The organism is Gemella morbillorum (genome assembly GCF_900476045.1).
GTDB classification, from domain to species: Bacteria; Bacillota; Bacilli; order Staphylococcales; family Gemellaceae; genus Gemella; species Gemella morbillorum.
This window is the reverse complement of the sequence record NZ_LS483440.1, coordinates 288,357-346,027: the sequence shown is the minus strand read 5'-3', so window position 1 is coordinate 346,027 and position 57,671 is coordinate 288,357. Positions and strand designations below refer to the sequence as shown.

General features: G+C 31.6%; 48 protein-coding genes (2 of these 48 cut by a window edge). 9 read left to right on the top strand and 39 right to left on the bottom strand.

Annotation, left to right across the window (positions count from 1 at the left end):
- From DQN46_RS01630 to gap, 3 genes are all read right to left on the bottom strand, one after another.
- Positions 1 to 2,638, bottom strand: the 5' portion of a protein-coding gene (locus DQN46_RS01630; protein WP_111742769.1) for a MucBP domain-containing protein. 326 nt of this gene lie to the left of the window's left edge; 2,638 of the gene's 2,964 nt are visible here — the first part of the coding sequence; the start codon lies at positions 2,636 to 2,638; the stop codon falls past the left edge of the window.
- Positions 2,639 to 2,737: 99 nt separating this feature from the next.
- Positions 2,738 to 5,206, bottom strand: a complete 2,469-nt coding sequence (locus tag DQN46_RS01625; protein WP_170120623.1) for a YSIRK-type signal peptide-containing protein — start codon at positions 5,204 to 5,206, stop codon at positions 2,738 to 2,740.
- A 357-nt stretch (positions 5,207 to 5,563) separates the two neighbouring features.
- A complete protein-coding gene (gene gap, locus DQN46_RS01620; RefSeq protein WP_111742767.1) occupies positions 5,564 to 6,583 on the bottom strand; it encodes a type I glyceraldehyde-3-phosphate dehydrogenase in 1,020 nt (339 codons plus the stop codon).
- A gap of 458 nt (positions 6,584 to 7,041) precedes the next feature.
- Between gap and DQN46_RS01615 the strand changes: the two genes are divergently transcribed.
- Positions 7,042 to 9,441 carry an amidase family protein gene (locus DQN46_RS01615; protein WP_111742766.1) on the top strand — a complete coding sequence of 800 codons (2,400 nt, stop codon included), beginning with the start codon at positions 7,042 to 7,044 and terminating at the stop codon, positions 9,439 to 9,441.
- A 67-nt stretch (positions 9,442 to 9,508) separates the two neighbouring features.
- On the opposite strand, the gene DQN46_RS01610 is transcribed toward DQN46_RS01615, so the two are convergent.
- The 9 genes from DQN46_RS01610 to upp all read right to left on the bottom strand — a co-directional run bounded on the left by DQN46_RS01610 (position 9,509) and on the right by upp (position 16,753).
- Entirely contained in the window at positions 9,509 to 9,913 is a 405-nt protein-coding gene (locus DQN46_RS01610; protein WP_004633123.1) for a F0F1 ATP synthase subunit epsilon, read from the bottom strand.
- 19 nt (positions 9,914 to 9,932) lie between these two features.
- The gene (gene atpD / locus DQN46_RS01605) at positions 9,933 to 11,348 is read right to left on the bottom strand and encodes a F0F1 ATP synthase subunit beta (protein WP_004633124.1); all 1,416 of its coding nucleotides are present in this window, start codon (positions 11,346 to 11,348) and stop codon (positions 9,933 to 9,935) included.
- 40 nt (positions 11,349 to 11,388) lie between these two features.
- The gene (gene atpG, locus DQN46_RS01600) at positions 11,389 to 12,258 is read right to left on the bottom strand and encodes an ATP synthase F1 subunit gamma (protein WP_004633125.1); all 870 of its coding nucleotides are present in this window, start codon (positions 12,256 to 12,258) and stop codon (positions 11,389 to 11,391) included.
- A 31-nt stretch (positions 12,259 to 12,289) separates the two neighbouring features.
- Positions 12,290 to 13,792: a F0F1 ATP synthase subunit alpha gene (gene atpA / locus DQN46_RS01595; protein WP_111742765.1), complete on the bottom strand. Its 1,503-nt coding sequence runs from the start codon at positions 13,790 to 13,792 to the stop codon at positions 12,290 to 12,292.
- A 27-nt stretch (positions 13,793 to 13,819) separates the two neighbouring features.
- Positions 13,820 to 14,359, bottom strand: a complete 540-nt coding sequence (atpH, locus tag DQN46_RS01590; RefSeq protein ID WP_111742764.1) for an ATP synthase F1 subunit delta — start codon at positions 14,357 to 14,359, stop codon at positions 13,820 to 13,822.
- Positions 14,359 to 14,883 (bottom strand): F0F1 ATP synthase subunit B, encoded by a 525-nt coding sequence (gene atpF, locus DQN46_RS01585; RefSeq protein ID WP_004633129.1) that lies wholly within the window; start codon positions 14,881 to 14,883, stop codon positions 14,359 to 14,361. The genes atpH and atpF overlap by 1 nt, the downstream gene beginning before the upstream one ends.
- A 52-nt stretch (positions 14,884 to 14,935) precedes the next feature.
- Positions 14,936 to 15,151, bottom strand: a complete 216-nt coding sequence (gene atpE, locus DQN46_RS01580; protein ID WP_004633130.1) for a F0F1 ATP synthase subunit C — start codon at positions 15,149 to 15,151, stop codon at positions 14,936 to 14,938.
- An 82-nt stretch (positions 15,152 to 15,233) separates the two neighbouring features.
- Entirely contained in the window at positions 15,234 to 15,962 is a 729-nt protein-coding gene (atpB, locus tag DQN46_RS01575) for a F0F1 ATP synthase subunit A (RefSeq protein ID WP_004633131.1), read from the bottom strand.
- Positions 15,963 to 16,123: 161 nt separating this feature from the next.
- Positions 16,124 to 16,753, bottom strand: a complete 630-nt coding sequence (gene upp / locus DQN46_RS01570; RefSeq protein ID WP_004633132.1) for a uracil phosphoribosyltransferase — start codon at positions 16,751 to 16,753, stop codon at positions 16,124 to 16,126.
- A 522-nt stretch (positions 16,754 to 17,275) separates the two neighbouring features.
- Here upp and DQN46_RS01560 point away from each other — a divergent pair.
- The gene (locus DQN46_RS01560; RefSeq protein ID WP_111742763.1) at positions 17,276 to 17,803 is read left to right on the top strand and encodes a hypothetical protein; all 528 of its coding nucleotides are present in this window, start codon (positions 17,276 to 17,278) and stop codon (positions 17,801 to 17,803) included.
- A gap of 49 nt (positions 17,804 to 17,852) precedes the next feature.
- Here DQN46_RS01560 and DQN46_RS01555 read toward each other — a convergent pair whose 3' ends face one another.
- From DQN46_RS01555 to trpX, 6 genes are all read right to left on the bottom strand, one after another.
- Positions 17,853 to 18,410, bottom strand: a complete 558-nt coding sequence (locus DQN46_RS01555) for a PepSY domain-containing protein (protein ID WP_111742762.1) — start codon at positions 18,408 to 18,410, stop codon at positions 17,853 to 17,855.
- 181 nt (positions 18,411 to 18,591) lie between these two features.
- Positions 18,592 to 19,935, bottom strand: coding sequence for a sensor histidine kinase (locus DQN46_RS01550; RefSeq protein ID WP_170120622.1), 1,344 nt, complete (start codon positions 19,933 to 19,935; stop codon positions 18,592 to 18,594).
- Positions 19,919 to 20,590, bottom strand: a complete 672-nt coding sequence (locus DQN46_RS01545) for a response regulator transcription factor (RefSeq protein WP_111742761.1) — start codon at positions 20,588 to 20,590, stop codon at positions 19,919 to 19,921. The genes DQN46_RS01550 and DQN46_RS01545 overlap by 17 nt, the downstream gene beginning before the upstream one ends.
- 172 nt (positions 20,591 to 20,762) lie before the next feature.
- Positions 20,763 to 21,536, bottom strand: a complete 774-nt coding sequence (locus tag DQN46_RS01540) for an ABC transporter ATP-binding protein (protein WP_111742760.1) — start codon at positions 21,534 to 21,536, stop codon at positions 20,763 to 20,765.
- 3 nt (positions 21,537 to 21,539) lie between these two features.
- Positions 21,540 to 22,415 (bottom strand): ABC transporter permease, encoded by an 876-nt coding sequence (locus tag DQN46_RS01535; RefSeq protein ID WP_111742759.1) that lies wholly within the window; start codon positions 22,413 to 22,415, stop codon positions 21,540 to 21,542.
- A gap of 78 nt (positions 22,416 to 22,493) precedes the next feature.
- A complete protein-coding gene (gene trpX / locus DQN46_RS01530; RefSeq protein ID WP_111742758.1) occupies positions 22,494 to 23,495 on the bottom strand; it encodes a tryptophan ABC transporter substrate-binding protein in 1,002 nt (333 codons plus the stop codon).
- Between the two features lie 780 nt (positions 23,496 to 24,275).
- Between trpX and DQN46_RS01525 the strand changes: the two genes are divergently transcribed.
- Entirely contained in the window at positions 24,276 to 25,493 is a 1,218-nt protein-coding gene (locus DQN46_RS01525) for an MFS transporter (protein WP_111742757.1), read from the top strand.
- A gap of 42 nt (positions 25,494 to 25,535) precedes the next feature.
- On the opposite strand, the gene DQN46_RS01520 is transcribed toward DQN46_RS01525, so the two are convergent.
- The 5 genes from DQN46_RS01520 to mutM all read right to left on the bottom strand — a co-directional run bounded on the left by DQN46_RS01520 (position 25,536) and on the right by mutM (position 29,243).
- Positions 25,536 to 25,820: a nucleotide pyrophosphohydrolase gene (locus DQN46_RS01520; RefSeq protein WP_111742756.1), complete on the bottom strand. Its 285-nt coding sequence runs from the start codon at positions 25,818 to 25,820 to the stop codon at positions 25,536 to 25,538.
- 15 nt (positions 25,821 to 25,835) lie between these two features.
- Positions 25,836 to 26,696: a 16S rRNA (adenine(1518)-N(6)/adenine(1519)-N(6))-dimethyltransferase RsmA gene (gene rsmA, locus DQN46_RS01515; protein ID WP_111742755.1), complete on the bottom strand. Its 861-nt coding sequence runs from the start codon at positions 26,694 to 26,696 to the stop codon at positions 25,836 to 25,838.
- A complete protein-coding gene (rnmV, locus tag DQN46_RS01510; protein WP_004633162.1) occupies positions 26,693 to 27,247 on the bottom strand; it encodes a ribonuclease M5 in 555 nt (184 codons plus the stop codon). Before rnmV ends, rsmA begins: the two co-directional genes overlap by 4 nt.
- Positions 27,248 to 27,515: 268 nt before the next feature.
- Positions 27,516 to 28,364, bottom strand: coding sequence for a YitT family protein (locus DQN46_RS01505; protein ID WP_111742754.1), 849 nt, complete (start codon positions 28,362 to 28,364; stop codon positions 27,516 to 27,518).
- A gap of 18 nt (positions 28,365 to 28,382) precedes the next feature.
- Positions 28,383 to 29,243: a bifunctional DNA-formamidopyrimidine glycosylase/DNA-(apurinic or apyrimidinic site) lyase gene (gene mutM / locus DQN46_RS01500; protein ID WP_111742753.1), complete on the bottom strand. Its 861-nt coding sequence runs from the start codon at positions 29,241 to 29,243 to the stop codon at positions 28,383 to 28,385.
- A 192-nt stretch (positions 29,244 to 29,435) separates the two neighbouring features.
- Here mutM and DQN46_RS01495 point away from each other — a divergent pair, with 192 nt between their 5' ends.
- Together DQN46_RS01495 and DQN46_RS01490 are read left to right on the top strand one after the other, a co-directional pair.
- Positions 29,436 to 30,725: an LCP family protein gene (locus tag DQN46_RS01495; RefSeq protein WP_111742752.1), complete on the top strand. Its 1,290-nt coding sequence runs from the start codon at positions 29,436 to 29,438 to the stop codon at positions 30,723 to 30,725.
- Positions 30,726 to 30,837: 112 nt separating this feature from the next.
- Positions 30,838 to 31,473, top strand: coding sequence for a YigZ family protein (locus tag DQN46_RS01490; RefSeq protein WP_224207430.1), 636 nt, complete (start codon positions 30,838 to 30,840; stop codon positions 31,471 to 31,473).
- A 74-nt stretch (positions 31,474 to 31,547) separates the two neighbouring features.
- Here DQN46_RS01490 and DQN46_RS01485 read toward each other — a convergent pair whose 3' ends face one another.
- The 5 genes from DQN46_RS01485 to DQN46_RS01465 all read right to left on the bottom strand — a co-directional run bounded on the left by DQN46_RS01485 (position 31,548) and on the right by DQN46_RS01465 (position 36,286).
- Positions 31,548 to 32,171: a hypothetical protein gene (locus DQN46_RS01485; protein WP_111742751.1), complete on the bottom strand. Its 624-nt coding sequence runs from the start codon at positions 32,169 to 32,171 to the stop codon at positions 31,548 to 31,550.
- 60 nt (positions 32,172 to 32,231) lie between these two features.
- On the bottom strand, positions 32,232 to 32,993 hold the full coding sequence (locus DQN46_RS01480; protein ID WP_111742750.1) for a hypothetical protein: 762 nt from the start codon (positions 32,991 to 32,993) through the stop codon (positions 32,232 to 32,234).
- A gap of 25 nt (positions 32,994 to 33,018) precedes the next feature.
- Positions 33,019 to 33,654, bottom strand: coding sequence for an NAD(P)H-dependent oxidoreductase (locus DQN46_RS01475; RefSeq protein WP_111742749.1), 636 nt, complete (start codon positions 33,652 to 33,654; stop codon positions 33,019 to 33,021).
- A gap of 108 nt (positions 33,655 to 33,762) precedes the next feature.
- The gene (locus DQN46_RS01470) at positions 33,763 to 35,070 is read right to left on the bottom strand and encodes an aspartate kinase (protein ID WP_111742748.1); all 1,308 of its coding nucleotides are present in this window, start codon (positions 35,068 to 35,070) and stop codon (positions 33,763 to 33,765) included.
- Positions 35,071 to 35,134: 64 nt separating this feature from the next.
- Entirely contained in the window at positions 35,135 to 36,286 is a 1,152-nt protein-coding gene (locus DQN46_RS01465) for a homoserine dehydrogenase (RefSeq protein WP_111742747.1), read from the bottom strand.
- A gap of 276 nt (positions 36,287 to 36,562) precedes the next feature.
- Here DQN46_RS01465 and thrC point away from each other — a divergent pair, with 276 nt between their 5' ends.
- The 3 genes from thrC to asd are packed head-to-tail and all read left to right on the top strand — an operon-like array spanning position 36,563 to position 40,047.
- Entirely contained in the window at positions 36,563 to 38,035 is a 1,473-nt protein-coding gene (thrC, locus tag DQN46_RS01460) for a threonine synthase (protein WP_111742746.1), read from the top strand.
- A complete protein-coding gene (thrB, locus tag DQN46_RS01455) occupies positions 38,035 to 38,916 on the top strand; it encodes a homoserine kinase (RefSeq protein ID WP_111742745.1) in 882 nt (293 codons plus the stop codon). Before thrC ends, thrB begins: the two co-directional genes overlap by 1 nt.
- Before the next feature lie 54 nt (positions 38,917 to 38,970).
- Positions 38,971 to 40,047: an aspartate-semialdehyde dehydrogenase gene (asd, locus tag DQN46_RS01450; protein WP_004633174.1), complete on the top strand. Its 1,077-nt coding sequence runs from the start codon at positions 38,971 to 38,973 to the stop codon at positions 40,045 to 40,047.
- Positions 40,048 to 40,271: 224 nt separating this feature from the next.
- Here asd and DQN46_RS01445 read toward each other — a convergent pair whose 3' ends face one another.
- The 4 genes from DQN46_RS01445 to DQN46_RS01430 all read right to left on the bottom strand — a co-directional run bounded on the left by DQN46_RS01445 (position 40,272) and on the right by DQN46_RS01430 (position 49,078).
- The gene (locus tag DQN46_RS01445; RefSeq protein WP_111742744.1) at positions 40,272 to 46,703 is read right to left on the bottom strand and encodes a GEVED domain-containing protein; all 6,432 of its coding nucleotides are present in this window, start codon (positions 46,701 to 46,703) and stop codon (positions 40,272 to 40,274) included.
- Between the two features lie 663 nt (positions 46,704 to 47,366).
- Complete coding sequence (gene rpmF, locus DQN46_RS01440) at positions 47,367 to 47,543, bottom strand: 50S ribosomal protein L32 (protein WP_004633176.1); 177 nt, start codon at positions 47,541 to 47,543, stop codon at positions 47,367 to 47,369.
- A 35-nt stretch (positions 47,544 to 47,578) separates the two neighbouring features.
- Positions 47,579 to 48,088: a YceD family protein gene (locus tag DQN46_RS01435; protein WP_111742743.1), complete on the bottom strand. Its 510-nt coding sequence runs from the start codon at positions 48,086 to 48,088 to the stop codon at positions 47,579 to 47,581.
- A gap of 87 nt (positions 48,089 to 48,175) precedes the next feature.
- Entirely contained in the window at positions 48,176 to 49,078 is a 903-nt protein-coding gene (locus DQN46_RS01430; RefSeq protein ID WP_004633178.1) for a 1,4-dihydroxy-2-naphthoate polyprenyltransferase, read from the bottom strand.
- A 175-nt stretch (positions 49,079 to 49,253) separates the two neighbouring features.
- On the opposite strand from DQN46_RS01430, the gene DQN46_RS01425 reads away from it, so the two are divergent.
- On the top strand, positions 49,254 to 50,117 hold the full coding sequence (locus tag DQN46_RS01425; protein ID WP_004633179.1) for an NAD(P)-dependent oxidoreductase: 864 nt from the start codon (positions 49,254 to 49,256) through the stop codon (positions 50,115 to 50,117).
- Positions 50,118 to 50,205: 88 nt separating this feature from the next.
- Here the strand turns inward: DQN46_RS01425 and DQN46_RS01420 are convergent, their stop codons facing one another.
- The 7 genes from DQN46_RS01420 to hrcA form a co-directional block, all read right to left on the bottom strand.
- Positions 50,206 to 51,105 (bottom strand): S66 family peptidase, encoded by a 900-nt coding sequence (locus DQN46_RS01420; protein ID WP_224207428.1) that lies wholly within the window; start codon positions 51,103 to 51,105, stop codon positions 50,206 to 50,208.
- A complete protein-coding gene (locus tag DQN46_RS01415; protein ID WP_224207427.1) occupies positions 51,086 to 52,141 on the bottom strand; it encodes a hypothetical protein in 1,056 nt (351 codons plus the stop codon). Before DQN46_RS01415 ends, DQN46_RS01420 begins: the two co-directional genes overlap by 20 nt.
- A gap of 18 nt (positions 52,142 to 52,159) precedes the next feature.
- On the bottom strand, positions 52,160 to 53,107 hold the full coding sequence (locus DQN46_RS01410; RefSeq protein WP_111742742.1) for an HD domain-containing protein: 948 nt from the start codon (positions 53,105 to 53,107) through the stop codon (positions 52,160 to 52,162).
- A 184-nt stretch (positions 53,108 to 53,291) separates the two neighbouring features.
- Entirely contained in the window at positions 53,292 to 54,449 is a 1,158-nt protein-coding gene (gene dnaJ / locus DQN46_RS01405; protein ID WP_111742741.1) for a molecular chaperone DnaJ, read from the bottom strand.
- 72 nt (positions 54,450 to 54,521) lie between these two features.
- Entirely contained in the window at positions 54,522 to 56,345 is a 1,824-nt protein-coding gene (dnaK, locus tag DQN46_RS01400; protein ID WP_111742740.1) for a molecular chaperone DnaK, read from the bottom strand.
- A 112-nt stretch (positions 56,346 to 56,457) separates the two neighbouring features.
- Entirely contained in the window at positions 56,458 to 57,021 is a 564-nt protein-coding gene (gene grpE / locus DQN46_RS01395) for a nucleotide exchange factor GrpE (RefSeq protein ID WP_111742739.1), read from the bottom strand.
- 14 nt (positions 57,022 to 57,035) lie between these two features.
- Positions 57,036 to 57,671, bottom strand: the 3' portion of a protein-coding gene (hrcA, locus tag DQN46_RS01390) for a heat-inducible transcriptional repressor HrcA (RefSeq protein ID WP_224207426.1). It continues 378 nt past the right edge of the window; the window shows 636 of its 1,014 coding nt (coding positions 379-1,014); its start codon lies beyond the right edge, outside the window — the gene reads right to left on this strand; its stop codon occupies positions 57,036 to 57,038.

The following is a 57,671-nucleotide window of genomic DNA, read 5'->3' as shown; positions in this document are numbered from 1 at the left end:
GTGTTGTATTTGGTTTCTCAGGTTTATCATTTGCAAGTTTATTTTCTTCTTTCAAAGTTTCTAATGCTCTAGTAAGTTTCCCAACTTGTTCTTCTAGAACTTCTGCAGTAGCCTCGCCTTGTAATAATGCTTGCGCTTTTGCTCGAGCTGTTTTCCATCCTTTTTCTTTAAGGCTATCTTTTAATTTATAGTTATCTTCTTTTGTTGGATCTTGTTCTACCAACTTTTGTAGTTCTGTTTTCAACTCGTCTACACTTTTTGTTGGTTTTGTTGTATTTCCTGCGTTACCTTCTTCTTTAGGCTTTTCTTCACTTGGTTTCGAAGCTTCTGTAGAATTTTCTATCGCAGCAATTGCTTTTTCAAGAGCTACAATTTGATTATCTACCTCTTCTTTATTATTACTTTCCGCTAGTACACGATTCGCTAATGCTCTTGCTCTTCTCCAGTTTGTTTGTAGTTCTGAACTAGCTTTTTTATAACTATCTTCTAGTTTTAAATCTCTATCTGCTAATTCTTTTAACTTAGCTTTTGAAGTTGCCAAAGTATCTTCTTGTGGAACAGGTTTTTCAGTTTCTGAAGGTTGAGGCACTTCTTTGTTTGTATAAACAAGAACTATTTCTTGATCCTTAGTTCCAAATTTCCCTGATAATGCCTTATTGTCTTTAACAATGACATTTTTGTAACCATCTATTGCATCTTTTTCTACACTATAGTTAAACCATGAATAACCCGTCAATACTTTATCATCTTTTAATGTTTTACCATTTTCATCTTGATATTTCACAGTAATAGTTCGTTTAACTGCTGGTCTTACGTTAGTAGTTTTTTCTACCACCGCTGTTACTTTATGAGCTTCATCGAAGTTTACACCATCTGGAGCAAATACATATGTAAAGGTCATATCTGTATCCAAATTGTTAGGTAAAACTATCTCGGCTTCTTGATAAGTACCATTTCCAGAAATACCATTTCCTAATTTTCCGATAACCATCATTGGATAATCAGATGCTTCTATATTGCTTCCTGTAGTATGAATTGGCCATTCAATGCCATTTTGGTCAATAATTTTAACTCTTGTAACATTTGCTTTTAAATTAGTTCCATATAAATGAGCCACTGTTTTTTTACTAACATTTCCTTTGTCAGTTGTTGTAGTTGTTAAATCAGTGCTATGATGTGCTTGATAAGAGCTTATTGTCACAAAACTCAATACTGAATCTTGTTTAGTTTTTCCTGCTGGTAAAACTGTTATTACACGACCATTTTCTCCACGCTCTTCTATGTAAGTTACTTTAGACTTCATACCTAATGCGTCGGTAAATACTAAATTAAATGATTTTGCTGTTGAAGTTGTATTAGCTGGTAGTTTAATAGTTGCTACTACATCATCGCCTACTTTTTTGTATGTAATTGAATTTGATAATTCTTCCTCTTTTGCTGCTGTAAAAGGATTTAAAACTTTAATCTTAACATTGTCAGCAGTCAAGTTTTCCCCTTTTATAGTAACATTAACTTCTCCTCCGGCTGATTCTACCACTTTGTCGTCAAAACTATAACTATTAATTACTGGCTTTGCTGATGGTAGTGGCTTATTTCCATTTTCATCATTTCCTGGTTTTTCTGGAGTTGTTCCTGGTGTTCCTCCAGGTGTCCCCTCTGGTTTACCTGGTTTTTCCTCTGGTTTATTAGGTCCTTCAGGAGTTGCTTCATCTTCTGGTTTAACTAATTTTTTTAATTCTAAAACTGCTTCTAAAGTTTTTGCTTTTCTTAACTTAGGAATCAAGTCTAATCTGTTTTCTGCTCTTATAAGTTTTTCAACTTTTACTTTTTCACTTCCTAAAACAGCCTCATATATTTTTTCTTCCAAGTTTTTAATAGCTGCTTCTAATTCTTCTTTTGTTGCTGATTCATTTTTCAACACTCTTTCAGCTTCTGTTTTTGCACTTATCCATGCATTATTAGCAATTTGATTTCCTTGATTAGCTATATATCCAGCTTCTGTTCTTAGTTCTCTTTTAGTTAATTCTTCTAACTTAGTACGTAATGCTTGATTTGATGGCCCTTCTGGTTTTGTATCAGGCTTACCTGGTTTTGAGGAATCTCCCGGTTTTGTGTCAGGTTTTCCTGGTTTCACTTCAGGCTTATTCGGAACCATTGTTCCTTCTTCAACATCATATGAAACTACAACTTTTAGATTACTTTTATCTATGCTAAATTCCTGTTCTACACTTTTTCTCACTACTGCTGTATTTGGTAGTGTTTTTATTTTCTTGGCTAAGGCTTCTTTTACTTTATCTAATTGTGCTTTTGTTAGCTCTTTTGTTATGCTTTTACCTGCTTTTAATTTATATATATGATATGTTGTTACTTTTTGCCCATCTAATGTAATTTTTATATCAACATTGCTTATATCTTTTGTTGCTGTTATTTCTAATAACGCCCCACCTTCATGTTCTACCACCTTTACTTGTACATCTTGAGTTGCTTCTACTTCTATTTTATCTTTTGCTTGTACTTCCATTTTTCCTAATGGCTGCACTCCACCTAGCATACTAGCTCCTATCATTACCGAAGCTACTCCTACACTTATTTTTCTTATTGAAAATAATTCTTGTTTCCTAAATAAGTCTTTTATCATGCTTTAAAATCTCCTATAAATTCTATATATTTTTTAAATATTTATATAAAGTAATCCTTTTTACAAAATTATTAATCTTATAATCACAGTTACAATCTTCTATCCTTTTGATATAAGGTCAAGTTGAACGACAGGTTCCTCTGTACCTACTTTAAACGCTACAGTTTCTCCGTCCATATCTCTAATTTCTACATCTTGTTCATAAACATAATTAGCATTGTTTTTTACTCTTATGGTATAAACATCACCTATATTAACCTCAACACCTGCTAATAAGCCATTTGAACTTCTTTTAGTAATAATGTCGCTAGGATTTTTTTTATTTACAAACTCAAAATCTATCTCATCTAATGCAGGAAGACCATTTTTAGAAACTATCATTTGAGAAATAATTCCCTTTTTCACCTTTTCTTTCCCTTGATTATTAGAATCTGATTTTTTCTTTTGTACAGATATTGTTTCTATAACTTCATTAGTTTTTGCATCATGTAAAACAGTAAATCCATCTAAATCTTTAGCTTTAACTACTCTTTCACTAAAAGTATAGCCATTATTATCTTTTAGCGTAAGTTTATACTCTTCATTTAAATACAGTTCTTCTCCACCTAACATAGCTAGCTCTGTTGTTTTTTCTACTACTTCATTCGGATGTTTCACATTAGTAAATTGGAAAGTTAATTGATCGAGCACTGGACCATTCTCCCCTGACACAATCACAGGTTCTACCGTTACTTTTGTACGATTTTCCAGTTGATTTTTGATTTTCTCCAATGCTTTTGTTAAATCATTTAAATATCCTCCTACATATATAGGTAATGTTTCAGGTTTTGCTAACTCTTCTTTCGCAGAATTTACTATATCTCGAAGTTCTTTTATCTCTCTTGTTTTCAGCACTTCTTCTGCTTCTTTTATTTTTTCTTGCAATTCAGTTTTCAGATAATTCACATCTATTTTCTTAACAACGAATACTGGGATATTTTCTCCATTATAATTAAACGTTTTATAATCTCCACTAGTATAATTTACTTTACCATCTTCTGCCACAAATAATGATACTGCATCAGGTTTGAATTGCCAGTTAAACTGATCATTTTTTGATATATTAACTATATAATCAACCCCATTTACCTTACTTTCTAAGTCAAGTGTAACTATTCCATTTTCATCTGAACGAGAATTTTTTAATGTAGTTATTTTTGTTTTTATTCCGCTTGCTGAAAGTTCTACACCTTTTACTGGGTTTCCTTGCTCATCTACTACTTTAAAACGAGCTTTAGTCATTTTCACTTCATTATCATTAACTTTTTCTTCTTTAAACTCGATTATTCCTGTAGTTGTCTGAGTTACTGCTTTATTATCAATTGTTTTAATTTTTCCGTCTTTATCAGTTGTGAATACAACATTGTCTCTTAAGAATGGTATGTTTTTCTTTTGAATTCTTAAGTCGTATTTTGTATTTGGTTTTAAGCTTTTCGCATCAAGTGTTAGTTCCCCTGAAGCGTTTGTTTTAGCTTCTTTTACTATATTTGGAATATTACTATCGAATTCAAATAATCTAAATGGAACATCTCCAAAAGGTTTATCATCTTTTGTTATTACTTTAGCTACAAGTTTATCTAATGTGATTTCTCCTGGATTTTCAGAACCTGATGTTTTTCCTTTTACCAATAGTGTTTCAATAGTTTCGTTAGTATTGGCATCGTGTAATACTACGAAGTCACCTTGTTTCTTAGCTTTTACTAATCTTTCGCTAAAAGTATAACCTGCAGCATTATCTTTAAGTGTAAGCTTGTATTCTTCATCTAAATACAATTCTTCTCCGCCTAACATCGCTAGGTTTGTTGTTTGTTCTACTACTTCTTCCGGATGTTTTACATTCGTAAATTGGAAAGTTAAATTCGCTAATACTGGCTCTGTCCCTTTAGTCACAAATACTGGTTCTACTGTAGCTTTTGTTCTTTTTACTTCTGGTTTAGCCCCTGGATTTGATGGTTCTTCAGGTTTTGTATCTGGATTTGATGGCCCTTCTGGTTTAACATCTGGTTGCCCTGGTTTCGATGGTTCTTCTGGCTTAACCTCTGGTTTATTAGGAGCTACTGTTCCTTCTTCTACATCATATGAAACTACAACTTTTAGATTACTTTTATCTATGCTAAATTCCTGTTCTAAACTTTTTCTCACTACCGCTGTATTTGGTAGTGTTTTTATTTTTTTAGCTAGATTTTCTTTTACTTTATCTAGTTGTGCTTTTGTTAGTTCTTTTGTTATGCTTTCTCCTGCTTTTAATTTGTCTACATGATATGTTGTTGCTTTTTGTCCACCTAATGTAATTTTTATATCAACATTACTTATATCTTTTGTAGCAATTATTTCTATTAACGCTCCACCTTCATGTTCTACTACTTTTATTCCTACATCTCGAGTTGCTTCTACTTCTATTTTGTCTTTTGCTTGTACTTCCGTTTTTACTAATGGCTGTGCTCCACTCAACATACTAGCTCCTATTATTACTGAAGCTACTCCTATGCTTATTTTTCTTATTGAAAATAATTCTTTTTGTTTTAACATATTTCTCTTCTTCTCCATTTATATTTTATAAAAATATTTTTATTAATACCTATGCCTTAGAAATAATTCTTTCACCCTTTGTCAGGCCTGTATCTCATAGTTATCCCCCTTAAAATTGTTATAATACATATCTATAATACTATAAAAATATATTGTTTACAATAAGCTGTATAAAGCTTTACTTCTGATTGGTATAAATAATTTTTCTATTAAATTTTTTATTAAACTGATATACTTGATATCTATTCCAAATATAATTTTATTATCCATATATTTCAAAAAATAATAATTTTTTGAGATAAAAATAAATCTGACGCCTATTTCTAAAATAAACGTCAGATTCTTATATTTATAATTCTATTTAACTAGTTTTACAAAGTATTTTAGTGTTTTGATTAATTGAGCTGTATACGACATTTCATTATCATACCATGCCACAACTTTTACCATTTGTTTTTCGCCTTTTCCTATGACCTTAGTTTGTGTAGCATCAAACAATGATCCATAGTTCATTCCTATAATATCAGATGATACTATTGGATCTTCTGTATAACCATATGAGTCATTAGCGGCTTTTTTCATTACGGCATTGATTTCTTCTACTGTTGTAGTTTTTTCAATATTTGCGAATAATTCTGTTAGTGATCCTGTTGGTACTGGTACCCTTTGTGCTGCTCCATCTAATTTTCCATTCAATTCCGGTATAACAAGTCCAATAGCTTTAGCTGCCCCTGTGGTATTTGGAACAATATTTTCTGCCGCTGCTCTTCCTCGTCTAAAATCACCTTTTTTATGAGAACCATCTAATGTATGTTGGTCTGCTGTATAACCATGAATTGTAGTCATAAGCCCTTGTGTTATTCCAAAATTATCATGAAGAACTTTAGCCATAGGTGCCAAACAGTTTGTTGTACAAGATGCTCCAGAAATAACAGTCTCCTCTCCTGTTAATATCTCGTGATTTACATTATAAACTATTGTTTTTACATCTGTTCCACCTGGTGCAGATAACAACACTTTTTTCGCCCCAGCTCTTATATGAGCTTCAGCTTTTTCTTTGCTGTTAAATCTACCACTACATTCTAATACAATGTCAACACCTAATTCTTTCCACGGTAATTTTTCTGGTTCTGGTTCCCCAAATACCTTTATTTCTTTACCATTAACGATAAACGCTCCTTCTCCTTCTTCTACTGTTCCAGGAAAAGGTCCTTGCGTAGTATCATATTTTAACAGATATACTATTTGATCAATAGGTCGCATTCTTGATCTATTAACAGCAACAACCTCAATATCATCTACATGCTGAGCTTGAATTTGTCTTAAGACCAATCTCCCAATACGTCCAAAACCATTAATAGCAACTTTTATTGTCATGTGTTTTTCCCCCTGATAATTATTTTACTTCTACAAGACAACATATAAAATTATCTCAAAATAAAATTTATGACAAATATAACTTTTTAATTTTTAATTTTATATTTAATTTTAATAATCTACAAGCAGCCTTGTAGTAAGCGTTTTAAACACCTACTTTGAGTATATCACAATTATGTAAAACTAACAATTTTTTATTTAAGTTCCTAAAAAATAGATGAAAATAAAATTTTATTTATTTTATTTTATTTTTTGATTTATGTTAATATAACAAATATTTAACTTTATCTTATTATTACGTCTACTCAATTTTTTTACTATATTATTCTTTAAAAAATTTAAAATAATTTTTTATATTTTTCTATAAGTTTTATAACTTTAAAATAACGAACTAACGATGTATAATTATTATCAGTAATTATTTTATAAACAATACTGTTACACTTAAAGGAGTCAACATGAAAAAAACTAATTTAAAATATGTCCTTATCCCTGCATTTGCAGCGACTGCATTTTTACCTATTTTAGATAATTCTAATTCTGCAAAAGCAAACGAAGAAATTGCAGCTGAACCAACTTCTCAAAATGCAAATACCACAAAAATAGATAATCCTTCTTCGATTAATAATAAAGAGGTACCTAACAAATTACCATTATCTTTAGTTGAATACAAGCAAAAAAGTGCTTTAGAATTAGCAAAACTTATCCGTGAGAAAAAAGTAACTAGCACAGAATTAGTTGATTTAGCTTATAAAGTTATAGAAGAGGAAAATAAAAAATTAAATGCTGTTTTAACTACAGAAAACGGAAAAATCCCACAGGCCATAGTTGATGAAGCCTATAAAGAAGCTAAAGAAATTGATAATAGAATTACTGCTGGTAATGCATCTTCTAATCCTATTAATTGGGATGAACAACCTTTTTTAGGTGTTCCTACATTAATTAAAGGATTAGATCAAATAAAAAATGGTGATGCTTCTAATGGAGTTTATTTTAATAAAAATAAAGTTTCTAAAAGTGATTTAATGGTCGCAAAAGAATTTAAAAAACTAGGGTTTGTTATTCTTGGGCAAACAAACTACCCTGAACTTGGTACTAGAAATATTACCGACTCAAAACTATTTGGTCCTGCTGGAAATCCTTGGGATTCTACTCGTAACGCAGGTGGTTCGTCAGGAGGATCTGCTAGTGCTGTTTCTAGTGGTATGGTCGCTATTGCTAGTGGGAGTGATGCTGGTGGTTCTATCCGTATTCCAGCTTCTTGGACAGGTTTAATAGGCTTAAAACCTACAGGCCATGTTGTAAAATTTCCATTGGTAAAAGATATTAATGACGCAAAAGTTTATTTTGATAAAACAAAAATCAATAAACCAAAAACACTTATTGATGTTCCTAAAAATCTAAAAACTCTAAAAATTGCATACTCATTGAAAACTCCACTTAAAGATGTGGAATTGAGTGAAGATGGTAAAAAAGCTGTTTTAAAAGCAGTTGCTTTTCTAAGAGAACAAGGCTTTACTGTTGAAGAAGTTAATGAATTTCCTATAGATGGTTATGAAGGAATTCGTACTTACACAGTAGGTGCTATAGGCGGTGCTTATGCTCAAGCTGCCAAATTAGCAGACGAAAATACTAAATACAATCTAGATCCTGCTACTTACGCATTAGGAACTTCTGTAACTAAAGGGCCAAACGCCAACACAGATATTTCGGATGTAAAACCTGCGTCTGTCTATAAAAAACAAATGGATGAATTTTATAAAAAATATGATTTATTCTTAATGTCGACTAATGCCGTTACCGCTCCTTCAAATGATAAGAAAGTCGACCCTTATGTTGATCCAGAAATAGAGAAGAAACTTTATAATATTAACGACATTAAAGATCCTAAAGAAAGATTTAATCTTCTTGTTAAACAGTGGGAGCCTATGATGAAGAGAACTCCATATACATGGCTATTTAACTTAACTGGAAATCCAGCAATCACTCTTCCTGTTTATAAAAGTGAAAATAATTTACCTTTAGGAGTAATGTTTGCTGCTCAAGATAACTCTGAAAAAATTCTTTTGGAGATGGGGAAACTTTTCCAAGACAATAACCAATTCGTAATGCATGAAAATATAAAAAATTCTGCATCAACTATTAATGGAAATAAAATTGCAGAAAATACCTATGGTACTAAGTTTGAATACAATGTACCTAGCGAAGCACCTAGTGTACCAACCCTACCTGAATTAGAACTAAATGATTCTAGGAATACTGTTACTATTAAATTAACTAATGGCACAAGTGTCGAACTTGATAATAAACTAGCAAACGGTTTGAATTTTGAAGCACAAGATATTACTAACAATCTTAATTTAGACGAGATAATAAATAAAATTTTAGAGGATAAAAACGGCCGTATTAAAAATAAAGGTGAAATTTCTACTATTCGTGTATTAGATTTGAACTTAACTAAACATAATAAAGAATTTATTTCAGATACTCAGCGTATCGTCCATATAAAACTTCTTGAAAATGAAAAGAATAAAGATATTTTAGTCTATCACATAAGAGATGATAATTCTCTAGAGTTAATCAAATCAACTGTTTCTAATGGGATTTTATCATATACTGTTAACCATTTCAGTAAGTTCGTCATCATTGGCAAAACAAAAATATCTCACCAAATAGATTCAACTAGCACTGATAATGGTAAAAAATTCTCACTATTAGACAATAAAGGTGCTAAAAGTAATTCAAAAAATAATATTTTACCTAAAACTGGTATAACACCTAGTAGCAATGTTTCATTAGGTCTAATTCTTATTTTAATAATTTCTGCTCTTTTAAGATTTAAAAAAGCATTAAAATAACACTTTTAAAAGTAAAAGCTATGTAGTGCTGAAGCAACTCTTCAACTCTACATAGCTTTTTTTATTTTTATTTCTCTGCAACTTTCAAGCGAGCCATCGCTCTTGCTAAAGCTAGTTGGGCACGACGAACATCAAGAGAATCTTCTTTTTTCTGAAGACGTTCTTCTGCACGCTGTTTTGCTCTTTTAGCACGCTCTACATCTATATCTTTATCTAGCTCAGCAGTTTGAACTATTACAGTAATTTTATCTTTATGCGTTTCTACGAAACCTTTACTTATAGCTAGACTTTCCTCTCGACCATCTGGAAAAACTACCTTCAATGGACCTATTTTCAATGATGCAACCATAGGTACGTGATTTGCCATTATCCCTAGTTGACCACCTGTAGTATCCAGAACTACCATAGAAGCATTTTCAGCGCTATAAGCTTCTCCATTAGGAGTAACAATACTTACATCTAAAGTATTCATCTATTTACCTCCTATTGTATTATACTTCTACTCCCAGTTTACGAGCTTTTTCTAATACATCTTCAATTCCACCTACAAGACGGAAGCAATCTTCTGGAATGTGGTCATATTTACCATCTAAAATTCCTTTAAATGCCTCTACTGATTCTGATACTGGAACGTAAGAACCAGGTTGTCCTGTAAATTGCTCTGCAACGTGGAAGTTTTGTGATAAGAAGAATTGAACACGACGTGCTCTATCAACTGTTTTCTTATCTTCATCACTAAGCTCATCCATACCTAGGATAGCAATGATATCTTGTAACTCACGATATTTTTGAAGAGTTCTTTGAATTGTTGTCGCAACTTTGTAATGCTCTTCTCCTACGATCTCAGGAGCTAATGCTCTTGAAGTAGAAGCTAGTGGGTCAACGGCTGGATAAATACCCATCTCTGTTAACGCACGTTCAAGGTTTGTTGTTGCATCTAAGTGAGCGAACGTCGTAGCTGGCGCCGGGTCAGTATAGTCATCGGCTGGTACGTAAATCGCTTGGATAGATGTAACAGATCCTTTTTTAGTTGATGTAATACGTTCTTGAAGACGTCCCATTTCTGTTGCAAGAGTTGGTTGATATCCAACGGCTGAAGGCATACGCCCTAATAATGCAGATACCTCAGACCCTGCTTGTGTGAAACGGAAGATATTATCGATAAATAATAGTACGTCTTGTCCTTCTTCATCACGGAAGTACTCTGCCATTGTTAATCCTGTTAAGGCAACACGCATACGTGCACCTGGTGGCTCATTCATTTGACCAAATACCATGGCAGTTTTATTAATAACTCCAGAGTCTTTCATTTCATAGTACAAGTCGTTACCCTCACGAGTACGTTCACCTACCCCAGTAAATACTGAAAGTCCTCCGTGTTGTTGTGCTACGTTGTTAATAAGTTCTTGGATAAGAACTGTTTTCCCAACTCCAGCACCACCGAATAGTCCAATCTTACCACCTTTAATATATGGTGCAAGAAGGTCGATAACTTTAATACCTGTTTCTAATACCTCAACATGTGTTGATAATTCTTCGAAAGTTGGAGCTTCTTTATGAATAGATTCTTTTTGAACTTCTGCTCCAGCTTCTTCTCCGTGGTCAACTGCTTCACCTAATACGTTGAACACACGTCCTAATGTATAGTTACCTACTGGCACTGTAATTGGCGCTCCAGTATCAACTACTTCTGCCCCTCTGTTTAATCCATCAGTAGATGACATCGCAATAGTTCTTACGACATTATCCCCGATTTCAAGAGAAACTTCAAGAACTAATTTTTCTTTTTTTCCATCGCCTTTTTCTATATAAACTTCTAAAGCGTTTAGTAGATTAGGCATATGCCCTGATTCGAATTTAACGTCTACTACAGGTCCCATAACTTGGAGAATATAACCTTTATTCATATGTTGTTTGCTAACTTAATAGCTTCTCCTTTCTTATTTACTATTTTGTAGCTGCCGCTCCACTTACAATCTCAGTGATTTCTTGTGTAATTGCAGCTTGTCTTGCACGATTGTATTTAATCGTAAGTGTATCAATAATATTTCCTGCGTTATCAGTCGAATTTTTCATCGCTGTTTTTCTTGCAGAATGCTCACTAGCTTTACTATCCAATATACTTCCATAAATCATACTTTCTGCATATTGAGGTAGCAAGACATCTAGTACAGCTGCCTCACCAGGTTCAAACTCATAAGCACCAAGCACTTTTGTTTCTGAATTTGTAAATTCTTCTGTGTTCTCAACTGGAAGCACTTGGCTTTCCGTTACAACTTGTTGAATCATACTAACAAAGTGATTGTAGTGGATATAAATTTTATCGTATTCTTTATCTATATAATATCCCACTATCTTGTTAGTTATTTCTTTAACCTGCGTGAAACTTGGCTCATCTGGTATATCTCTATAACTATCAATTACGTTATAGCCATTTTTTCTAAAGAACTCTGCACCGTAATTACCAATAGCAACTATACCATAATCGCTATCTTTGTGACGAGTACTAACAGTGTTAACAAAATTTCTAATAATATTAGAATTAAAACCTCCACATAAACCACTATCACTAGTAATTACTACATAAAGAGTTTTCTTAGCTTCTCTTTTTTCTAACATAGGATGTTTTATATTAGCATTCCCACCAAAAATAGTTCCCATAACCTCTTGCATTTTTCGCATATAAGGACTAAATTTTTGGGTATTAGTCTGTGCTTTTAAAAGTTTTGATGTTGATACCATCTCCATCGCTTTAGTTATATGACTAGTTTTTTTCGTAGAATTGATTTTATTTTTAATATCTCTAAGTGACGCCAATTAGTTCACCACCTTTACTCTACTTATCATACTAGGCAAAAGTTTTTTTGAATGCAGCTATTACTCCATCCATAACTTCTGTCGCTGGTAAGTCTTTTGTTTCAATTATATGCTTAACTGCTTCTGTTTCATGTGCATCTAAATATGCGTATAATTCTTGTTCAAATCTATGAATATCTTTTACTTCAACGTCATCTAAGAATCCATGAGTTAAAGCATAAAGAATCATTACTTGTTTTTCTACTGGAATTGGTTTATGTAAGTCTTGTTTTAGAACTTCAACTGTACGTTTACCACGTTCTAATTTTTCACGTGTTGCTGGATCTAAGTCTGATCCGAATTGCGCAAAGCTTTCTAACTCACGGTAAGATGCCAAGTCAAGACGAAGTGTCCCTGAAACTTTTTTCATAGCTTTAATTTGTGCAGATCCTCCTACCCTAGATACTGATAACCCGGCATTAATCGCTGGTCTAATACCTGAGAAGAATAAATCTGATTGTAAGAAGATTTGTCCATCTGTAATTGAAATTACGTTTGTTGGAATATACGCTGAAATATCTCCGGCTTGTGTTTCTACGAAAGGTAGTGCCGTAATACTTCCTCCTCCAAAATCTTCATTAACACGAGCTGCACGTTCTAATAAACGACTGTGTAGATAGAATACATCCCCTGGATATGCTTCACGACCCGGTGGACGTTTTAGTAATAATGACAATTCACGATAAGCTGCTGCTTGTTTTGATAAGTCATCATAAACGATTACTACATCTTTGCCATTAAACATGAATTCCTCTGCCATAGCAACCCCTGCATAAGGTGCAATATATAAAAGTGGAGCTGGTTGAGACGCTGATGCAGTAACTACGATTGTATAATCTAATGCACCATGTTCTTTTAATGTTTCTACAACACTACGTACTGTAGATTCTTTTTGTCCTATTGCCACATAAATACAAATTACATTTTGTCCTTTTTGTGCTAAAATCGAGTCAATAGCAACAGCTGTTTTACCAGTTTGTCTATCTCCGATAATAAGCTCACGTTGACCACGCCCAATCGGTACTAAAGCATCAATTGCTTTAATCCCTGTTTGGAATGGAACAGATACTGATTTACGTCCCATAACCCCAACTGCAGGAGATTCGATTGGACGACGTTTTGTAGTATTAATTGGTCCGCGACCATCTACAGGTTGTCCTAATGGATCAACTACACGTCCAATTAATTCTTCTCCAACAGGAACGTCCATAACGCGTCCTGTACGGCGCACTTCGTCGCCCTCTTTAATATCAGTAGTTGGACCTAAAATTACGATACCAACATTAGTGTCTTCAAGGTTTTGAGCAAGTCCCATAACCCCTGTTTTAGTGAACTCAACTAACTCACCACTCATTATTTCATTAAGACCGTATACACGAGCAATACCGTCCCCTACTTCTATAACTGTACCGACATCTGTTGACTTAACTTCAAACTGATAATTTTCTATTTGTGATTTTAGTAATGAACTAATTTCTTCAGCTTTAATAGCCATTTATGTCCCTCCTTGTTTCAACTTCTTCTAGATTGTAGAAATTTTTGCCTTTATAGCACTTAATTTTGCCTTGATGCTTGCATCAACTACCTTATTATTATAAGTTAGTTTGAAGCCACCAAGAAGACTTTCATCTACAAAGTTATTAAGTTCTACCTTTTCTAGTTGTAACTCATTCTTAAGTTTTTCTTTTAGATTTTCTAACTGTAATTCAGTTAATGGCGAAGCTGATTCAACTTTTACAACAACGCTATTTGAATATCTATTAAATAATTCAGTAAATTGCTCTAAAACAAAATTTATTAATGAGATTTGCAGATTACCTGCTAAAATCTTTACTACATTAACAACGTATTTATTAACACCTGAAAATGAAGCATCAATCAAGTTAATTTTTTTAATTTTTTCTATATTAGGGTTGTTCATCAATGTAACAAAATCAGAGTTTTCATTAATTACTTTTGCAACTTCATTCAACTCGTAAGAAACTTGTTCCAAAGAATTATTTTCTTTTGCAACTTCAAATAATGAATATCCAATTTTATTAGCTAATACTGATTTACTCATTATTTCACCCCTACCTCTTCGATAACTTTATCCACATATTCACTATGTGCTGAGCCATCTAATTCTTTTTCTAAAATTTTCGAAGCTACAAGCACTGATAATTCAGCAATTTGTTTGTTGATTTCTTCAAGTGCTTTTTTCTTCTCATCCTCAATATCTCTTTGAGCATTTACTTTTAATTGTTCTGCTTGTTTGCGAGCTTCATCAAGAATAGCTTGTTTTTCAATTTTCGATTGTTCACGAGCATCTTCCATCATAACTTTAATTTCTTTTTGAGCATTTTTTAATTTTTCTTGATTTTCTTCAAGTAAAACTAATGCTTCTTTTTGATTTTTAGCAGCATCATCAAGTTGTCCTTCGACTAACCTTTGACGCTCATCTAACATATCAATAAGTTTATCCCAAGCAAATTTTTTCAGTAATACTAATAAGATTATTACAGCTATTAAGTTAATAGCCATATTTCCTAGATTAAAACCTTGATGAGAAGCGTGTTCAGTAGCTAAAAATACTAAATTTTCCATTTACTAACTGCTCCTATTCTTCTTAGTTATTTTATTACAGTATTAAACTAAATTATTTTGCTAAAATAATGAATGCTATAACTATCGCTAAGATAGGCACCGCTTCAACAAGCGCGAACATTACGAATGCATTAGATTTTAGTTTAGGTTCAACTTCTGGTTGGCGAGATACACCTTCCATAAATTTACCGAATAAATATCCGTTACCGATACCAGCTCCAATCGCTGCTAATCCTGCTGCTAATCCTGCTCCAATTAATTCTACCATAATTATATTTTCCTCCTTAGGTAATAAATGAATTTTATTAATTTTTTAATTTACACTTAATAAAGTGTGTTGTTTGTATAAATTAATGTTCATCATTAATTTTATGTGATAAATAAATAAATGATAATATTGTAAAGATGTACGCTTGGATAAACCCTATAAATAATGAGAATCCTTTCCATACTACTAAACCTGTAATACCTGTAATAGCACCAAAGACACCTGCTGTAGCTAGTGTTGCTAAAAGTGCTAACAGTACTTCACCTGCATAAATATTACCGAATAAACGCATTGATAGTGTCAACAGGTTTGTAAACTCTTCAATAATTTTAAACGGTGCAATACCTATACCCGAAGAAGTATAAGTTCCTACATAATGCTTAGGCCCTTTATACTTAAGCCCAGCATAGTGAGTAAATACAATAACTAAAACTGCTAGCGTGAAAGTAAACGTTGGATCTGCCGTTATAGAGTTTACATAAACCACTCCATCATAACTTACTTCTATAAGTACGCCTATAGTATTTGCAATAGCTATAAACGATATAAGTGTTAAAGCAGTAGCCCATAATCCTTTCCCGTATTTTTTCCAGTCAACATTACCTTTTATAATATTGTCACTAACAAAAAACGCGAGCAATTCTGCCATATTTTGTCGTTTACTATCTGGTCTTAGTTTTATTCTACTAGTAATAAACATAACAAAAATAAAGGTTAAAACAACCGTTATTAGTGTTGTTATTGCACTAGGAATATTTACTGTTATATCATATCCAAATAGTTTGGAAATCAGATATGTATGATTTTCCATGTGAGTTTCTCACCTCTTCTCATAAGATAGTGTTTATAAATACTTCAAAAATCTGTATTAGTGCAAAATTAAGAAATATCTATTTAACATTATATTACTTTTTTTAGTGATTTTCTAGTTATTTCTAAGATTTTCTACAAATTTATGAAAGTGCTTTTATATTATTTAGTTCCGAAGATTCGATCTCCCGCATCCCCTAATCCTGGCACTATATAACCATGATCATTAAGTCTTTCATCTAAGCCTGCAATATAAATATCCACATCTGGGTGAGCTGTGTGTAATGCTTCTACCCCTTCTGGAGCTGCTATTAAACACATAAATTTAATTTCTGTTACTCCTCGTTGTTTTAATGAATCTATCGCAGCGATTGCCGATCCTCCTGTTGCTAACATTGGATCCACAACAATAAATAATCTTTCTTCTGGATTGCTAGGTATCTTCACGAAATACTCATGTGGTTGAAGAGTTTCAGGATCACGATATAATCCTACATGTCCAACTCTTGCTGATGGTATTAAATTCATTAATCCATCTACCATTCCTAGTCCAGCTCTTAAAATAGGAACAAACACAACTTTTTTCCCAGCAAGACGTTTACAAGTAGTTGTTTGAATTGGTGTTTCTACTTGAATATCTTCTAATGGTAAGTCTCTTGTGATTTCATAAGCCATAAGAGATCCTACTTCATTAGTTAGCTGTCTAAAGTCTTTTGAACCTGTATTTTTATCTCTTATAAAAGATAATTTATGTTGAATCAATGGATGATCAAATACATGAACTTTTGACATAATTTTACAGTCTCCTTCTTTATTTTGTTATATTTATTTTACTCTAATTATTTCATTTTAACAAGCGTTATCTAAAAATATTTTTAGGATTTAAAAAATATTTTTAGATATTTTTTTCTATATCACTAGACTTACTAATGAGAAAATATTACAATAGATAGCATACTATATTTACGGAGTTATTATTATGAATAAAAAAAGTCTACTTGCTACATTTATTTTAACAAGTATTTTGTACTATATTATCCCTTTAATCTTTCTGAAATTTTATTCAGGAAGCTCTGATAAAGCAGGATTTATTTTAATATTATTTTATATTTGTTCTGCTTTTTCAATTACTATGTTAATATCCTATTTTATAGAAAGAAAAGTATATATTCCTTTATTTAGTATTATTTTATCAATACCACTTATTTATGTTTTTAATTCAAGTGCTTTTGTTATAATAATTCTAATCGCCATTTTTTCTTTCTTATCTTATGGCTTATCAGCTATACTAAAATAAAATTTAAGGAGAAATATATGTCTATATTAAAAAGAAATTTTTTAATTGCTAGCGTTATCTATGTACTATTTTATCTAGGTCCTATTTTAGTAAACCCACTTGCTATGTTAAACTTGGCAGAAGCGACTACTATTGGACTTCTAGTCTTTGGTGGTTTCTATCTTAGTTATATCTTTTTATATACAAATAAAATTAAGCTTAGTGAACAAACAAAAAATACTATTATAACTCTTATCGTTATGCTCGTTGCTTTATTTATTTATTATAATCCAATAACATTTCCATCTTCATTAAATGTTGTTATTAATAAATATTTAGCTATTGTTCTTTTAATTGGAATTTTAATAGGATTAATGCTTATTGCAAAAAATATGAAAAATTCTATTATATTTATTATCCTATTTGCTCCATCAATTATTCAAGGAATATTAATGCGTATCTCTTATAAAGCTATGCTTTTTTATCTAGCTAACCCTAACGTTACACTTTATATTATCCTTGGAGGATTTGCTGTATATTATATTTATAACCAAAAAAATAAATAAAAAAAAGATCTATTGAATTTTTCTTCAATAGACCTTTTTTATTAAAATATTAACTATCAATTTTCACTTTCAAAACTTTCCCTGTTACAGCATCTATTTCGATATCATATTCTAACCCATTTGCACGAACTTCTATATCATAAATAAGTAATGGTGCTCCATTATTTTGATATGCATAGTCGTCTTCATATTCCGTACGAATTTTTTTGAAATAAATATCTCCTTCTGGTGTCGAAATAGCTTGCGCCACAATTCTTTGAACCTCTTCTTGCGACTTTATGTTTGAAGTAGAATTTTGTTGAGTAGATTCATTATTTTGGGGATTCGTACTTTGATTACTTTGACTTTGATTATCTACATTTATTTTTATTTTAGAATATGCTTCTTGAACCTTCGCTCTTTTCCCCTGCTCATATTTATTATACGCATATGAACCCGCACCACCAGTCACAGCAACAGCTAACACTCCTATAATAAGTGGTTTTAGAAAATTTTTCTTTGGTTTATTCGGTTGAGAATAATTTTCTTCTTGATGCTCTGTCTCAGTAGTTTGCGTGTAAACTCCTTCTAGTGTTTCAATCTCGTTATTATCAATATTTTTTGTCATTATAATTACCTCTCTTACTTTATATTTTCATTATACTTAAGTTTAATGAATATTAGATGAAAATTTTTATCTCTCCATCTGTTCTTTGTACTTTTATTATATCTATGTTTTATGAATGTTAAATGAAGATTAAAAAAATTGAAGATAAATTTTATAAAAAATGTTACCTTCAATTTTTTCTTTATAAGTTAATTACAAACTTTGCGCCTTGCGGTTTATTATCTAAGGCTACTATTTTCCCACCATGTAATTCGACTATTTTTTTAGAAATAGGTAACCCTAATCCTGAAGAATTATCTTCTGATATACTTCTTGATTTGTCCACTTTGTAGAATCTATCCCAAATATATTCTTTTTCTTTATCATCTATTCCTTTGCCATCATCTTTAATCTCAATAATTATACTCTTTCTTTTCACTACTGAAATCCACGTCTTAGACGTAGCATGTTTTAAAGCATTGGATATTAAATTATCAATTAAACGCATTAACAGCACACGGTTCCCAAATACTGTTATATTCTCCTCTATATTGGATATTAATTGAATATTTTTACTCACAAATAATTTTTTATAGTCTTCTAATGTTTTTTCTAAACAACTAGATAAATTAAAAGTTTCTTTAGGAATTTCTAATCTATTATCTAATCTTGCCATTTCTAAAATTTGATTTATCATAGTTGTCATTCTCTTACTTTGGCGCTTAATTACCGCAAATGATTCCTTTGCCTCACCAACTGTATCTATGTATTTCGTACCATATTCACTCTCAGCAACAATAACCGATATTGGTGTTCGCAATTCATGGGATACATCCGAACTAAACTGTCGTTCTCTCATAGAGGCGCGCTCTAACGATTCTAACATTTCATTGAAAACTAGAGCTAGTTTATGAACTTCATCTTTTCCATCTTCTATCGTTATTCTTTTACTTAAATCTGCACTATTACTTATTGTTTCTGCCGTTTCTATCATTTCGCGTACAGGTTTTAAAGAACTTCTAATTATCAAATAACCCCCATACGTTATGATTAAAATAATTATTGGACTTCCTGCAATTATAGCAAAAGGAAGATACCAACTTGTTTGACCGCTTGATATTTGAACAATACCACGAACATACTTACCATTGGCAAATTTTTCCGAATTCGTTTCTATATCGTAATACATATATTTATTATTGTTAGAATCTGTATAATATGTAACAACACCCAAACTAAAATCTCGAACATCAAAATTTTTCGGTATACTACCCGCAATTAAATTTCCATCTTTATCGTATAATGACAAAGTTACACCATCTTCAAATGCTGTAAAATTTTCTTTCCCATTAGAAATCTCCGTAACTTCTTCTATTAACTTCTTTTTACCTGAGCTTTCTACAACACTATCACTAACAAAAAATGTCCCTAAAATAATAGAGGTTAATAATATTACTATGAAAATTGTATACCATAGAGTAATTTTAAACGTTAAAGTAATTCTCCTAAACGGCTTAAATATAATTTCTTTAATCTTCTTTAACAAAATAACCTAACCCTCTCTTCGTGTGAATAATCGGTTTTTTCGAACCTACATCTAATTTTTTTCTAATATTTTTTACAATAACATCGATTATATTAGACACCCCTTCGTAATCATAGTCCCACACATGATTTAAAATTTGTTCCCGACTAATAATCCCCGTCTTATTTTTAAATAAATATTCCAATACTTCGTATTCTTTTCCTGTTAAAACTATACTTTCACCAGATCGCGTTACCTGCTTTTTAGAAATATCTAAAACAACATCATCTACTTGAATAATATTTGTTGCAAACCCATAATTTCTACGCATAAGTACTCTTATACGTGCTAAAAGTTCATCAAATTCAAATGGTTTTACAATATAATCATCAGCACCACTATCTAGACCTAAAATTTTATCATCTAAACTATCTTTGGCTGTGAGCATTATTACGGGTGTTGTATTCTTTTTATTTCGCAATTGTTTTATAAATTGATAACCATCTACTTTTGGCATCATAATATCAGTTATAATCAGATCATATTCCCCGTATAAAACATAATCTAGTGCTTGCTCCCCGTCAAAACAACTATCAACGCTATAATTATTCTTTTTCAAATGTTTTGTTATTACTCTATTCAAATCTTTTTCATCTTCAACAACAAGTATTTTCATAATTCTCTCCTAACACTAAAATTCTACTTTATTTTACTCAAGATATATATAAATGTAAAATAATTTATAATAAATCATATTAAATTATATTGCCTATAAATGAATATAAGATGAATAACCTTTTACCTAAAGAAAAAATCAGCTTTGACTAACATCAAAACTGATTTTTAGTTTATTCACTTTCTTCTAGATTATACAATAACTCGTATAATTCTTTAGCATTTAACTTTTCTTTTTCCTCACGATTTATATCGCGAACTAACTGTCCTCTATGAAGAATAATAATTCTATTACCATATTTCACAGCATCTTGAATATTATGAGTAATCATTAATGCGGTTAAATTCTTCTCTTCAATTTTTTTGCGTGTTAATTCCATAATTTTTTTCTGTGTTTTTGGATCTAATGCTGCTGTATGTTCATCAAGAAGCAAAAGTTTTGGAGTAGTCATCGTTGCCATAAGAAGCGCAATTGCTTGACGCTGCCCACCAGACAATAATCCCATCTCGCTATCGAGTCTATCCTCAAGTCCTAAATCTAATGTCGCAAGTAGTTCTTTAAAAAGTTTTCTATCCTCTTTTGTAGTGCCTAATTTAAATCCACGGTTTTTACCACGTCGCAATGCTAATGACATATTCTGAGCAACAGTCATACGTGGAGCTGTCCCATCCAAAGGATTTTGGAAAACACGACTTATAAATTCCGCTCTCTTGTGTTCAACAATATTACTAACATCTTTTCCTTCGATTATAATTTTCCCATTGTCCAAAGAAAAAGAGCCAGCAAGCGCATTTAAAAAAGTAGATTTACCAGCACCGTTTCCTCCTAAAATCGTAATAAAATCTCCAGCCTTAATATCCAAGTTCACATTTTTCAAGGCATATTGTTCTCTATTAGTTCCAGGGAAAAAAGTTTTATCTAAATTTTTTATTTCTATAAATGACATCTACTACACACCCTTTCTCTTAGTTCTAAGTTTCAGTTGAGGTAATGTTAAGAATAATGCAATAACTAAAGCTGATACCAATTTGAAATCATTTGCTCCTATAATGTTCAACTTCAATACTCCTACTAGTAGTAAACGGTAAATAATCGCACCAAAAATTACACAAACTAGACGCTGAGTAAAACTCATATCTTTAAAAATAACTTCACCTATAATAATCGCTGCTAGTGCCACTACAATAACACCAATACCACTATTCACATCAGAATAACCGTTGTTTTGTGCCAAAATAGCTCCCGCTAACGAGATAATTCCATTCGCAAGCATAAGACCTAAAATAGTCATAGCTTTAGTTGAAATACCAAGCGCAGTTGCCATTTTCTCATTGTCTCCTGTAGCTATTAAACTTTGGCCAAGTTCTGTAGAGAAAAATAGTGACATTAGCGCAATAATAATCACTGAAAGTAAAAATCCTAATAATACCGTATTGTAATGATTAGGTAAATTTAAGTTTTGGAATTTACTAAAAATAGTCTCCTTATTCAATAAACTTAAATTAGGTCTTCCCATAATTCTTAAGTTAACCGATAATAATGCTGTCATTGTCAAAATACCTGCTAATAAACTTGGAATTTTGCAAATAGTGATTAAAAAGCCTGTAACTAATCCTGCCATCATTCCCGCGATGATAGCTATTATTGTCGCAAGAATTGGATTAATTCCATTGTGAATGCATATAACACAGACACCTGCTCCTAACGGGTAAGCACCCTCTGTTGTCATATCTGCTATATTCAGCACTCTAAAACTTATAAATAACCCTAATGACAATAATCCCCAAAGCATACCTTGGGCTATTGCCGAAATAATCAAATCCATAAAACACCTCTTTTATTATTTTTTGCATTATTGCAAAATAATAATTTTTAATTATCATTCATAATAATATCAAGAAAATTATTTTTTATCTACTACTTTTGCTTTATCTTTAATATCTTGTGGAATTTCTATTCCTAATTGTTTTGCTTTGGCCTCATTTAGATAGATAACTCCTTCATTAGCAAGAACAACCGGCATTGTTTTAGTATCTGCACCTTTTAATACTTTAGCTATTACTTTTGCAGTTTCAATTCCTATTTTATATTGATCTACTCCTATTCCAAGTAATCCACCATCTGCAACCATTGTATCAGAAGACGGGAATACCGGAACCTTTTTCGCATCAGTTACTTTTACAACTGTAGCCATTGCGCTAGCAATTGTATTATCAATTGGCACGAATATTGCATCAGTTTCTGCTGCAAGAGTTTCAGTAACTTGTTGAATATCATTAGTGTTTGCTACTGTTGAAACTTTTACTTCTAGTCCTAATTCTTTCGCTAACTTTTCAGCTTCTTGTGCTTGTTTTACAGAATTATCTTCGCTTGCTGTATAAAGAATTCCTACTTTTTTCATTTTTGGTAAGATTTGTTTCATAACTTCAAGTTGTTGCTTAATCGGTGTTCTATCACTTACGCCTGTAATATTATTTCCTGGGTTATTTTCACTCTTAATCAACCCTGCTTCTACAGGATAAGTAATTCCCGCCATAATTATTGGCTTATCTTTTGTCGCATTAGATAGTGATAATGTTGCTGGCGTAGTGATTCCAACTAAAAGATCATTATTGTCACTTACTAACTTTTGCCCCATACTTACAAGGTTACTTTGATCCCCTTGAGCATTTTGAAGATCTAGCTGTAAGTTTTTCCCAACTGTGTATCCTTCTTTAGCTAATCCATCTTCTAACCCTTTATAGATTTGATCTAGCGCTGGATGACTAAGTAATTGTAAAACACCAACTTTAACTTTCTTTTCTTCTACATTCTTTTCTTCACCTTTATTACTTGAATATAAGCCATACCCTAAAACACATACTAATAATACTATAAAACTGATAAAAATTTTATTAATTTTCATTTTAAAATCTCCTTAATATATATACATTTATTTATTTAATTGATAATAATCACTAATAATTTTAGAAGCGTATCTATATAAAAAGACCACTAGTTTTTATCTCTAGTAGTCTTAAATTTTTAAATTTAAATTATAATAAAATAAATATAAAAGACCACCCAGATAACTCCATGTGGTCATTTCTTAATCATCACAAATAATCCACATAGATACTAACTTCTTGAAGTCGTATCTATGCTAAAAGAACAAGATCGACTCCGTATCTAGTGGCTTTGCCAACGAATATTCAGTTGTAATGTGTCAACTCGATACAGTTTCATGAATTTGTTCTCCTTTACTTTTATTACTTGAGTACAATTATAGCAACTATTTTTTTTATTGTCAAGATATTTTTTTTACAAAAGAAAAGAAAATTCTGACAATTTAATTTTTATTAGCATAGTTGCTTGAACTATAGCCTTTATATAGAAAAAATAATTAAAAATATATTAGGCTCTTTCTTATTTTTATTATAGATATTTATTAATCATTATCTTATATTTCCAACACATGAAAATAATTCGTTTTCATTTTTCTCATAAAGCTATTTTAAAAAAATTTAATTTTAAAAAGATAATAAAAATACTGATATTTTAAGCTTTAATATGAGTATATCTATTTTATTTAATTTTGAAAATAAAATTGAAAATATATCATTTATTGAAAAATTTTCACTTGAAAATGTATTTTCATAGGAGTATCATAATAATATATATTTTAAATTTATGTTAGGAGATTTTCATGGATAGTCACTCAGACATCAAAAAAGAAGAAAAATTATTTAACTCAGGTTTTATTACAATAACTACAATTAACTTTATAGTATTTTTAATATACTATTGCTTTGTTGTTATTACAGCAAAATTTGCAACAAGTGAGCTTGGCGCTACTGCTGCACAAGCCGGATTTGCTGCAGGTATTTATATTATCGGTACACTTGTCGCTCGTCTTTATATCGGAAAAAAATTAGAATTAATTGGTCGTAAACAAATTTTACGTTTTGGAGCAGTAATTTATTTACTTACAACAGCAGCATATCTAATTTCATCAAATATTATTATTTTAGATACTGTTAGATTTTTAAATGGTTTCGCATATGGAACTATTTCTACTGCAGCAAACGCAATTGTTACAACTTATATTCCAAAATCACGCAATGGTGAAGGAATTAACTATTATGGTTTAAGTACAAGTTTAGCTGCTGCTATAGGTCCATTTATCGGGATGTTACTTCTTCCTATTACTGGATTTAACGCAGTAATTATTTTAGCAATAGTTTTATCTGTTGCTGTTGCTATAGCTTGTTTCCTATTCCCTGTACAAAATATCAAATTAACCGATAAACAAAAACAACTTCTAAATAGTTGGTCATTGAATACATTTATTGAATACAAAGTTTTATTTATTTCAACAGTAGCTTTCCTTATTGGTCTTGCATATTCTAGTGTTCTTGGATTCTTATCTATTTACGCTGACAGCCTAGGTCTTGCTACAGCGGGAGCATTCTTCTTTGTAGTTTATGCTCTTATTATTACAGTAACTCGTCCTTTTGCTGGACGTATATTTGATGCCCGTGGTGAAAATGCTGTAATGTATCCAAGTTTTATATTTTTAACTTTAGGTCTGCTAATGTTAAGTTTCACTAATGGTAGCTTCATGTTATTATTCTCTGGTGCCTTAATCGGTCTTGGTTATGGTACATTTATGTCAAATGGTCAAGCTGTTTGTTTAAAACTTGTAGAACCTGAAAAAGTAGGTATCGCACTATCTACCTACTTTATCGGACTTGATTTAGGCTTAGGATTTGGTCCTTATGCATTAGGAACCTTACACGGCATTTTATCTTATAGCGGAATTTATATTCTTTGTGCTGTTTTAACAGTCAGTGTTACAGTGCTTTATGCAATGTTTTATAAAGGAAAAAATATTAAAGTATTAAAACCAAAAACTACTAGATAATATAAAAAGGAAATCTTAATTTTTTAAGATTTCCTTTTTATATTATCTTTTTTCTGGATAACGACGAGCAACGTCTTTTAGCTTTTCTTTTATAATTTCTTTAGGGTCTTCTCCGAGATGATAACACATTGCTAATGAATAAATCAGTACATCTGCAAGCTCATCTTTTATCTCCTTCATATTATCTCCACTTTCGTCCCATTGAAAATGTTCTAATAATTCTGCCGCTTCTATTGAGATGCTTTTAGAAAATCTTTCCAAAGTATCGTACTCTCCCCAATCACGTTTAGCTCTGAATTCTGTTATTATTCTTTTTAATTCTTCCATGATTTTCCCCTTTTACTAAATTAAATTATTATTCTTTAGATTATTATACAAATTATAAAACTCTGTTAATGTTAAAGTTTCACTTCTACGTGTAGCTTCTATTTCACTATCAAAACACGACGCTTGAAAATCTTGCTTTTTATCTTTTCCATAGCTTGAGATAAGATTATTAAGTAAAGTTTTTCTTCTTTGAACAAAACATGATCGAACAAATTTAAAGAATTTTTGATCTACTTCAAATTCTTTTTTCTCCTTTGTCATAATTTTCACAACAGCACTTTCTACATTCGGTGCTGGTACAAAAACTTTTTTTGGTACAGTAAATAAATATTCTACATCCGTATAATAATTTAATAAAATAGTCAATGAATTGTAGTCTTTTGTTCCTACTTTTGCATTTAACCTATTAGCTACTTCTCGTTGCATCATTACAACATAACCGTCTATTTTCTCAGTATTCTCTATCAAATGAGTAAGTATCGGTGTCGTAATATAATATGGCAAGTTAGCCACTACCATAATTTTGTCGCAATCACTCATTTTTTCAGCAATAATATTATCTACATCAACCTTTAATATATCGTTATTAATAATTTCAACATTATTATAATCCGCTAGTGTCTCTGCTAAAATCGGTAATAATCTTCCATCTATTTCAAACGAAATGACTTTTTTAGCTTTTTTAGCAAGTGCTTCTGTTAGTGAACCAATACCAGGTCCAATCTCAATAACACCAACTGTTTTATCTACACCGGCACCATCTACTATTCTATTCAAAATATTTGAGTCTATTAAAAAGTTTTGTCCTAAACTTTTCTTAAAAGTAAATCCATGTTTTTTTAGTATTTCAAAAGTTTTTTTAGGTGTTCCTATCATCTCTTATGTCCTTTATTTATTTTATTCATTTCATCTAATAAGCGTTCACGGCTTATATTGTACATATTCAATTTATTTAGCAACTGTTTAGCATTAGTATAGCCTATATTTAATCTTTCACAAAGCTCTTCTCTTAAAATTTTTGAAGTATTGCCACCGACTAAACCTAACTCTAACAATAAGTCATTAGTTATATCATTTTTAACCTCTATCATTGGAGTGTAATAATTTTCTAATGCTTTAATAATGTCTTCTTTACTAGCTGCTTCAATCCCGATTTTCCCTTTACTATCGACAGCTTTTTTATTAGAAATATAAGCATGTTTTGCAGTCGGGATATTTTTTTCAATAATATTTCTTATTCTTTTCCCAGCATAATCAGGATCTGTTAAAACAATTATCCCTCGTGTCTTTTCTAAATAAATTAATCTTTCAATTTTTTTCTTTGTTAAAGCAGAACCATTAGTTTCAAATGTATCACAATCAACGGCTTCTTTAACCCTATTCGTATCATCGCGTCCTTCCACGACGATTATTTCTTTAATCTTCATTTTTGTATCCTTTTAAAAAAATTCATCAGTCTATTATAACATATTTAAAAAATTTTTGCTTATACTAGCACGAATGTATTAAATAATCTAGTAAATTGTAGGTGATTTCTTGGTAAAGTCTATATTGATGTGCATCACACACAAATTTGTTTTTCAGCTCAAATTTATCTTTAAGTTTTATTAATTCTTCTATAATTTGTCATTCCCTTTATTATCGTAATATCATAAAAAAAGACCTCGCAGAATAATTCTGTGAGGATATTTTTTTCTAGTGAATATCTTTTTTCTTAAAGTTTCCACCACTTACTTCACTAACTGTTCCAATTGATAGAAAAGCACTTCTATCATTTTTGAATACAATTTTCTTTAATTTTGATTCTTCTATACGCGTAATAACACAGAAAATTATTTTAGTTTCATGTCCTGAATATCCCCCTTCTCCATGAAGAAGTGTTACCCCTCTTCCTAACCTATCTTGAATTTCTTGACTTATTACTTGGTAATTACTTGAAATAATCATTACAGATTTAGAGTCATTAAGTCCTTCGATAACAATATCCATTACTTTAGAAGCGATAAAATAACTTATCATAGAATAAAGCGCTGCTTCCCATGTGAAAACAAACCCAGATACAATAAAAATTACAACATTTATCCCAAGAACCATCTCACCTACTGAGATTGGTAGTTTTTTCGTTGCATAAATAGAAAAAGCTTCACTTCCATCAAGTGTTCCACCATTTCTTATAACAAGACCTACTCCAACTCCTAAAATAATCCCACCGAAAATACACGCTAAAAACGGATCAGTTACAAGTGGTGTACTATCATGAAGCCATACTGTAGCAAGAGATAATACAGAAATACCGAATATAGAAGCAACAGCAAATCCCCTACCTATTTGCTTATATCCTAAATATAAAAATGGAATATTTAGAATAAAGATAAATATCCCTAATGGTAATCCTAAATAATGGCGAGCTATAATAGAAATACCGATTACCCCACCATCAAGAATATTGTTTGGAATTAGGAAAAATTCTAACCCCGCAGCAAAAATTAACGATCCTATAATTATACTTATATACTTTTTCAAAAATTCAATTATATTTTCCATACAATCCCCCTTCTTATCTTATTTTTTCTTTTGACAAATCGGACAAAAATGACTAGCACGTGTTTTTATAACAACGTTATCCGTCTTGTGCCCTAAAGGACAAGTTTTTTTACCATAGATTTGATGAAAGTTTTGCATATTTCCTTCACCGCCATCAGAATGAACAAAGTCTGAAATAGTAGAGCCTCCTTGCTCTATCGCAAAAGTTAATATATTTACCAGTTCATCAAAAAGGTTTTCTTTTTGTTTTTTCGTAAGCTCAGAAGCCTTAGTTAGCGGATGAATCTTTTGACGATATAAAACTTCACAATCATAAATATTGCCACAACCGCAAAATACATTTCCTTCTAGTAACAATGCCTTTATAGGTTGATTTTTATACTTAGGTAACTCTAATTTTTCTAAGAAATAACTCTTTGCAGTCTGCGAGAAAGGTTCCGGTGCTAAATCAATAAACGGTTTAAACAGATTTATTTCATCTGTATATCGCAATTCTCCAAAACGGCGTATATCACTGTAAACCAACTTTTCTTTAGTATCTAACTCAAAAATAATATGACGATGATTATAGTAATTTTTATTCGTGATTTCTGCAATATCTTTTACAACAAAAAATGCTCCAGTCATACCAAAATGCGCAATGATATAACCATTACTTAACGTAAAATATAGATATTTTCCTCTACGAGTTAATCCTTCTATATTCTTATTTATAACATTATTAGCAAAATAGTCTAAGTCTTGCTTTATTATAGTCATTTTATTTTGACTATGGCCTAATTTTACTATTTCTGAGTAACTTATTCCTACTATTTTTTTGTTTAAAACTTGGTCTACAAGCCCTAATTTTATATTTTCAACCTCTGGCAATTCTGGCATAATATACTCCTATTTTTAAAAGCTATTAATTATATTTTAATATATATGTATGAAAATTTCAAAAATTTTTCTTTATTCTCCTCTAATTTCCATTAAATTTCATTTTATTATTAATGTTTTTTCTAGCATAAAAGAAAAATATATAGTATAATGGAAAAGTTAAATGTTTTTACAAACGAGGTTTAAAATATTATGGACGAAAAAATGTCAAGAAGAAACAGAGTAAGCCGCTCTAGACATCCTCATAGCGGTCGCTCTCAACGAAATAACAACAATAATAAAAAAAATAGAAGTAAATTTAAAACTATTCTGCTATCAATTTTAAGTCTTGTGCTTTTTGGGACTGTTGCTTTTGCAGGATATACAATATATAATTTTTCATCTTCTGCTAAAAAAGGATACAAAGAAACTGATTTCCTTAAAGAAGTAGATCCTAATTTCAAAAAATTCTCTATCTTAATTCTGGGAATTGACGAAAATGATCAACGTAAAGCCGAAGGGCAAACACGTCAAGATAGCCGAACAGACTCGATTATTCTTGCAACAGTAAATAAAGAAAAAAAACGTATGGATATGGTTAGTATCCCTCGTGATTCACTTACACTTATGCGTGAAAAAGCTGATGATAACAAAAATAATGCTTATTTCTACGATAAGATTACCCACGCTCATTCTTATAATGACGTAAAAGGTACTGTTAATGCTGTAGAAAATCTACTTAATACGCCGATTAACTTCTATGTATTAATAAACTTTAAAGCATTTGAAAAAACTGTTGATGCTTTTGGTGGTATTGACCTTTATGTTCCTTTTGATATGAATGAACAAAATGCCAACGGTGAGATGCATACTGTAAAACTTACTAAAGGTTGGCATACATTAAATGGGGAGCAAGCTTTAGCCTTTGCTCGTAGTAGATATTATGATAGCGATATAGAACGTGGTCAACGTCAACTACAAGTTATTCATGCTCTTATCGATAAAGCTAAAAGTTTAAACGCCTTATCAAAAATCAATGATGTTATAAATATTGCTGGAGATAATGTAGAGCATAATCTTACTACTACACAAATCTCTACTGCAATAAAAATGTTTATTAACGATGATATTGAAATAGTATCACATCGAATTAATGGATATGATGTTATGTACGGTGGTGTTTACTACTACTACCCTAAACCATTATCACTTCTGTATGTATCTTCTGCATTAAGAAGTAACCTAGACTTAGACTTACCTAAGGCGACAGATTTACTTAATATTTACTATCAAGGACATATTAATATAGGATTGAAAACATATAGAATAAATAATCTTCTACCTGCAACAAGATTCCCAGCTGTTAATCTCGCTGCCATGGACCCTGCAGACTTATTAGTTAACTTACCTGAACAGTTAACAAAAGAAGATTTGAAAAATGACATTACAGTAAGTAATGAAAATCGTCCAACGGATAATTCTTCAAATAACAAACAACAATAATATAACTTAACTCAGAGAAATAAACTTTTCTCTGAGTTTTAATAATTTATTGACTTTTTATAAATCATATATAATAATTATAACTGAAAATAAAATCCAAGGAGGTTTTATAATGAAAAAATTTATCACTATAAAAGAAAATAGTTATGATGAATTTGTTGAAAAGAAATCTACTTTTATAACACATCTTGTCAGAGTAACTAGTGAAGAAGAAGCTAGAGAATTTATACAAAAAATGAAAAAGAAACATTATGACGCTACTCATGTTTGCTCTTGTTATGTTGTTGGTGACAATAACGAAATAACACGTGCTAATGACGACGGCGAACCTAGTGGAACTGCAGGAGCTCCCATGCTTGATGTTCTTGTTAAAAATGAAATAAAAAATGTTTGTGCAACTGTTATTAGATATTTTGGTGGTACTAAGCTTGGAACAGGAGGATTAGTTCGTGCCTACGGTGGCGGAGTAATCAACGCCTTAAAAAATGCAACCTTAGTCGAACGCAAGGACGCTCTTGAAATAAGATTGGAATTAGACTATAGCCTTAACGGAAAAATAGAGTATGAAATAGAAAAAACAAATTTCATCGTAAATAATTTAGAATATACCGACAAAATAATTTATACTATTTACGTTATGGAAGAAGACTATGACTCTTTCCAAAGTTGGATTGCAAATCTGACTAACGGACAATTTAAGATACTATCAACACATGAAAAACAACTCGAGTTTGACATAAAAGACTAAGCAAAAAACACTCTTTCTCCTTTTATAAAGAAAGAATGTTTTTTATTTTATTTATAATATTATATTCTTATGTTTTAAAAATGCTCAAACTCTTCTTTACTCATACCTAAAAGCTGCAATTCCCATATACCTACCATATCTGAAAGTACAGAATCACAAATATATTCATCCTCGTCATCTGCATATTTGCAAGAAAAAATTGGTTCTCTACTTGCAGATTTATAAAACGCCATTGCTAACCTACTCAACTTATCTGGCTCAAAAGAAAGTCCTAATTTATTTGCAATATCTCCACGGATTTTATCCCAATCCTCATTTTTATCTTTATAACTCGTACGAACTCCTGAAAGATAGCCATTGCAATAAACTTCTAATAGCTGTTCTTTTTTATAAATATATTTACAACTAAAATCAGAAATACATCCTACGTGTATTAAAAAAGTTAATAAATCCTCCAAACTCTCTGCTACTCTTCCTACTTCACCCTCACTACTTATAAAGCCGATACTGCCATCTTCAAGGAAAACATACTCGCTTCCAGTCCCATCTTGAGCAAATGCCATACACCCAAGAGAATACACTTCATTATTACCTGAAAACTCAATCTCTTGTTCTTCCTTGTAAAAATAAATATTACATTCTCTCATAAGAAGTTCATTTAATTCTTTATTTGCTCTAATATTCTCCAGTAAATTCATCTTATCTATCCTCCATAACTACTAGACTATTTAACAATTAATTACATTTTCAAAACATAATTACCATTCATTAATAGAATATAAAATTGCTAAGCGAATATTTTTTAATAGTTCATCAGATAAAATATCATATTCTTCCTCTAGCCCTTTATTCTGAGCCATATATGGTGGACTGTCATTCCAAGATCCCATAGCGCCAAAAACATCTGCTCGACTCGCAGCTTCAAAAAGTTTTAGATTTTGTGATGGGATTTGGGGTAATTCCAAGCCATACTCCTTATCTATTCCTTCATTTTTCCCATCCAAACTTTGTATTGCAAATTCAAAAATATTAGCAAAATTTTCACAATCTATTTTTGCAGCTAAATCTTTAATCTGAAGTAACACCTTTCTAAATGAATCACTGTTATCGTCATAACGGGGTTTACCTTCTGGTGGATTAGTCCACTCGTACTCCTTATACATAATATTCCATTGTTGATGTTTATTATCAAATTCCCAATTCGGTATAAAATACGTTACCTTCCCATTTTCAAAAAAGCAAAGAATTGAGCTCTGCGTAGTATTAGAAAAACCTAAAATATTTCTATCTTTTACAGAAATTGGACAAAGTAATTTTATGTCCACTAGACCAAATTCTTTTAGTTTTTCAAACCACTCCGATGAATTATATGCAATATAATCTTCTGTTCCTAAAATTAAAAATTTAAAGCTAATTCTATTTACATATTTTTCTGGATTATATTTAATTTGATTATTACTTTGCAGTGCACTCTTAGCTGCTGCAACTAGTCCTGCAATTTGAAACATTTGTCCGTTCACTATTATTCCTCCTTACAAATTAAATCTAATTATTATTCTTTGAAAATTCAGCTATCCAAGATTTTAGTTCTTCTTTTGATTTCTCTACTATTGCATCTTTGTTATTATGCGCTAAGTCCAGACCTTGAACACGAATCAACTTCATTTTTTCAATACCTAGAAGGCTCAGTATTCCACGAACATATTGAACTGTAAAATCTAAATTGATATATTGTATATGACTATCAAATTCCCCTCCACTAGTTAAAATAAACGTAACCTGCTTATCAGGATTATCTAGACCTAACATTGTTTCTACTTCGCATTTAAAAGTTTCATTAACTATCATAATATTATCGATATAATCTTTAAATTTCGACACTACATTAAAATTATGAAGCGGCATATAAATAAAAATAGCTTCCGCATTTTTCCACTGTTTAAGTAACTCTTTTTGACGAAGTTTGTCCTGTTGCTCGCCTTTAGTTAGCTCCTTACCATCATAATTAAACATATTTTTATCCATTATAGGAATATAGCATTCTGGATTGTATAAGTTTAAAGTTTCAATATCTATAAAATTATTTTTTCTAAGTTCTTTTTCTCCAAGATTTGCTAATAAATTAGCTATTCTATTGTTATTATCATAATCTGGATGACAAAGTATTTGTAATATTTTCATAAAATCTTCCTCACAAAATTTAATAGAGTTCTTAATAATCTTTACTTTTTCATTATATCATGTTCTAAAAAAACTTCCCAACTAAATCTAGTTAGGAAGTCTGAAACTTTATTTAAATTCTTGATATATAGTATTTATTGTTTTTTCATAGTCACTATTATGAACGCCGACAATAATATTAATCTCATCATTAGTTTGTGAAATTAGTGCGATATTTACACCCGCTTCTCCTAATGCTTTAAATAAACGCCCAGATAATCCTTTAGAGTTTTTCATATTTTCCCCTACTGTCGCAATTAACGAAATATCATGGGTAACATTTATTTCATCAGGTTTTATAACACTTTTTATTTTTGCAACAAGCTCATAGATAAACGGACGTATATTACTAGTCTCTACTACAACCGAGAATGAATCTATTCCACTTGGAATATGCTCAATACTAACATTAAAATCTTCAAAGATTTTCAACGTTCTCGCGATTAAGCCCACTTCATTAGCCATATGATGCTTTTTAATTGTTATAATTGAAAAATCTTTTTTCCCTGCAATTCCCGTAACAATCTGTTTATCTCCGATTTGTTTGTTATCACTAATAATTGTTCCTTCAACATGAGGGGCATTTGTATTTTTAATTTGGATAGGAATATCTTTATCACGAACCGGGAAAATTGCTTCTTCATGTAGCACGCTTGCTCCCATATATGATAATTCGCGAAGTTCTGAATAACTAATCACCTTGATTTCATGTGGATTAGAAATAATACGAGGATCTGCCATCAAAATACCGGAAACATCTGTCCAGTTTTCATAAACTTTTGCATTGGCAATATTTGCTATAATAGCTCCACTAACATCTCCCCCACCACGTGTCATTATCTTCACTTCTCCATTTGGAAGACTACCATAAAACCCTGGAATAAGAACTCTGTCGTACTCCCTAACAATTTTATCAAACGCCTCTTGTGTTTTTGGAAAATCAATCTCACCTTGATAATTGTAGAAAATTAAATCTTTTGCATCAACAAAATGATAATCCAAGTATTCAGCCATTAAAAGCCCTGTCAAATACTCTCCACGGCTAACCAAATACTCTTCATCAATACCTTTACCAATTTCTGATTTTAACTTCGCTAGTTCTCCTTCTATATCAAAATTAAGTCCTAGCTCTTCTTTAATACCTATAAACTTGTCTTCAATCATTTTAAAAATATTGTCGAAGTTAATATTATATTTTGTATGTGCATAGCAAAGATATAATAAATCTGTAACTTTATTATCTTCTTTATATGCCTTTCCTACCGCACTTACTACTACAAAACGGCGTGTATCATCTAATCCTACTATATTTTTAACCTTTTTAAACTGTTCAGCGCTAGCTACTGAACTACCACCAAATTTTGCTACTTTTACCATCTTATCTCCTCTTCAAAGTTACAATTTCTTGCATATTTTGCATATTCCCCATAAACTATCTTTATTAATGGAATTTTGCTACTAAATATTTCTCATCTTTAGCTTCTACTTCTGCTACTAAAGATTTAAGCTGTTTTAATGTAATTTCTTTAGTTTCTATATATAAGCTTCCTTCATATTGTTCTTCTTTTTCTATTAATTCACTATTAAGCTTTTCTTCCGTTCTAATCAAATATTTTTTCTTAGTAAGTTCGTCTGAATAACTTAATTCATTTTTTATAACCATATCTTTTCTTGGCACATCTAAATAAATATCTACTATATCTTGTACAATCGCATTACCAGTTGGAAGTTTGCCGGCACCTTGTCCAAAGAACTTCAATTCACCAATAAATGAACCATCTAACGTTATAATATTATTATTAAGTGGCACAGCTGCTTCTTGAGAATCTTTACCGAAAATAGATAGCATAACAGAAGTTTCATATTTATTATCTTCTACATTAGTCTCACCGATATACTTAACCGCATAATCATATTTTTTCAAGTAATCTATGTCACTTTTCACAATATTTCTCATAGAATATGTTGGAAAATTATTATCTATATGGATATCAAAAGCCAAAGCGTTGCTTAAAATTATTTTGTTAACAACATCCCCACCATCAATATCAGCACTTGGATCAGCTTCTGCGTAACCTAACTCTTGCGCAGTTTTTAGTGTAGAAGCAAATTCTGCATTATTTCTATACATATTATCTAAAATGTAATTGCTAGTTCCGTTAAAAATTCCATAAACACGTTTGATTAAATCAACACGACGTGTTCTTTCTAGATTAACTAACCATGGAATACCACCACCAACACTTGCTTCAAAAATAAATTTCACATTATTTTCTTCTGCTAATGTTAAAAACTCGTCCAAATACTTCGCAGCTACTGCTTTATTTGCTGTAACGACATGCTTTTTATTTTCTAATGCTTTTTTAATAAACTCATAAGCTGGGATAATTCCACCTAAGCACTCAACAACAACAGAAATTTCATTATCTTCTATAATCTCATTGTAATCGTCTGTTGCTAAATGCATCTTATCACGACTTCTCGCAAAGACACTTTTTACTTCAATATTTTTTAATTCCGCTGTTTTACCGTTAGTAATAATATCGTAAACACCACTACCAACTGTTCCATATCCTAATATCGCTATTTTCATAATATTCTTCCTCTCTTCCCAAAAATTTTCTAACTAAATTTTAAGCGGTATTAATTAAAACTCTACTCCATTTTTAAAGAAAAATTATTTACCTATAATTATATAGTTTTTATAAAATAAAAACTATAGCATTTTACAACTTTCTGCTGTTTTTATTATAAAATTTAGTGTAAAATTAATGTTATATAATTTTTTATGTTCTTTTTGCAAAAAACACTTGTATTTTTACAAAGAACATTGTATCATATATACAACGATAAAGCAAGGAGATTTTATATGTTTTACGAAAGTACGAGAGATAAAAATAGGAAAATAAATCCTAGTAAAGCCATTCTTCAAGGACTTAGCGAAGAAGGTGGTTTATTTGTTTTAAGAAATCTAGGAGAAAAAAAATTAGATTTAAACAACTTAATAGACAAAAATTATTATCAAGTGGCAGAAGCTGTATTAAAACTTTTTATTGATTTTACAGATGAAGAAATTAAAAATTGTGTAGAAAATGCCTATCATGGAAAATTTTCTCATGAAAAAATTACACCATTAGTAGAACTAAGTGATGGATATGTCCTTGAGTTATTCAAAGGGCCAACGAGTGCTTTCAAAGATGTTGGATTATCACTTTTACCACAACTTACTAAAACAGCCTTAACAAAAGTTAACGATAAAAATGACATACTTATCTTAACGGCAACAAGTGGCGATACTGGTAAGGCCGCATTGGAAGGTTTCAAAGATGTAGATAGAACGAAAATTATGGTATTCTACCCTAACGACGGAGTAAGTGTAGTTCAAAAGACTCAAATGCAAACACAAGAAGGAAAAAATACAAAAGTTTGTGCCATTCATGGAAACTTCGATGATGCTCAAAGTGGTATTAAAGAATTATTTGTAGATAATGAGTTCAAAAAACAACTACTAGAAAAAAATATAAAACTATCTAGTGCAAACTCAATCAATATCGGTCGACTTATTCCTCAAGTAGTTTACTATGTAGTGGCTTATCTTGATCTAGTTAATAATAAGAAAATAAACCTAAGAGATAAAGTGAATTTCGTAGTACCTACCGGAAACTTTGGTAATATTTTAGCTGGTTACTATGCAGAGCAAATAGGTTTACCTATTAATAAACTAATTTGTGCAAGTAACAATAACAACGTACTATACGACTTTTTAACTACAGGCGTATATGATAAAAATCGTGATTTCCTTAAAACAGTTTCACCAAGTATGGACATTCTTATTTCAAGTAACTTGGAAAGACTACTTTACTATGTAAGTGGACGTGATAATGAATATATAGCACGTCTTATGAACGACTTAAAAGAAACTGGACGTTTCGAAGTTACACCAGAAATTCTTTCTATTATAAAAGAAAAATTCCAAGCAGGATATACTACTGACGAAGATACAAAAGAAATTATTAAGAAAATATACAATAAAGATAATTATCTACTTGATACACATACTGCTGTTGCTTATAAAGTATTATTAGACAATTTGGATAAAAATCATGCTAATATCGTCTTATCAACAGCATCTCCATACAAATTCACAGAAAGTGTATATTCTTCATTAAACACTCCTTCTAACGAAGATGAATTTACTTTAATGGAAAAATTACACGAACAAACTAAAGTAGATATTCCTGAAAATCTACAAGGTTTAGATAAAAAAGAAATTAGACATAAAGATGTAATTAATAAAGAAGATATGAAAAAATACATATTAGAGAAATTAGGTGAACTATAATGGCAAAAGTAAGAGTACCTGCTACATCGGCAAATGTTGGTTGTGGCTTTGATAGCTTGGGTATTGCATTAAATCTTTACACAACCTTTGACTTCGAATTGCTAGAAGATGGTGTCGAATTCATTGGATTTGAAGAACGCTTCGCCAACGAAAACAATTTAGTTTATAAGTCCCTTCTTTTCACATTAGATAGACTTGGAAAAAATATTTCTGGCGTAAAAATTTCTATTCAAAATGATGTCCCTATTTCGCGTGGTTTAGGTAGTAGTTCAACTTGTGTTGTCGGAGGTATTTATGGAGCATACTTACTTACAAATACACCAATAGATAGACAAGAAATCTTTACTATCGCTAATGATATAGAAGGCCATCCTGATAACGTATCACCTGCAATTTTCGGTAACTTAAGCGCTTCTTGCACAACCGATAATAAAGAAGCGGTAACCGTTACTTACAATGTTGACGAACGCTTTAACTTTTTAGCACTTATTCCAAACTTTGAAACTTCAACAGAAGAAGCTCGCAAAGTTATGCCGAAAGAAATATTGCTAAAAGATGCTTTATACTCACTATCACGCTTAGGTGCAGTAGTTAAAGCATTTGAAACTTATGATCTTAGTTTGCTAAAAAAGGTTATGGGCGATAAAATTCATGAACCTTACCGCAAAGAAATTATTCATGAATACGACGAAGTACGCAATATCTGCCAAGAAATAGATAGCTCAGCATTCTTTATCTCAGGCAGTGGCTCAACACTTATGAACATTATTGCTGATAAAAATAATATAGAAAAAATTAAAACGAAACTTGCCAAACTTAAGTATAAATGGCAACCTATACTACTAAAAGTAGATACGAAAGGAACTCTAGTATTAGATTAATCTATTTCAAAAAGAGTTTTCCAAAAAACTATTTGATATAAAGGAGAAATTATAATGAAAAAATCAAAAGTAGCTGTATTAGGAGCAACAGGAATGGTAGGTCAACGCCTATTACTATTATTAGAAAATCATCCATACTTTGATGTTGTAAAATTAGCAGCATCACCTCGTTCTGCAGGAAAAAAATACGCAGAACTAATGGATGGGCGCTGGAAACTAGACCAAGCTATTCCAGAATATGCAAAAGAATTACTAGTAGAAGACTTATATAAAATTGATGAAGTTGCTGATGGTATCGACATGGTATTTTGTGCAATCAACTTAGACAAAGAAGCATTAATCAAACTAGAAGAAGATTACGCTAAACGTGAAGTAGTTGTTGTATCTAACAACTCAGCAAATAGAAATAAAGATGATGTCCCGATGATTATTCCAGAAATTAACTCAGCACATCTTGATGTTTTACCAGCTCAAAGAAAACGTCTTGGAACTGAAAAAGGATTTATAGTAACAAAACCTAACTGTTCAATCCAAAGTTACGTTCCAATCTTTAATGCACTTAAAGAATACGGAGTTAAAGAAGCTTCAATCTGTACTTATCAAGCAATTTCAGGAAGCGGAAAAACTTTTAATGAATGGCCAGAAATGGTAGAAAACATCATTCCTTATATCGGAGGAGAAGAAGAAAAAAGTGAAAAAGAACCACTTAAAATTTTTGGTAAAGTAGTTGATGGAAAAATCGTTCCTGATGATTCTATGAAACTATCAGCTCAATGTATTCGTGTTCCAGTTCTTGATGGGCACCTTGCTTGTGTATCATTCAACTTAGAAAATGATCCAGGGTTAGAGACTTTAATTGAAAAAATTAAAAAACATGTTCCTGAAATTTCTAAACATGAACTACCATTAGCACCTACTCCATTTATTAAATACTATAAAGAAAACGATCGTCCTCAACCTGTTTTAGACCGTAATAACGAAAAAGGAATGCAAATCACAGTAGGTCGCCTACGCGAAGATAATCTGTTCGACTACAAATTTGTAGGCCTATCTCACAATACACTTCGTGGCGCTGCAGGTGGTGCTGTTCTAACAGCAGAGTTAATTAAAAAATTAGGATACTTAGATTAATAATAATCTTTACTAAGATTTTATAAGTATGATTAAGCTAAAATCACAGAGATTTTTTTGTCTCTGTGATTTTATTGTTAAATAATAACCAACTTATTGCTATATGTGTATTTAAAAATAGTTTGAATACTTCACAAAATCTACAATCAAATTCTATAAATTAAAAAAATCACTCTCGAAAAATATCAAGAGTGATTTCCCATTATTTTACTAAATTGTTAATTTTAGTCTTCTTTTTTACGTTTTCTTATTACTGCTGCAATACCCACAAGCAATATCCCAAATCCTGTTGTTACATTAGTTGTTTTGCTACCTGTATTAGCTAAACGTTTAACTTGCATTTTAGGCTCTGCTAATTTTACCTTTCTGAAGATATGGTGAATATTTCCATTTGCATCTACCACTGTTCGTACAAATTCATATCCTGGAATTGTTCCTGAATCTTTAACTCCATTTTCAGAGGATTTTAATGGGTTCCCATTTTCATCTCTCCATACTGTAGTTCTTTTAATAACTTTTTCGTAGACATGTTCTGTGTCTCCATTTGGCAGTTTTCTAGTTTCTACAAATCTGTACTCTGGTACTTCTTTCTTGTCTACTGTTCCTTCTTCTGGATCAAATCCTGGAATTATATTTCCTTCTTTGTCTTTGAAGTAAGTCTTAACTTTTTCGTAGACATGCTCTGTATCTCCATTTGGCAGTTTTCTAGTTTCTACAAATCTGTACTCTGGTACTTCTTTCTTGTCTACTGTTCCTTCTTCTGGATCAAATCCTGGAATTATATTTCCTTCTTTGTCTTTGAAGTAAGTCTTAACTTTTTCGTAGACATGTTCTGTATCTCCATTTGGCAGTTTTCTAGTTTCTACAAATCTGTACTCTGGTACTTCTTTCTTGTCTACTGTTCCTTCTTCTGGATCAAATCCTAGAATTATATTTCCTTCTTTGTCTTTGAAGTAAGTCTTAACTTTTTCGTAGACATGCTCTGTATCTCCATTTGGCAGTTTTCTAGTTTCTACAAATCTGTACTCTGGTACTTCTTTCTTGTCTACTGTTCCTTCTTCTGGATCAAATCCTGGAATTATATTTCCTTCTTTGTCTTTGAAGTAAGTCTTAACTTTTTCGTAGACATGTTCTGTATCTCCATTTGGCAGTTTTCTAGTTTCTACAAATCTGTACTCTGGTACTTCTTTCTTGTCTACTGTTCCTTCTTCTGGATCAAATCCTGGAATTATATTTCCTTCTTTATCTTTGAAGTAAGTCTTAACTTTTTCGTAGAAGTGTTTTGTATTACCTTTTTCATCCGTTTCAGTCTTAATAACTCTATATCCTTCTATTTTTTCCTCTGGATACTTACCATCTTTTGTAGGGATTAACTCTGTTTCTTTTCCATTATTTTCTACAGTAACGTATTTAGTTTCTGGACGAACAGTCGGTGTATACGTTGCTTTAATAGTTCTTCCATTTTTATCCTTACGAACTACCTCTACTGCAGTTGCTGTTCCCACATAATCTTTTTCTGGTGTAAATGTTACTACACCTTCATCATTAATAGTATATGTTCCTTGACCTGAAATTACTTTTTCTTTAGTTTTATCTTCGAATGTAGGAGGTACTGTTGTATCGATATCCCCTTTAAATAATGGAGTATTAGACTGAGGTTGATTTTTAGCACCTTCTGATATTACATTTTCTGTAGTAGTTTTTCCTAGTACTGTCGGTGTATACGTAGCTGTTACTAATGTTCCATTTTTATCTACACGTTTAACAGTTACTCCTGTTGCTACTCCTACAAAATCATTTTCTGGTGTAAATGTTACTTTACCAGTCGCATCGATAGTGTATATACCTTCTTTTGGTATTACAACTTTTCCTTCTTCATCTGCACCTTCAAGTCTTGGAGCAACATTTTCATCAATTGGAACTTCTACTTTTTCATTATTAATAGTTGTACTTCCCGCTTTAAATACAGGTGTTCCAAATTGTTTTTCTCCTTTATCCCCAATTGATGTTACATCCTTAGATGTTGGTGTTACACCTTTTACAGTTGGTGTATATTTAGCATTAACTGATGTACCATTTTGATCTTCACGCTGAACTTCAACACCGTTCGCTACTCCTGTAAATTGCGGCTCTGGCGTAAATGTTACTTTACCATTTTCATCAATTGCATAAGTTCCCTCATTTGGCACTTTTATAGCTTTTTCATCCATTGGTAGCCCTGTCTCAGGATTCACTAATTTTGGTGCTTTAGTACTAAGTGGTACCTCTACCTCTTTACCATTAAGCATAGCTTTTCCTGCCGTAAATATTGGAGTCCCTTCTTGAGGTAATCCTTGAACCCCTATTGATCTTACTGGAGTTGATATTGGTCTAACAGGTACTATTGTAGGTGTATATGTTGTTGTCACTTTTGAACCATTTGTATCTTTCACCTGAATAGTTACTTCTCTAACTTCTCCCGTATATGTTTTATCTGACGGAGTAAATACTACTACAGGTTTATTATCTACTACATTTATCCTGTAAGTCCCTATTTCTTTTAATCCATCTGAAGATTTTGCTGGAACAGAATCTCTCTCCTGTCCATTTTCATCTAGCAACTTAAAGGTACTACTATCTAATGGAACTTCTTTATCTACACCATCAATAGTCGTTTTACCGGGTTTAAACAATACTTCTTTCGTTTGTTCCTTCCCTTGTATATCTTTTGAGACAGCGGGTTTTGCCGTTGGAGAAACACCTAAAATATGTGGAGTATATGTTGTTCTTACTTTTGTTCCATTTTCATCTTCAGCTTGAACATCAACTGGTAGTACAGTTCCTGTGTATGTTTTATCTGTTGGTGTAAAGATTACTTTATTAGTTCCAGGAGTAATACTATAAGTTCCTACTTGTTTTACACCATCATTTGCATACGCTGGAACTTCCGTTACTTCCGTTCCATCGCTACCTATTAACTTACTTGAACCAACTTTAATCGGTACAGATTTCTCTACATCTCCAATTACTGCTTTTCCTACGGTAAATGTCACTGTTCCTTCTTGAATTTCTCCTTGAATTCCAGTTGAAGTAGCCGGCGATGCTTGTGGTTTTACTCCCACAATAAATGGCGTATATTTTGTTTCAACTTTAGTTTCATTTATATCTTTTGCTTGGACTCGAGCTGGCACAACTGTTCCAATATATGATTTATCTGTAGGAGTAAATGTTACAATACCAGTACTAGAGTCTACTGTGTATTTCCCTACTTCCTTGTTCCCTTCTCCTAATGCAGGAGTCTCTGTTACTTCATCACCATCCGAGTTTAGTAATTTAACTGAATTTTCTTTAATCGGAACATCTTCATGACCTTTAGTAAATGTTGGTTTCCCAGTCTGTGCCTCACCTTGAATCCCTATTGAAGTAGCTGCTTCTGATATTGGATTAACCGCTAGAACAGTAGGAATATATTTAGCTCTTGCTGTAGATAAAGAAGGATTTCCTTCTTTATCAAATCCTACAGGTCCTGTCAGCTCTACAGTTACTCCTCCAGCAGTACCTTTAAATGATAAAAGTGGTTGGAATTTTACTTCTCCTGTCTCAGGTATAATTGTATATGTGCCCTCATTCTCTACAGTTATAGAAGTTTCATTAGTTATATTCCCTGATTTTGGATCTACTAGCTTAGCTATATGTTGAGTACTAGGACTAACTATTCTCTCTGCAGCTCTTCCTGCATTTACTTTAAATAACGGTGTACCTTTTTGTTCTTTTCCTTGAATCCCTGTCGTTTCTTTAAGATGCCCTGTCATTTCTTTTGGTTCTACAATCGGCACATATACTGCATCCATTGTTCTATTTGCTCCTGCAGAATGCCCCCCATTATTAGTATTTATTAGTGTATTCCCATCTGTTACTGCTTCCCAACCTGTGCTTTGCCCATTTGCATCTACAGCACGTAGTACAACTCCGCTCGTTTTCCCTATAAATGCTGGCTCTGGTGTAAATGTGACACCTGTATCTGAAATTTCATATGTACCTTGTCCTTGCACATTAAGGCTTGTAACAAGTTGACCAGATTCATTAACAATTCTTACTCCACCTTGTGCAGTTTTAGTCGTTTCTGCAGTAATAGAATTGCGTTCTTCAGTATAATCAATTTTTCCATACGAATTAAATGTGACACTTCCATTTTTAGATCCCAGTTCCCCTGGTTCATCACCTTTATTATGACTTATGTATTCAAAATTGATACTTTGTTTTTCACCTTGTTTCCCTGTGGTTTCCTCATAGTCTCCTCGTGGTGGATTAGAAACCTGAACTTGGTTATCTTCTACTTCTCCTGTGTAAGCAATTCCTGTAGGTTTTTCAATTTGGGTTCTATCGTTAGCAATACGTACTCTAAATTTCACAATATCATTATTTTCATCAATTACATGAGTATTATGAAAAGTAAGCTCTACTATTTGATTATTCTCTGTCACTTCTTTTATATCTGATTCTTCTCCTGGATCAAACTTACCATTATTATTAAAATCAATAAATCCACGAACATAAGCTTTTTCTAATGGTCCTTTATAATCCTGGTTACCATTTACTGAGGCCAACACTCTGATTTTATGGGTATTATTTGGGCCTAAAATTGGCTTAACTTCCGATAAGCCTGTAACTTTATTTTTTATTATATGTTCTGGAGCCATTAGCTGATCTACACCTTCATCAGCTATATCATTCTCATCATCTGAATTTTTTCCAAATACACTTGTTCCTGGAACAGGATCAACATCTGCTTTAACTTTTCCTAAATATGGCTGTTGAATTTCCTTCTCTTCTCTTGTTTTGTAATCTATAGTTCTTGTTTTTAAATAATGTTCTGCTATACCATATGATTCTGGTAAATCTCCAAAATCAGAAATCTTAATACCAAGCATAGATGATTGTTGTCCAGTTGTAAAAATATAAAAGCCTACTTCTGTTACATTATATGAGGTAACTATTGGTGTAGCTCTTTTACCATTGTTACTATATCCTCCAAACACTTGTGAGCCCAATCCTGCAGTAGCTGAATCTGGTGTAGCAAACATTCTTGCTGCCAAAGCATCTACAAAGGATTTATCCCCAAGTCTCTTCATACTAACAGGCGAAAATAGTCCCGTAAGATTATCCAGAGGTGTATAAGCTTGAGCTTGTCCATGACCTATCATAGCAACCAGATCCCATGGAGTACCATTGGTTGTATAAATTTCTGTTTCTTTATCAGCTACTTCTTCTCCTGATGTCATAACTATACTAGGCTTCACAGATTTCCCATTGTATACAGCCTCAATTGAAAATTTAACACCTAGAACTGCTCCATCTTGGCCTACACCATTGTCGCCTACTCCTCCTATTGTTGTTTTAGCTACTCCTGTGTCTAAACCAGATCTTTTAGTTTCTGCCCAATACCCTTGAGGAACTCCTGATATACCAGTTACTGGGGGTTTCCCTGTATGCATATCCGCCCTATTCTCTCCGTTAGGCTTATAGCTACCTTCATGAGCAGTACCAGCAACACGTCTTTTATACACATCAGTAGAATCAAATGGTTTTAATTCCTTCACAGTAAATTTAACTGTATATCCTGGAATTAATTCTTTTTCATACACTGATCCAACTTGAAGCTGACCATTCGCCTTTAGTTTAGTCCATGCTTTTGTATCTCCAAAATCTAACCATTGAATTTGGCTATTAAGTTTTTTAATTTCTTCACTATTTCTTTCTTTAGTTTTAATTGGAATATCTGCTAAAGAAGTATATCCATGATCTTTTAACCATTTTTTCCCACGCTCAGTAGATGCATCAATTAGTGCTTCTTCTGTATTTTCTGCTAAATTAACTTCAAATCTTCCATTACGTTTTGCTCCTGCATTTTCCAATTCTGTGTATACAGCTTTAATAGCATTCTTTAATTCCGCTAAACTTTTAGCAATTTGTTCTTTTGTTGCTTTGGTATTACCTAACAATTCTTTAGCAAATCCTAGAGCCTCTTCGTTTTTTTCTATAGTTTTCTGAATTGCTGGTTTTATTTCTGTTTTAAGACGGTTTTTATTCAACTCTGCTTTAGCAAATGCATTTGTTACTTCTGCTTCAGAAGCTACTTGCGTTAATTCTGCTTTAGCTACGTCTACTGCTTTTCCTTCATTTGTAACCTCTTCTTTTTCTTTTTGCCCTTCAACCTTTTTCTCTTCTAGTTTTTTATCGAATACTCTAGTTTTAGCTTCAGTTACTACTGTACTAAGTGCTTGTACTATTTGAACCTGTTCATCTACTTCAGTTTGTCTAGCTGCCTCATTCGCTAATATACTTTTTGCTGTGGCTAATACTTCATGCGCAGTAGCTATTGCTATTCCTTCTGAATCTTGAACTAATTTTAATTTTTCTTCTAAAGTAGTAATGCTAGCTTTTAAAATATCTTTATCAACTTTTATCCCTACTTTTGATACGTCACTCTCTTTAGTGTTTTTCTCTACTAGCTTAGAAAACTCTTTTGGGGCCTCTGGTATTTTTCCAGTAGTTATTGTATTATCTATTACTTTGTTATTTGATACTCTTTCACTAGCTTGTGCTACCGATCCTACTCCAAAAAAAATACTTGCACCTATCACTATCGATACTGCTCCTACTTTAAACTTCTTAATAGAATACGTTTCTTTTTTATACCTCTTTTTATTTCACTTAAATAATTATTATTTTTACCTATCATATATTTCCCCTTTGTATTTAATATACCCAACAATACAATATAGGAGATTATGCCTCTATATTTTTATATTAAATACTTCTTTCTTATAATATTTCTTTAATTTTTAAAATAAACCATTTTTTATTTTTTATACATATCCTAAATATAATTTTATTATTAAAATAGCTTTAATACTTTTTGTTATGAAGAATTTTATATTTTTTTCTATTAAGGATTAATTATTATTTTACTAAATTAAAAACTATTTGTCTAGGAGTAAATTTGTTTATCTAGGGGAATATACCTAAAATCACTAAATATATCTTAGTGCTCGCTCATACATATTTTTAGTAACACTAATTATTCTGCAAATACACTTAATTACTCTCTGCTAAATAATAAATAAAACAATTACATTTGGATATTGTATACACATATTTTTTATCTATATAACTTTATAACTATAACAAATCTGAATCTCTGTAGGCTATAAATCCTCTCCTTGGACCTCAATTGGATATTAAGCTATAAATTTTTTTATAATTTTTAAATATATAATTAAATTTATTGTGCCTAAAAAAACCTAAGGACACCTCCTTAGGTTTTGGTAATATTTAAATTATTTAACGTCTAGAACTTGTCTACCTTTATACATACCAGTTTTTCTATCAACGCGGTGACCCATTACGTAGTTACCAGTTGCTGCATCGATAGTGATTGATGGTGCAGATAGTTTTTTGTGAGTTCTTCTTTTTCTTTTAGCTGTTTTTGATGTTCTTCTAAAAGGAACTGCCATAGTTAATTTCCTCCAATTATTTTAAATAATTCTTACTATTCTTTGAATAAACCATTAAGAGCTGCGAATGGTGACTCTTTTGTTTCTTCTTTAACACTAGTTAAAGACTCTTCAGAAAGGAGTTCCCAATCTTTTCCAGAAACAAGTTCTGCCTCTTCATCATCTAATGACGATGTAATTGGTATATTCAAAATTATAAGCTCATTTACTAAAGGTGCTAAGTCAATATACATGTCCATAAGACTAACATCAAATGCATCTTCATCTGCAAAAACAGATTTATCAATGTATTCTTCTTTTTCTTCGATTTCAAATGGGATAACTACATCTTTAAGTGTTTTCCCAGAAATCATCTCAAAAATACCATTAATCTTTAAGCTGACATATATTTTATCTTGGCCACCTCGAGTTAATATTCCACTCACAACAACATCTTTAATATCTTTTAAAGAGTTATCATAGTGTTCTACTTTAACATTTATTTTTTCTTCAAAAATAAAAGTATCACTATTATTTTTGAATAACGAAGATCTTAACCATTTCATTAAATATCACCTCATAAACACATTATTTATTATATATCTTTTATCTTAAGATGTCAACAAAAAATGTTGACATTATTTGTTATTTTTTTAATACACTATAAATTTTAAAATATTAGCAAGCGCCATAATAAATCCTACAAAAATAGTCAATTTAGCTGTAAGAACCATAAATGGTGCCATCGTTTTTTTGTCAGTATTTTTTCTAAAACCTTTTATTATTTTAAGCGCTAACGGGATAGTAAGCAACACTAATAAATTAAATAAACTACCTAACTTAGTAAAGGCAAAAATAATATTTAATATATACATAATGCTTATACCTATAGCTAATGATTTAATAGCGTACTCCCTACCTACTAATATTGCATATGTTCTTCTTCCAGAAACTTTGTCATTTTCCAAATCTCTAATATTGTTTGCTAGAAGTATCGCTCCTATCATTAGAAATAGTGGCAGCGAGACAATTATTATATCAAGATTAATATATTCCGTCTGGAAATAAAACGATAAAGCAATTATAACCGTACCCATAAAAAATCCTGAAACAATCTCACCAAATGGCGAATAAGCTATCGGATAACTACCACCAGTATAAAAGTAGCCAGCCAGCATACAAATAAGCCCAATTATTAAAATATAATAACTAGTTAGCATAGTTAAAACAATTCCTAAAACAAAAGCCAAGAAATACAACAATATAGCCCCTTGCATAACTTCTCTACTACTTAAATGTCCTTTAACTATCGAGCCAGAAATCCCTTCAGAATCTATTTTGTCCAGACCTTTTTTATAATCATAATACTCATTAAATAAATTTGTTGCAGCTTGTATTAACAAACATGCTACTAAAAATAAAATAAATTTCAAATACGAAAATTGCACATTATAACCTAAAGCAAATGTCGTTCCAACTAGAACCGGTGCTACTGATGCTGGATAACTATGTGGTCTTGTGCACAAGAAAAATTCTTTTAGTTTACTTTTATCCACTACTACCTCCTAAAAATTTTCTCTGTCTCAAATATTATATCATAAGTTATATCGTTTTATATAGTTTGCGTTTGATACATGACTTATTTTTATTTCTTATTATATTTCAGTAGAACACTTACAGGGCTTATGGTATAATAAAATAAACAGTAATTTATAAACGGAGGAGCGAATTATGAAAATTGCATGGATTGGTATTGGTGTTATGGGAGAAAGCATGGCAGGACATTTGTTAGATGCTGGTCATGAACTGTTTGTTTACAACAGAACTGTGTCTAAAACTGACGGTTTAGTTAAACGTGGTGCTACCTTACTAAAAGAAGTAAAAGATGCTCCACTTAATGCTGATGTTATTTTCTCTATGGTCGGATATCCTAAAGATGTTGAAGAAGTATATCTTGGAGAAAATGGCCTAATAAAAACTGCAAAAGAAGGACAAGTTTTTGTGGATATGACTACATCTTCTCCTACATTAGCAAAAAAAATAAGCGAAGAATTCGCAAAAGTTGGTGCCACTGCATTAGACTTACCTGTTACCGGTGGTGATATTGGCGCAAAAAATGGAACGCTGTCTATTATGGCAGGTGGTGACAAAAAAGTTTTCGAAGAAACCGTTCTACCTCTAGTGAAAAACTTCGGGAAAAACATCACATATTTTGGTGAAGCTGGCAAAGGGCAATATACAAAACTTGCAAATCAAATTGCTATTGCTACTACAATGATTTCAGTAGCTGAAAGCTTCAAATTTGCAAAAGAAGTAGGACTTAATTTAGATGATTTCTTCAACATTGTTTCTACTGGTTCAGGTGGAAGTTTTTCTATGACTTCTTATGGCCCACGTATTCTAAAAGGTGATTTCAAACCGGGATTCTTTATTCATCACTTTATAAAAGATATGCGCCTTGCTCTAGAAGAATGTGAAAAAATGAATATCAAATTACCAGGTTTAGAAACTGCTTATGAAGTTTATAATGAACTTGAAGAAGAAGTTCGTAACACTAACGGTACTCAAGCTATTTCTAAATGGTATAAACTTTAAGATTTTTTGCGAAAAATCTGTTATTAAAAACTCTATAAAATTAAAGCTTTCAAAGGAAGATATGCTTCTCTTTAAAAGCTTTTTAATTTTATAGTTTTATTTTTTGCCCGATAACAAGAATTTTAGAATCTTTACTATGGCCTACTTCAGTAGTTTTTGCAATAGGGATATTTTCAGGAACAAAATCTTTTAATATCTCATAAATATCTTCGTTCTGCAAATTCTGTTCTATTTTGGTAAATGTTCCTAATAACAATCCTGATATTTTGTTAAAAACTCCTATTTGCTTTATCTGTGTTAAAAGAGTAATTAGCCCCTCAATCGTAGTACTCATTCCTTCTAAAAACAAAACTTTATTATCCAGATTTGGAAAATATTCTGTCCCAGCAAGTTTTAAAAAACACCTAATATTTCCACCAACTACAATTCCTTCAACACTTTCTCCTTGCATAAACTGCCAAGAAACATCAGTTAAATCATTTTTATTATATATTAATGTTCCTTTAAAATCAGCGCGTCTTTCTACATTATCAAGTATATTCATAATTTGATACAAATATGTTGCCTGCTGAGTTTTTTTAGTTATGGCGTTAAGAACAGTCGTTAAATCACTATATCCGAAAAATGGTTTATTATTCTTACAAATAATCTCATAATCCAAATAATCAAGTACCTCATTAGCCAAATCTCCACCAGAAATATCGAAAATAGCTTTTATACTATCATCTTCATAAAATTTCATAAGTTCATTTGCTCGCCATTTAGCTAAAGCACTTCTTCCGAATTTCTCTTCGTAGACATAGGTACTAAAAACAGGAACTAAGCTCATATCTTTTAATACTACTTCTAGCTTTTCTAATCGTGCTCTGCCTTCTATTTTTTTGCCATTAGAACACACTACTAAGGCAATTTTATCATTTACTTTTAACATATTATTTACTAAACCTTCTACACAATATCTAAACTTTTTATTCAGTTCTACTTTCAATATAATATTTAGAACGGCTTTGTCCACCCTCATATTTTTTATTATTCAGACGAAGAACCATTTGTCCATCTATTTTTCCATTTTTAAAATTGTTTATTAAAGGAATAATAACCTTATCTCCCTCTATAATCCATTTATCTGGGTTGCTAGGTGATGTGGCATTTACTCCACCAATTCCACCAAATGCAGCTAGATACATCTTATCCTTTTTGAAATAAATTAACTCTGCATTAGCGATACTATTATTATACTTCTCTTCATTACCTTTGTAACTATCATCAACTTCCTTATATTTTATATTTTTAAATGTTGATACTTTTTCATATATTTGAGCAGAATTATAAGTATCTTTAGATGCTGAATTATACATATCTGTGATTTCCGCTAATGATAATGGTACAATATTTATTCCTCTTGAGGTTTTAACATGTCTTGTAAAATCAGATGCATATGCAAAAACACCTATCATATTATCCATACCACCACCTAAACTAACATTAAAATATTTACGAACAATTTCTCCTGCTGCTTTCTTATCATGTTCTTTATTATCAAAATTAATTTGGTTCCATTTTAGTTTATCGTTATTATTAAACTTATAATACAATTCACCTAAATCATCCCCTGTTGATTTTAATTTTCCTCCATCAACTCGATAAGATCCTATAAATTCATTAATACCATTTATTTTATTATCATTTAAATATCCGCCTATACGGAAAAGGATTCTATCATAACCTTCACTATTATCTATCGCATAATATACCGTTGGCCCAAATTTTTTCAATATGTCTACAGTCTTTTGTGGCAGTTTTAATTCTGAATTAAAATCATCAATGTTTGTTAAAGTTGATAATTTTTCAACAAGCAGTGTTGTTTCTTTATCTGATTTATTTCCATCTGTATTTATATTTACATTATTATTTAGAGTTAAATTTTTTTTCATTCCCACATACTTAACAATTCCAAATGTGCAAGCAGCTACTATAACTAATATTGTAATAACACTTAATATATATTTTTTTCTTTTATTCACAATTTATTTTTCCCTTCTTTAATTTTCTTCTTTATCAAAAGTCGGCACATAGAAATGACGCCCTTCTAAACCAAATAATTTATCACTAAATGTTCCGGGTTCAACGTTAGTCAGATTTTTTTCAAACATCATCATACGAGCATCTATATTATCGATAAAATTGATAATCTCCGCTTCTTTTATCATCGGTAACTTTGGAGAACCAAATTCATACTTACCATGGTGCGCCAAAATAATATGACGTAGTAAAATAATTTCTTCCCCATCTATACCAAGCTTGTCAGCAGTTTTTGCTACTTCGTCACTCATAATAACTATATGACCTAGCAATTCTCCTTCTAATGTATATGACGTCCCGATAGGTCCACTTAACTCAATAGTTTTACCTAAATCATGAAGAATTATCCCACTGTATAATAAATCTTTATTTAATGATGGATAAATCTCTAACAACGCCTTAGCTACTTTTAACATCGTTGTAGTATGATAAATAAGGCCTGAATAAAAATCATGATGCATAGATTTCGCCGCTGGATAACTAACAAACTGTTTTTTATATTTATTTAAAAGTTCTATCGTGACAGCTTTTAGCTTTTGATTGCCTATTTCCTTTAAAAACTGATTAAGTTCACTTATCATAACTTCTTTAGGAATAGGTGCAGTTTGAATATAATCTTGGATATCTATTTCATCATTTTCTGTAGCCATACGATAATTTTTTATCTTAAGTTGTAGCTTTCCACGATAATCTAACACCGTTCCATCTATAAAAACCATATTCCCTGGTTTTAAATTTTCAGTGTCTTCGTCCTTTACTTCCCAAATTTTCCCATCAATACTTCCTGTCTTATCTTTTAAATATAATGTTAAATAAGGTTTCCCGCTAGTCGCAATACCTCTTACCACATTATCTAATAAGAAGAACATACTAACTTCTTGATCTGTTTTAAATTCACTAATAAACATTTTATTCTCCTTTTCAATAAATTTAATCCACTATGCTTTTCATATACTATTTTACTAGGGATTTTCAAAAAATTCAAATGAATTTAATAAAAATAAAAAAACCTCAAGTATTTTAAACTACCTTCAAAAATCTATATAATCTAAACTCTAAAGGTTAGTTTTCTTCTACTTAAGGTTTATTATTTTAGTCAAATAAATCTTTAGCTTTTCTGCTTACTTTATCTAAAAAGCTCTCATCTTCATTTACTTTTTCATTTTTCAATTTTGCTAGTTCCATATATAGTTCTCTTTCACGTGTTGAAAGATTTTTAGGAATCTCGATTGATACTACGATGTAATGATCACCCTGACCATAACCCATAACATTTTTTACACCTTTTCCTGCTAAGCGGAATTTTCTTCCGTGTTGTGTTCCTGCTGGAACAGTTAGTTCAATCTCTCCTGTTAAAGTACGAACATCTATTTTTGTTCCTAAAGCAGCTTGTGCTGGTGATAATGTTAATTTTGTGTAGATATCATCATCTTCTCTGTGGAAATATGAATCCTCAGGTACACTTACTTCGATGAATAAATCACCTGCTGGTCCCCCATTTTCTCCTGCACCACCTTTACCTTGAAGGCGAACACGTTGACCAGAACTGATACCTGCTGGAATCTCTACTTCGTACTCTACTTCACGGTTATTATATCCTTTACCAAAGCAATGAGCACATTTGTCTTTTATAATTTTACCACGTCCTTGACATTCCGAACATGTTCTTTGGCTTTGCATTCTTCCAAATGGTGTATCTTGAATAACAGCTTCTTGTCCAGTTCCGTGACATCTTTGACAAGTAGTAACAGATGAACTATCTTTCGCTCCTGTTCCGTGACAATGATCGCACTCTACATCTTTGCGAAGTTTAATAGTTTTTTTCGTACCAAAGACAGATTCTTCAAAACTAATATGCATTCTATGAAGTAAATCTTCCCCTTGACGAGGTGCATTAGGATTACGACGTCCACCGCCTCCTCCAAAGAAACTTGAGAATATATCTCCCAAATCATCAAATCCACCAGAGAATCCTTGGAATCCTCCTCCAAAGCCTCCTGCTCCGCCGAAGCCTCCTTGACCTCCATTACCGAAAGCTGCATGGCCGAATTGATCATATTGAGCTTTTTTATTGTCATCACTTAGAACTTCATATGCTTCTGTGATTTCTTTGAATTTTTCTTCAGCACCTTCCTCTTTATTTATATCCGGATGATACTGTTTTGATAGCTTACGATATGCTTTTTTTATTTCTGCTGCACTTGCTCCTTTACTAAGACCAAGCACTTCATAATAATCTCTTTTAGCCATTATTACCTCTCCTATAATTTCAAATGAGGGAGCGAACCTAAGTCCAGCTCCCCTCTTTTACTTTATATTCTATTATTTTTTCTCAGTGAAATCTACATCGATTGTATCATCATCTTGTTTTGATGAAGTTGCTCCTGCATCTGCACCTTGAGCTCCTGCTGCAGCATTAGCTTGTTCATAAAGTTTCATTGTCATTTCTTGAACAGCTTTGTTTAAATCATCTTTTGCTGCTTTGATTTCTTCTAAGTTGTTGTTTTTAATAGCTTCTTTCAGAGCTTCATTTTTTGTTTTGATTGTATCGATTAAAGCTTGGTCTACTTTCCCTTCTGCTTCTTCTACTGCTTTATCAGCTTGGAATGAAAGTTGATCCGCTTCGTTACGAATATCAGCTTCTTCTTTACGTTTAGCATCAGCGTCAGCATTAGCTTCTGCTTCTTTAACCATTCTATCGATATCTTCATCACTTAATGAACTACTAGATTCAATAGTAATTTTTTGTTGTTTTTGTGTTCCTAAATCTTTTGCAGTAACATTTACGATACCGTTTTTATCGATATCAAATGTAACTTCGATTTGAGGTACTCCACGTGGTGCTGGTGGTATATCTGAAAGTTGGAATCTTCCTAGTGTTTTGTTATCAGATGCCATTGGTCTTTCACCTTGAAGCACATGGATATCAACAGCTGGTTGGTTATCTGCTGCTGTTGAGAATACTTGAGATTTAGATGTTGGAATAGTAGTATTTCTTGGGATTAATACTGTCATTACAGATCCCATAGTTTCGATACCTAATGATAAAGGTGTAACGTCTAATAATACTACGTCTTTAACATCCCCTGTGATTACCCCTCCTTGGATAGCAGCACCCATAGCTACTACTTCGTCTGGGTTTACACCTTTATGAGGTTCTTTGCCCATTTCTTTTTTGATAGCTTCTTGAACAGCTGGAATACGAGTAGATCCACCTACTAATATTACTTGGTCAATTTCACTTGGGTTAAGCCCAGCATCACTCAATGCTTGACGAGTTGGTACTAAAGTTTTTTCTACTAAATTACGAGTTAATTCATCAAATTTAGCACGTGTTAAAGTATTTTCTAAGTGAACTGGTCCATTAGCTCCTGCAGAGATAAATGGTAGAGAAATTTGAGTTGATGTTACACCAGATAAATCTTTTTTAGCTTTTTCTGCTGCATCTTTAAGACGTTGCATTGCCATTTTATCTTGTGATAAATCGATACCTTGTTCTTTTTTAAATTCTGCTACTAAGTAATCGATAATAGCTTGGTCAAAGTCATCCCCACCTAATAGGTTATCTCCTGATGTAGCTAATACTTCAAATACACCATCTCCTAATTCAAGGATAGATACGTCGAATGTACCACCACCAAGGTCAAATACTAATACTTTTTGATCGATATCAGTTTTATCTAAACCATAAGCTAGCGCTGCTGCTGTCGGTTCGTTAATAATTCTTTCTACTTCTAATCCAGCGATTTTACCAGCATCTTTTGTTGCTTGACGTTGAGCATCGTTGAAGTATGCAGGTACTGTGATTACCGCTCTACTAACTTTTTCTCCAAGATAAGCCTCAGCTGTTGCTTTTAAGTTTTGTAAAATCATAGCGGAAATTTCTTGTGGAGAATAATCACGACCATTTACATTTTCTTTATAATCTGTACCCATGTGACGTTTGATTGAAATTACTGTATTTGGGTTAGTAATTGCTTGACGTTTCGCTACTTCCCCTACTTGAATTTCATCACCTTTAAACGCTACTACAGAAGGAGTTGTTCTGTTACCTTCTGGGTTAGGGATAATTTTAGCTTCCCCACCTTCTAAAACTGCTACTGCACTATAAGTTGTACCTAAGTCGATACCAATAATTTTTGACATATTTTTGTCCTCCGTTTTCTATAATTTATTCAAAAAATTCATGTCTATTTGTTAAAATAATTTTATTCTAACAAAATTTCTAATTGCTTAATTTAATCTTTAATCCGTCTGCCTACTGGTTAACTTTCACCATTGCTGGACGAATTACTCTATCTTTTAATTTATATCCTTTTTGGAAAGTATCTAAAATCACTCCACTTTCCTTATCACTTTCTTCACCTTGCATTACCGCATGATGAATATTTGGATCGAACTGAACATTTTCAGTTTCTACTTCTTCTACACCTTCAGTTTTCAAAACATTTAATATTCCTTCGTAGACCATTTCTACACCTTTACGAAGAGCCTTCACTTCTTCATTATCGCTGTCTACTTGTAATGCTCTTTCCAAATTATCTAAACTTGGTAAAATTTCTGTGATAACTTTTTGACTCTTATAAATATTATTCGTTTCAATTTCTTGATTTTTACGACGTTTAAAATTTTCAAACTCCGCATAAAGTCGTAAATATTTATCTTCAGAAGCTTTTACCTCTTCTTCTAATTTTTCTATTTTTTCTTGAAGCAGTTCTTCTGCTGTTTTTTCTTCTACTACTTCTGTAGTCTCTTCAGCATTTTCAGAACTCTCTTCAACTACTTCTTCTTGTAGATTTTCATTTTTTTCTTCAGTAGTCATCTCTACCTCCTAAATTATTTCAAATTATTATTTAAATTATCTCTGACACAACCAATTAGTGTCATAATTTTTGAATAGTCCATTCTCTTCGGTCCAAATACGGCGATAACACCTTGACCTTTTGATGTATTATATTTACTAGATACCAGCGATAAATCTGCCAAATTATCTAATGCAAGTTCCTTTCCTATTTTTATACAAGTATCTGAACTATTAGCATCTATGCTACTATCTAGCAATTCGACTATTTTATCATCTTCTAAGAGCGATACTACTTCTTTTAATTTTTCTACATTATCTATATCAGGTTGTTTTAATAAATTATACTTACCACCCAACGCTACAGTCTTCTTAATTTTATGTTGAAGTAATCTATTTAATGCAACAACTATCATGTCATAATTATTAACTCGAGTTTTCAAATATTTTTCTAGCTCTCCGTGAATAATTACATGGGCTGTTGCCATATCAACATCATAAAAATAACTTTGAAGAAGTTTATTAACCTCTGCTATATCATTTTCAGTAAAATCTGCATCAAGTTTATAGTTTTGTTGAAAAACTTCTCCTATATTAGTTATCAATATAACAAGAATACTTCTACTACTAAGGAGTATAACTTCTATTTTATTTATCCGCCTATCTGTCTT

What these genes read in the sequence shown, in the direction of transcription:
- DQN46_RS01625 (WP_170120623.1), bottom strand. Translation starts at nt 5,206, where the DNA reads ATGTTAAAACAAAAAGAATTATTTTCAATAAGAAAAATAAGCATAGGA.
- gap (WP_111742767.1), bottom strand. Translation starts at nt 6,583, where the DNA reads ATGACAATAAAAGTTGCTATTAATGGTTTTGGACGTATTGGGAGATTG.
- DQN46_RS01615 (WP_111742766.1), top strand. Translation starts at nt 7,042, where the DNA reads ATGAAAAAAACTAATTTAAAATATGTCCTTATCCCTGCATTTGCAGCG.
- DQN46_RS01610 (WP_004633123.1), bottom strand. Translation starts at nt 9,913, where the DNA reads ATGAATACTTTAGATGTAAGTATTGTTACTCCTAATGGAGAAGCTTAT.
- atpD (WP_004633124.1), bottom strand. Translation starts at nt 11,348, where the DNA reads ATGAATAAAGGTTATATTCTCCAAGTTATGGGACCTGTAGTAGACGTT.
- atpA (WP_111742765.1), bottom strand. Translation starts at nt 13,792, where the DNA reads ATGGCTATTAAAGCTGAAGAAATTAGTTCATTACTAAAATCACAAATA.
- atpH (WP_111742764.1), bottom strand. Translation starts at nt 14,359, where the DNA reads ATGAGTAAATCAGTATTAGCTAATAAAATTGGATATTCATTATTTGAA.
- atpF (WP_004633129.1), bottom strand. Translation starts at nt 14,883, where the DNA reads ATGGAAAATTTAGTATTTTTAGCTACTGAACACGCTTCTCATCAAGGT.
- atpE (WP_004633130.1), bottom strand. Translation starts at nt 15,151, where the DNA reads ATGGTAGAATTAATTGGAGCAGGATTAGCAGCAGGATTAGCAGCGATT.
- atpB (WP_004633131.1), bottom strand. Translation starts at nt 15,962, where the DNA reads ATGGAAAATCATACATATCTGATTTCCAAACTATTTGGATATGATATA.
- upp (WP_004633132.1), bottom strand. Translation starts at nt 16,753, where the DNA reads ATGTCAAAAGTTCATGTATTTGATCATCCATTGATTCAACATAAATTA.
- DQN46_RS01560 (WP_111742763.1), top strand. Translation starts at nt 17,276, where the DNA reads ATGTCTATATTAAAAAGAAATTTTTTAATTGCTAGCGTTATCTATGTA.
- DQN46_RS01555 (WP_111742762.1), bottom strand. Translation starts at nt 18,410, where the DNA reads ATGACAAAAAATATTGATAATAACGAGATTGAAACACTAGAAGGAGTT.
- DQN46_RS01545 (WP_111742761.1), bottom strand. Translation starts at nt 20,590, where the DNA reads ATGAAAATACTTGTTGTTGAAGATGAAAAAGATTTGAATAGAGTAATA.
- DQN46_RS01540 (WP_111742760.1), bottom strand. Translation starts at nt 21,536, where the DNA reads ATGTCATTTATAGAAATAAAAAATTTAGATAAAACTTTTTTCCCTGGA.
- DQN46_RS01535 (WP_111742759.1), bottom strand. Translation starts at nt 22,415, where the DNA reads ATGGATTTGATTATTTCGGCAATAGCCCAAGGTATGCTTTGGGGATTA.
- trpX (WP_111742758.1), bottom strand. Translation starts at nt 23,495, where the DNA reads ATGAAAATTAATAAAATTTTTATCAGTTTTATAGTATTATTAGTATGT.
- DQN46_RS01525 (WP_111742757.1), top strand. Translation starts at nt 24,276, where the DNA reads ATGGATAGTCACTCAGACATCAAAAAAGAAGAAAAATTATTTAACTCA.
- DQN46_RS01520 (WP_111742756.1), bottom strand. Translation starts at nt 25,820, where the DNA reads ATGGAAGAATTAAAAAGAATAATAACAGAATTCAGAGCTAAACGTGAT.
- rsmA (WP_111742755.1), bottom strand. Translation starts at nt 26,696, where the DNA reads ATGATAGGAACACCTAAAAAAACTTTTGAAATACTAAAAAAACATGGA.
- rnmV (WP_004633162.1), bottom strand. Translation starts at nt 27,247, where the DNA reads ATGAAGATTAAAGAAATAATCGTCGTGGAAGGACGCGATGATACGAAT.
- DQN46_RS01505 (WP_111742754.1), bottom strand. Translation starts at nt 28,364, where the DNA reads ATGGAAAATATAATTGAATTTTTGAAAAAGTATATAAGTATAATTATA.
- mutM (WP_111742753.1), bottom strand. Translation starts at nt 29,243, where the DNA reads ATGCCAGAATTGCCAGAGGTTGAAAATATAAAATTAGGGCTTGTAGAC.
- DQN46_RS01495 (WP_111742752.1), top strand. Translation starts at nt 29,436, where the DNA reads ATGGACGAAAAAATGTCAAGAAGAAACAGAGTAAGCCGCTCTAGACAT.
- DQN46_RS01490 (WP_224207430.1), top strand. Translation starts at nt 30,838, where the DNA reads ATGAAAAAATTTATCACTATAAAAGAAAATAGTTATGATGAATTTGTT.
- DQN46_RS01485 (WP_111742751.1), bottom strand. Translation starts at nt 32,171, where the DNA reads ATGAATTTACTGGAGAATATTAGAGCAAATAAAGAATTAAATGAACTT.
- DQN46_RS01475 (WP_111742749.1), bottom strand. Translation starts at nt 33,654, where the DNA reads ATGAAAATATTACAAATACTTTGTCATCCAGATTATGATAATAACAAT.
- DQN46_RS01470 (WP_111742748.1), bottom strand. Translation starts at nt 35,070, where the DNA reads ATGGTAAAAGTAGCAAAATTTGGTGGTAGTTCAGTAGCTAGCGCTGAA.
- DQN46_RS01465 (WP_111742747.1), bottom strand. Translation starts at nt 36,286, where the DNA reads ATGAAAATAGCGATATTAGGATATGGAACAGTTGGTAGTGGTGTTTAC.
- thrC (WP_111742746.1), top strand. Translation starts at nt 36,563, where the DNA reads ATGTTTTACGAAAGTACGAGAGATAAAAATAGGAAAATAAATCCTAGT.
- thrB (WP_111742745.1), top strand. Translation starts at nt 38,035, where the DNA reads ATGGCAAAAGTAAGAGTACCTGCTACATCGGCAAATGTTGGTTGTGGC.
- asd (WP_004633174.1), top strand. Translation starts at nt 38,971, where the DNA reads ATGAAAAAATCAAAAGTAGCTGTATTAGGAGCAACAGGAATGGTAGGT.
- rpmF (WP_004633176.1), bottom strand. Translation starts at nt 47,543, where the DNA reads ATGGCAGTTCCTTTTAGAAGAACATCAAAAACAGCTAAAAGAAAAAGA.
- DQN46_RS01435 (WP_111742743.1), bottom strand. Translation starts at nt 48,088, where the DNA reads ATGAAATGGTTAAGATCTTCGTTATTCAAAAATAATAGTGATACTTTT.
- DQN46_RS01425 (WP_004633179.1), top strand. Translation starts at nt 49,254, where the DNA reads ATGAAAATTGCATGGATTGGTATTGGTGTTATGGGAGAAAGCATGGCA.
- DQN46_RS01410 (WP_111742742.1), bottom strand. Translation starts at nt 53,107, where the DNA reads ATGTTTATTAGTGAATTTAAAACAGATCAAGAAGTTAGTATGTTCTTC.
- dnaJ (WP_111742741.1), bottom strand. Translation starts at nt 54,449, where the DNA reads ATGGCTAAAAGAGATTATTATGAAGTGCTTGGTCTTAGTAAAGGAGCA.
- dnaK (WP_111742740.1), bottom strand. Translation starts at nt 56,345, where the DNA reads ATGTCAAAAATTATTGGTATCGACTTAGGTACAACTTATAGTGCAGTA.
- grpE (WP_111742739.1), bottom strand. Translation starts at nt 57,021, where the DNA reads ATGACTACTGAAGAAAAAAATGAAAATCTACAAGAAGAAGTAGTTGAA.